Raw genomic sequence first — 54835 nt, forward strand, 5'->3', positions numbered from 1 at the left:
GACGACCCGACAATGTAACTGAGTTTCGTAAGAGAGTAAATAAAGCGGACCCGAAGGCCTAACGCCCGTGAGAACCGATCATCGCGTATGTCACCGACCCTCTCCGAGGCGGCGGAGACCGCCGTGAACCAGTGTCTGAACGTCGCGCAAGACGAGTCGGTCGTCGTCGTCACCGACGACGAACGCGAACCGATCGGCGCGGCCCTGGTACGGCGGCCGCGGACCGCCGTCACGACGACGCGACGGTCCTCCGTACCCGCCGGCCGAGCAGCACGGGGACCGAGCCGTGCCGCGCCGTGGCGGCCGCGATGGCCGAGAGCGACGTCTTCCTCGCGCCGACGACGAAGAGCCTCAGCCACACCCGCGCTCGGGGGGCCGCCTGCGACGCCGGCGCCCGCGGCGCGACGCTTCCGGGTATCACCGAAGACGTGTTCGCGACCGGGCTCGACGCCGACTACGCCGCCATCGAGGCCGCGTGCGACGACGTCCTCGCGCAGGTCGGCGGCGCCGACGAAGTGCGCGTGACCTCGCCCGAGGGCACCGATATCACGTTCGGGATCGGCGAGCGCGAGTGGCTCTCCGACACCGGGATGGTCCGCGACCCGGGCGACTTCTCGAACCTGCCGGCCGGCGAGGTGTTCGTCGCGCCCGAGACCGCGACCGGGACGTTCGTCGTCGACGGGGCGATGATGCCCCACGGCCTGCTCGACGAGGACCAGACGCTCGCCTTCGAGGTCGACGACGGTCTCGTCACGAGCATCGACGACGACGCGATCCGCGCCGACGTCGAGGCGGCCGCGGAGTCGGTCGGCGACGCCGCGTACAACCTCGCCGAGCTCGGGATCGGAACCAACGTCGGCGTCGACGAACTGGTCGGCTCCGTCCTGCTCGACGAGAAGGCGGGCGGCACGGTCCACATCGCGATCGGCGACGACGCGGGGATCGGCGGGGAGACGGACGCCCCGATCCACCTCGACGGGATCCTCCGGAACCCCATCGTTTACGCCGACGGCGAGGAGATCCAGCTGCCGACCGCGTAGGGGGAGCCGGGTCAGAGACGGTCGCTCATTTATAAACGAACGTTGCGGTCGGCGCGTGCCTCCGAGCGCCCATCGGGCGCGAGGAGCACGCGCGAGGGACGCGGCGACCGAAGGGAGCCGCGAGGCTGGGGAGGTGTGAGGCCGCGGTGCCGTGCGGGGCGGGACTCAAAGGGGCAGCCGTGAGGCGGTCACAGGCGATGTAAGCACTGGAAGGAGCGAGTGAAACGAGCGACTGAAGCGCGCAGCGAGCGTGTGACCGCCTCACTGCTGGGGCTTTGCAGGCAGACACCATCGATCCGCCACCAGCAGTTATTTATAAACGAACGGTCGGATCTTATTAGATACTCACCGCGGCAGCAACCGTTTATAATCGATCGACACGCTATTCCACGACCGCGAGCGCGACGCCCGCGACGTCCCGCACGCCGACCACCTGGTGTCGCCAGCCGTCCCCCGCGTCGACGCAGAGCGTGCCGGCCGCGGTGACGGTTACGGAGATCCCGGGCCCGTAGCCGAGCGCGACGGCCTCTTCGTCCACGGGGAGGTCGGCGAGTCGCCACGTCTCGGCGTCCCACGCGACGGCCCCGGCCCCCGACGCGTCGCCGGCGTGGACCAGAAGCTCGCCGTCGACGACCGCCAGCGCGTGGCCGTCGCCGTCGGCCGCGACCGCCTCGGCGGTCCCTTCCAGCGCCGTCATCCAGCCGTTACCGAGCCAGTAGAGCCCCGACCCGGTCGCTGCGAGAGGCATCCCCGCGCCGGCGACGTCGCGGGCGTCGTCGAGGCCGACCGCGGTGAGGGCGAGGTCTTCACCCGCGCCCTCGCTCCCGGTGACCCGGTGCACCCCGTCCGCGGCCGCGACGAGGGGGCCGTCGACCGCGCGCGGCTCCGACACGGACCCGAGCCGGGTGACCCCCGCGGTCGGGCCGGCGTCCCCGCCACCGACCGCGACCCGATCGATCCCGCCGTCCTCTAGGGCGACGAGGAACGCGCCGTCGTGGGCGCCGACCGCGACCGCCGGGGCCGCGTCGCCCGCGCTCCGGCCGAACTCGGGGTCGTCGTCGACGCGGGCGACTCGCAGGCCGTCCGCCGTCGCGATCCCGACGAGGTCCGGGTCGCCGTCGCGGGGGAGCATGGCGACGTCGCGGGCCGGATCGCGGGCGACCATGTCGAACGCGCCGACCTTGTCCGCCGACAGCGCCACCCGGACGACCCCGTTCCCGGTGGCGACGTACGCGTCGGTGCGGTCCGCCGTCCCGGCGTACACGCGCTTCTCCTCGATCGAGATGTCGTCCTCCGCGGGTGCCATCGGCGAGGGGTTCGCGCGCTGGTCTCATAAGCCCCGCGAGCGCTCGGCGGTCCGGGACGGCCGTCGAATCGGGATCGCTCGGCGGTCCGAGGGGGCCGCCGGCCCGGATCGCTGGCCGTTCCGAAACCGCTCGCCCGTCCGCCCGTTTCGACGCCCATTAGGTTGGCGGTCGCGTACCGCCGGTCGTGCAATCGGTCGCCGCCGAGGTCGTCGCCCCGCTCGCCGAGGTCGCCCCGCGGCTCGCGCGGATCGCGGCGTTCATCGCGATCGGCGTCTTCGCCGCCAACGTCGCCGTCGCGTTCGGGGTGATCCGGTACGTCGCCGGGCTGGCCGGGTGGCTCACCCGGCCCGCGAACCTCCCCGACGAGGTCGGCACCGCGATCCTCACGACCGCGGCGTCGACGACCGCGGGCTACGCTACGCTCGCCGAGTACCGCGAGTCGGGCCTACTCGACGACCGAGCGACGCTCGTCGCCGTCACCATCAACACGTTCTTCGGCTTCGTCCAGCACGTGTTCACGTTTTACATCCCGGTGTTGATCCCGATCCTGGGCGCGGAGACGGGAGTCGTCTACGTCTCCGCCCGTGCCGGAATCGCCCTCGCGATCACGGTCACGGGCGTGCTCGCCGGCGGCGCCCTGCTCTCGGAGCGCAACGTGGACCGCGCCGCGCTCGCCGACGTCGACGCGAGCGGGCCCGACGACGACGAGCGCACGAGCCGCGAACGCGTCCGGGAGGCCGGCGAGAAGTCGTGGTCGACCCTCCGCCGGATCGTCCCGCGCCTCGCGGTCGTGTACACGCTCGTGATCGCGCTCGTCACCAACTACGACGTCGAGGCCCTGACGAGCGTCGCCGAGCCGATCACCGGGGTCCTCGGCCTGCCCGGCGCCGCGGTCCCCGTGATCGCCGTCTACACGCTCGACACGACGGCCGGGGCCGTGACCCTCGCCGGGACCGAGGCCGGCGTGTTCACCACTCGGACCGCCGTCGCGAGCCTGCTCATCGGCGGTATCCTCTCGTTCGCCGTCTCCACCTTCCGGCGCTCGATCCCCTTCCAGTACGGGATCTGGGGCGCCGAGTTCGGCACGAAGGTGATCGCCGTCAACACCGCCCTGAAGCTCGTCTTCATCTCGGCGACGGTCGCGGTACTGCTCGCGCCGGTGTGGTGAGGCGAGCCGAACGCTTCCCGGCCCGCGCGCGTTCTCGCGGCCGGAGCCTCAGAGGCGGTCTCCCGCGCTATCAGGTCACCCGAAACGGCCATTGACACGCGCCCGGGTGTTGACGACCGAGACTCACGCCGGTTCATGCGGCGTTGCGGTAGCGACGCGAGCAAGCGGGCGTATCGCATCCCGTGACACACCCCGGTCACGCGATCATCTGGCCGAACTGGAGGATCAGCGGAATCACCGACGAGACCAGGAGCGACGCCACGCCCGGTAGGTCGTACGCCCACGTTCGGATCTCCGTCGCGTTCCGCCGACGGGCCTCGAGGACGTCCAACCGTGTCGAGACCTCCTCGGACGAGTGTTCCGAATCGCCCGTACTGGAGAGGTCTTCGTACATGCGCTCGTACTTCGCGTCGATCTCGCCCAAGAGCGTCCGCTTCTCCGACTGAAGGGCGGTGTGGATCGAAAGCTGCGGGACCGCGAACAGGACGACGCCGAACAGGAACACGAGGAGGAACGTCGATAGAAACAGCGGATCCGTCCAAGGATCGTACTCGGTGGCGATCAAGATCACCATCCCGAAGGTCAGAGAGGCGAACCACCCCAACGAGATGACGACGTCGAACCGCGCGAGCGGCGTGAGTTCGACCGCGGCCGTTCGAACGTCTCGTATTCGCAGACGCATTACGTCGCTGACCAAGCGGACGTGGATTACCGCGACGTGAACGGCTATCAGGAGTCCCACCAGACTCACGATGCCGAACGCGTAGTTGATGACGCTCAGCGAGTAGGCGTACACGTCGAAGGGAAGACGCACCGTCGGAGCGGCGACGGAAACCAGGGGATCCGCGCTCCGTACGTAGATCACGTACGGGGCCCCGACCAACACCAAATCGTAGATCACGCCCGACAGCAGGACGACGGGAAACCACAGCAGGACTCGCCCGAGGTCGTACATCTCGGCGATCCGAGATCGAACGACGGCTCGATACTCGTTCTCAGGTACGTCGAAGACGGGTCTGAGTGTCACCCACAGTTCCGGGTATCGCTTGGCCCACCACCCGAACGTAAGTCCCCCGACGAACAGCCCGACGGTCCAAACGTAGACCGACCCGGTCCGCAGGAACCGGAGTCCGAACCCGCCTCGGAATGCGATGACCGCGCTCGCCGCAAACGGAACCCCCCCAACGAGCAGTGCGACGGTGAACAGGCCGCGACGGTCGAGCGACCGGAACGCGGCGATCGGCCGCGACGCCAACGGAGATCGAACGTCACTCAGCGCTACTTCGGCGTCTGGCTCGGAATTCTCGCCGGCGGACGAATCTCCCCCCGGCTCCCCGTCACGGGGCGCCATTCTACAGTGATCGACGGTAATTGATAAAGTTCTTCGGACGATCGGGGCACCGCCGCCGCCGCTCCCGGTCCGTCGGTCCCGGGGCGGTTCTCGACGCCGGCGGGGGACTCACCGTAGAGTGCGAAACCGCCGACTGACGGAATCGGTTCGCTCACTGGACGACCGATCGCGCGGATGAAAACGGCATCCGCGACGAGCGCGGCGTCGCGACCTATTCGAGATAGAAGCGGTCGAGCCGCATGACCTTCGTCCACGCGTCGACGAAGTCGCGCACGAGCTTCTCCTCGGCGTCCTCGCTCCCGTAGACGTCCGCGATGGCGCGGAGCCGGGAGTTCGAGCCGAAGATCAGGTCGAGGCGGGTGGCCTCCCACTCGACCTCACCGGTCTGGCGGTCGATCCCCTCGTACACGTCGGCGTCCTCCGCGCCCGCCTCGACGGGCCGCCACTCGGTCCCCATGTCGAGCAGGTTCACGAAGAAGTCGTTCGTTAACGTGCCGGGACTGTCGGTGAAGACGCCGCGGTCGGTGTTCTCGTAGGTGGCGCCGAGCGCGCGCATGCCGCCGACGAGCGCCGTCATCTCGGTGGCGGTCAGGTCCAGGAGGTCGGCCTTGTCGACGAGCAGCTCCTCGGGCGGGTGGTCGACGCCGTCGCCGAGGTAGTTCCGGAACCCGTCGACGCGCGGCTCGAGCGCCTCGAACGAGTCGACGTCGGTCCGCTCCTGCGAGGCGTCGGTCCGCCCGGGCTCGAACGGGACCGTCACGTCGTGGCCGGCGTCCGCGGCCGCCTGCTCGACCGCCGCGGCGCCGCCGAGCACGATCAGGTCGGCGAGCGAGACGCGCACGTCGTCGGTGCGCGAGGCGTTGAACTCCGTCTGAATCTCTTCGAGCGTCGCCAGCACCGCGTCGAGCCGCTCCGGCTCGTTCACGTCCCAGCCGCGCTGGGGGTCGAGCCGGACGCGCGCGCCGTTCGCGCCGCCGCGCTTGTCGCTGTCGCGGTACGTGGACGCCGAGGCCCACGCGGTCTTGACGAGCTGTCGCGTCGTCAGGTCGGTGTCGAGGATCGCCCCTTTGAGATCACTCGCCTCCGCGTCCCCGATCAGGTCGTGGTCGACCTCCGGGATCGGGTCCTGCCAGATCATCTCCTCGTCCGGGACCTCCGGACCGAGGAACCGCTCCGGCGGGCCCATGTCGCGGTGGGTCAGCTTGTACCAGGCCTTCGCGAAGTTCATGCCGAACTCCATCGGGTTCTCCTGGAACTCCTCGATTATCTCGCGGTAGTCGGGGTCGCGCTTCAGCGCCACGTCCGTCGTGAGCATCATCGGCGTGACCTCCTCGTCGGGGTCGTGCGCGTCCGGAGCGCTCTCGACGTCGTCCGCGTCGACCGGGAGCCACTGCCACGCGCCGCCGGGCCCCTTCTCGGCGGCCCACTCGTGTTCCAGCAGGTTGTCGAGGTACCCCATGTCCCACTCGATCGGCGAGCCGGTCCAGGGGCCCTCGATCCCGCTCGTGATCGTGTCGCCGCCCTTCCCGCTGCCGTAGTCGTTCTCCCAGCCGAGGCCCTGCGCCTCGATGGGGGCGGCCTCCGGCTCGGGGCCGAGGTGCTCGTCGGGGTCGTCGGCGCCGTGGACCTTCCCGAACGTGTGACCGCCGGCGATGAGCGCCGCCGTCTCCTTGTCGTTCATCGCCATGCGGTCGAACGTCTGGCGGATGTTCTTCGCCGACAGCTCGGGGTCGGGGTTGCCGTCCGGCCCTTCCGGGTTCACGTAGATGAGCCCCATCACGGACGCGCCGAGCCCCGGGTCGAGCTCACCGGGCTCGTCGAAGCGCTCCTGCGTGTCCATCTCGCTCTCCGGGCCCCAGTAGACGGAGTCGTCGGGCTCGAAGGCGTCCTCGCGGCCGCCGGCGAAGCCGAACGTCTTGAACCCCATCGACTCGATGGCGACGTTCCCGGCGAGGATCATCAGGTCGGCCCACGAGAGGTTGCGGCCGTACTTCTGTTTGATCGGGAGGAGCAGCCGACGCGCCTTGTCGAGGTTCGCGTTGTCCGGCCAGCTGTTGAGCGGGGCGAACCGCTGCCGACCGCCCGCCGCGCCGCCGCGGCCGTCGGCCGTCCGATACGTCCCGGCGCTGTGCCACGCCATCCGGATGAACAGCGGTCCGTAGTGGCCGTAGTCGGCCGGCCACCAGTCCTGCGAGCTCGTCATCAGCTCCTCGAGGTCCGCCTTCACCGCGTCGAGGTCGAGCGACCGGAACGCCTCCGCGTAGTCGAAGTCGTCGTCGTACGGCCCGACGTCGCGGGCGTTCTTGTCGAGTATCTCTAGGTTCAACTGGCTCGGCCACCACTCGCGGTCTGTCTTCTGAATCATTCAGTGTCGTCCGGGGCTTCCGTCACCTCGAATAAAAAGGTGTCCTCTTCAGAGGGAAAAACCCGGTAAAAACAACCCGCATTTTAAAAGTATGAAGAATAGTTTTTATATCACAAAAATACAGTGATTTTGTTACATATGCCCTCTATCGTACGCGTCGACGTGGACGTCGAGTGGCCGGTCGTCCCGGGTCGGTACCCCACCAACGCCTGCGTGACCCCCCGCCCCGTCTCCACGAAGTTTAGCGCCTAGACCGTCGGTGAGCGGGCGAACCGAACGATCGGGCGGACGCGACCGGCCCCGCTCTCCCACCGAGGGGTCTTACTCTGATTCCGTTCGCGGGTCGAACACGCCGCGTCGGATCCCCTCCCGGACCGGGTCGTGCTCCGCGCCGGTCGGCGGCGGCGCGGTGACGAGAACCGCTTCGAGGCGCGCGTCGTGGTCCGCCTTCACGCCGCGCTCGGTCCCCGCCTCGACGACGACGACGTCGCCGGGAGCGACAGGGTGCTCGGTGTCGCCCTCGCGAACCGTTCCGCTGCCGGACTGGACCGCGATCGTCACGTCGCTCTCGGGGGCGTGAACGGGGATGAACTGCCCCGGTTCGAAGTAGCCGCAGACGACCTTCGAGCGGTCGCTTCGGAACACGCCGCTCGTCGAGAACCGCTCCTCGTCGTAGGTTCGCTCCGCGTCGAGGCTCGTCGCGGGCACGTCACTCACCTCCGCGGAACGAGCCGCATCGGCCGTGCGAGCGGCGGGGGCTGTTCGCGTCCTGTTCGATCGGTTGCGTCGATGAACCCGTCACGTTCGGATCCACGGGTCTCGGCGGGGTGTGGCTGTGCCCGAACGTGTTCGTCTCAACACGGATGCGGAGGCGTCGCGAACGCTCGGACGCATGCCACGACTAGACGTTCGCGACATTCCGCCGGTGAACAGACACGACCGGATCCACGAGGAGTTCGACGGGATGGAACCCGGCGAGACGCTCACCATCGTCAACGACCACGAACCGAAGCCCCTGTACTACGAGATGGCCGCCGAGGTGCCCGCGTTCGACGAGGAGCGCTACGAGGTCCGGCAGGAGGCGGCGGACGAGTTCGTCGCCGAGTTCCCGAAGGTCGAGGCGTAGGGGCGGGGTCGCGGCTACTCGCTCTCGATGTCGACCAACCGCGCGACGGCCCGAACGGCCGCCGATTCGTCCCGCGCGGTTCCCTCTAGGGCCGACTCGGGCGCCGCCGTCAGCTCCCGGGCTATCGCGGCTCCGAGGAGACGGACCGTCTCGCGTTGCTCGTCGGTGAGGCCGCCGCGCGCCTCGAGCGACGAGATCGCCTCCGCGACCTCGCGGCGCTCGATCCGCTCCGCTCGGCCCAGTATCTGCCGCCGGACGTGGTCCGGATCTTCGAAGTCGCCGTCGGCCGACTCCTCGTCGGCCGAACCGTCGTCGGGCTCTCGAACGGCCGATGTCCGTCGCGCGTCGAGCCGTTCGTGTCGCATATCGGATCGCCGGCCGCCACGCGGATCAGGATTCACCCGAACGTGTTCGACACGCACGCGTCGCCCGCCCGGCGGATCGCGGACGATATCACCGAACATGTTCTTTCGAACCAGTCTTATGCCGCAAGAAATGCGATCGAATTGATGACCGAGAGCCAATCGATCTATGCCGACATCGGCGGTCGCGAAGCCGTCGAGGCCGTCGTGTCCGACTTCTACGACCGCGTCTTCGACGATCCGCTCCTCGAACCGTACTTCGAGGGCGTCGATAGGGAGGCGCTGTACGCCCATCAGGTGCAGTTCGTCAGCGCCGTCGCCGGCGGCCCGGTCTCGTACGAGGGGGCCGACATGCGGGAGGCACACGAGGGGATGGGAGTCACGGCGGAGGCGTTCGGTCGCGTCGCGACCTACCTCGGCGAGGCGCTCCGGGAGAACGGCGTCGACGAGGGGGACGTCGAGACGATCCTCGAGGCGGTCGGCGCGCTCGAACCGGACGTCGTCGGACAGTAGCGCGGGACCGACACCCACACTCAAGTCCTCGCCGCGTGAGACCGCCGTATGGACCCCGCTCGCTTCCTGTTCGTCTCGGCCGAGGCCGCGCTGATCACCGACCTCGCCTGGCAGGTGCACCGCGAGGGCCACGAGGTGAAGTACTACATCGAGGCCGAGAGCGACCGGGAGATCGGCGACGGGTTCGTTCGGAAGACCGACGACTGGGAGGCCGAGGTCGACTGGGCCGACGTCGTCGTCTTCGACGACATCTGGGTCGGCTCCGACGTCGGCACCGGGGCGCTCGCCGCGGAGCTCCGCGAGAACGGGAACGCCGTCGTCGGCGGGACGCCGAACACCGACCGCCTCGAAGAGGACCGGGGGTACGCGATGGAGGTCCTCGAAGACCACGGCGTCAACACGATCGAACACCACGTCTTCCGCGATTTCGACGACGGCATCCGACACGTGGAGGAGAACCCCGCCCCGTACGTCATCAAACCGCTCGGCGAGGTCCAGAACGTCAAGCGGCTGCTGTACGTCGGGAACGAGGGCGACGGGAGCGACGTCGTAGACGTCCTGAACGCGTACAAGAAGGCGTGGGGCCACCGGATGAAGGGCTTCCAGCTGCAACGCAAAGTAGAGGGCGTTGAAATCGCTATCTGCGGCTTCTTCAACGGCGACGAGTTCATCGACCAGGTCAACTTCAATTTCGAGCACAAGAAGTTGTTCCCAGGGAACATCGGTCCCTCGACCGGCGAGATGGGGACTTCGATGTTTTGGGCGGGCCAGAACGAGTTATTCGAAGAAACCTTCGGCAAGATCGAAGGCTGGCTCGCCGACGAGGGGTACGTCGGCAGTATCGACATCAACTGCATCGTGAACGAGCACGGGATCTACCCGCTGGAGTTCACGCCGCGGTTCGGGTACCCGACGATCGCGTTACAGGAGGAGTCGATCGAGTCGTCCACCGGCGAGTTCTTCTACGACCTCGCGCACGGCAACGACCCCGAGGTGGAGGTCCACAACGGCTACCAGATCGCCGTGCGCATCGTGCTCCCGCCGTTCCCGTTCGACGACGAGAAGACGTACGACGAGAACTCGCGGAACGCCGCCGTGGTGTTCGAGACGGAGAGCAGGGAGGGAATCCACCTCGAAGACGCGAGGCGGGTCGACGGCCAGTGGCGGGCCGCCGGCGAGAGCGGGATGCCGATCGTCGTCACCGGAACGGGCGAGACGATGCAGGCCGCTCGCGAGCAGGCGTACGGTCGCATCGACGACGTCGTGATGCCGAACATGTACTACCGCGACGACATCGGCGAGCGGTGGGTCGACGGCGACGGCGACCGACTGCTCGCGTGGGGGTACCTCGGACCGGGCGGGGCGTGAGACAGTCGCCGTCGACCCGCCGCTCGCCCGATGGGCCGCCCCTCCACGACTTTTTAACCGTCCGGGTCTACCACTCGCGGTATGACGAAGTACTCAACGGGCGGTGGCGGCGGCGGCGACGACGGCGACGCCTGTGAGCTCTGCGGGCGGGAGACCACGAAGCTCCAGCGGGCCACGGTCGCCGGCGCGAAGCTGCTGGTGTGCTCGGACTGCCGGCCGCACGACGACGCGGGCAACGCGCCGCAGGGCGGGGGCGGCTCCGGCTCTGGCGGCAGTCGCGGCGGTAGCTCCGGGGGGAGCCCGGGCGGCGCCAGCGCCGAGTCGTCCGGATCTGAGAGCCGGAAGAAGGAGCTCGCGCGGAAGCAGGCAAAGATGTACGACTCCGTGACCGGCGACTCCAAGCACTGGGAGGAGGACGGCACGAGCTACGAGTCCGACCGCCTCCCGTACCTCGTCTCCGGCTACGGCGACGAGGTGGCGGCGGCCCGGCGAGACGCCGGGCTCACCGTCGAAGAGCTCGCGGACGAGCTCGACGTCGACGAGGACGACCTGTTCGCGGTGGAGGACGGTCGCGCCGCGACGGCCGGCGTCGGCGGCTCCGTCGTCCGGGCCTTAGTAGGAGCGTCGACGTCGAGATCGTCGACGAAGTACCCGCCCCGGACGGTCGCCGCCCCGAGCCCGCGTCGTCCGCGGGCCGGCTCGCCCCCCGACCGACGCCGGCGCCGAGTCGAAACGACCAACCAGTCTGCGGCCGACGCCCGGACGATGAAGGCGATAAAGGACAGCGTCCACGGTCACGTCCGGCTCGGCGACCTCGCCGCCCAACTGATCGACACGCCCGCCTTCCAGCGACTGCGCCACATCAAACAGCTGTCCACCGTCAGGCTGGTGTACCCCTCAGCGAACCACACCCGCTTCGAGCACAGCCTCGGCGTCTACCACCTCGCGCGCGGCGCCGTCGAGGGGTTCGACCTCGACGACGACACCGCGGCTCACGTCCGCGCGGCGGCGCTCCTCCACGACGCCGGCCACGGCCCGTACGGGCACCAGACCGAGGGGATCATCCGGCGCGCGACCGGGCGCGACCACGACGACGTGGCGTGGCTGCTGACCGACGCGGACCGGGAGGTGTGCCAAGTCTTGGAGCGCAACGGGCTTGGCCCCGAACGCGTCGCCTCGCTGATCGCGGGCGACGGCGGGCTCGGGGCGCTCGTCTCGGGCGAGCTCGACGTCGACCGCATGGACTACCTCGTGCGCGACGCCCACCACACGGGCGTCCCGTACGGCACGGTCGACACCGGACGGCTCGTCAACGAGCTCCGACTGGCGGGCGAGGGCGGCTCGGCCGGGAGCGACGGAGCCAGCGACTCCGGCTCTGTCGATCCCGAGCGGGCGGAGCTCGTGCTCGCGGAGGGAAACGTCCCGACCGCGGAGAGCCTGCTCGTCGCCCGCTCGCTGATGAACGCGGTCGTCTACCGCCACCACGTCTCGCGGGTCGCCGGCGCGATGCTGGAGCGCGCCTGCGAGCGCTACCTCGACCGCACCGACGCCGACGTTGCGACGTTCCGCCGCATGGCCGACCACGACCTGCTCGTCGAGCTCCGCGAGACCGTCCCCGAGCTCGGCCGGCGCATCGAGCGCCGCGACCTCTACAAGCGAGCGGTGTGGGTCGGGCTGGCCGACGTGCCGGCGGGAACCGTCGACGCGGGTCACGCCGAGGAGGTCGCCGCCGAGCGCGAGATCGCCGACGCCGTCGGACTGGACCGCGAGGCGGTGGTCGTCGACGTCCCCTCTCGGCCCGGGTTGAAGGAGTCCGGCTCCACCGTCGTCGTCGACGGCGTCCCGCAGCGGCTGGAGGACGCCTCCGAGCTCGTCGGCGGGCTGCGGAGCGCCGAGCGCCGCCGCTGGACGCTCGGCGTCTACTGTCCGCCGGAGCACGTCGACGCGGTCGGCGAGGCCGCGCGCGACGTGCTCGGGCTCCGGACCGTTGGCACGCGGACGTAACCCGTTCAGTCGTCCCCGATCAGTCGTCCCCGCTCACTCTTCCCGCGGCGCCGGCACCGCGAACACCGGTCGATCGCTCCCGAGGATCACGTCCTGCGTCACGCTCCCGAAGACGGCCTTCCCCGACGGTCGGCGCTTGCGACCGGAGACGCAGATCGCGTTCGCGTCGATGTCGACGGCGGCCGAGAGCAACTCGTCGGACGGATCGCCGCTCGCCTCGTAGTGGACGCAGGTGACCCCCGCCGCTTCGAGCGTCTCCCGGGCGCGCCGCACCGCGGACAGCTGGTGGACAGAGGCTCCCTCGGGGTTGTCTTGGAACACGTGACACAGGGTCGCCTTCGTCTCGTCGGCCGCGTGCGGGAGGTCGGCGACGGCCTCCGCCTGCGCGACCGCGCGGCTGTCGGTCGCGTTATCGATCCCGATGAGCAACTCGTACATACACCGACCTTTGCGGACGACCCTTATAAATAATAGCCGCGGTTCCCGCCGGCCGCCGCCGGCCCTCCCACTCCTTTTACCAGATGCCGACGAACCGCTCCCCATGATCACGGTCAAGGACACCGTCCACGACCACATCGAGATCGACGGTGTCGCCGCCGAGCTGATCGACACCCCCGCGGTCCAGCGCCTCCGCCACGTGAAACAGCTCGGGACGGTCCAGCTCGTCTACCCCTCCGCGAACCACACCCGCTTCGAGCACAGCCTCGGCGTCTACCACCTCGCCAGCCGGGCGCTCGACCACCTCGGCATCGCCGGGAAGCGGGCCGAGCGGATCGAGGCGGCGGCGATGCTCCACGACGTGGGACACGGGCCGTTCAGCCACAACTTGGAGTCGCTCACCCACCGCCGGACCGGGAAGTACCACGACGACGTCGGCGAGCTGCTCGCGACCGGCGCGGTCGGCGAGGTGCTCCGCGACCGCGACCTCGACCCGGACCGGATCGCCGGACTCGTCGCCGGCGAGGGGACGTACGCCGGGCTCGTCTCGGGCGAGCTCGACGTCGACCGCATGGACTACCTCGTGCGCGACGCCTACCACACCGGCGTCCCGTACGGCACCATCGACACGGAGCGGTTCGTCCGCGAGCTGACGTTCGTCGAGCGAGAGGGCGACGCGGCGGGCGTCGGCCCGGACGGAGACGGCCCGGAGCTCGTCCTCGACGAGGGGAACGTCCAGACCGCGGAGAGCCTCCTGCTCGCCCGCGCGCTGATGAATCCGGTCGTCTACACGCACCACGTCGCGCGCATCTCGAAGGCGATGCTGCGGCGGTCCGCGAGCGACCTGCTCGACGCGACAGCGACGACGGCGACCGATCTCCGGCGCATGGACGACCACGACTCCTCGCCGCCGATTCCGCATGCCGGGCCGACCGGCGAGCCTCTCCCGCGCTACGACGAGCGCGACCTCTTACTAAGTCTGGCGTGTTGGGCCGAGTAACGAATACGACGTCCCAGAGCGCGTTACGAGAGCCGGAACCGCGACGCCGAGGTCGGCCTGGAGCGCGAGATCGCCGAGGAGGCCGGCGTCGACCGCGAGCACGTGATCCTCGACGTGCCGCCGGAGCCGTCCATGCGGGAGTCGACCGCCCGCGTGACGGTCAGCGGCGAGATCCGCCGGCTGGAGCGACAGTCGCCGTTGGTCTCCGCGCTCCGGACCGCACAGCGCAACCAGTGGCGCCTCGGCGTGTACGCGCCCGAGCCGGCCACCGACCGCGTCGGACGCGCGGCCGCGGACGTGCTCGACCTCGACCCGGACGGGCTCGTGAGCGAGGTGCGCGGGGCGATGGCGACGACGCTCGACGAGTTCGAGTAGGGGGGCTGAGGCCCTCCACCGCCCCGTTCCCGTGACGTTTTAACCCCGGGCTGGCGACCGTGAGGTATGCATCTGGAGGGGACGATACTCGTCGGCGAGGCCTTCGAGCCCGTCGAGGGACGGGTGGTCGTCGACGGCGGCGAGATCGTCCGCATCGAAGAGGCGTCCGTCGAGAGCGACGACGTGATCCTCCCCGCCTTCGTCAACGCCCACACCCACATCGGCGACTCCATCGCCAAGGAGGCGGGCGAGGGGCTCTCGCTCGACGAGCTCGTCGCCCCGCCGGACGGACTCAAACACCGGCTCCTGCGGTCGGCGAGCCGCGAGGAGAAGGTGGCGGCGATGGCCCGGACGCTCCGGTACATGGAGTCGACCGGCACCGCCACCTTCCTGGAGTTCCGCGAGGGCGGCGTCGACGGCGTGGCCGCGCTTCGGGACGCGGTCGCCGGCGAGGGCGTCGCCTTCGGCGAGCGCGCGATCGACCCCGTCGTGTTCGGCCGCGACGACCCCGATGTCCTCTCGGTCGCCGACGGCTACGGCGCCTCCGGCGCCCGCGACGCCGACTTCGACGCGGTGCGGCGGGAGACCCGCGAGGCGGGGAAGCTGTTCGGGATCCACGCGGGCGAGCGCGACGCCGACGACGTCAACCCGGCGATGGACCTCGACCCGGACTTCCTCGTCCACATGGTCCACGCCGAACAGATTCATCTCGAACGCCTCGAAGACCGCGGCACGCCGGTCGTCGTCTGCCCGCGCTCGAACCTCGTGACGAACGTCGGCGTGCCGCCGGTCCGCGAGCTCGCGGAGCGGACGACCGTCGCGCTGGGCACCGATAACGTGATGCTCGACTCCCCCTCGATGTTCCGCGAGATGGAGTTCGCCGCCAAGCTGGCCGACCTGCCCGCGCGCGACGTCCTGCGGATGGCGACCGTCAACGGCGCCGAGATCGCGGGGCTAAACCGGGGAGTCGTCGAGCCCGGCGCCGACGCGGACCTGCTCGCCCTCGACGGCGACTCCGACAACCTCGCCGGCGCGCGCGACCTCGTCCGGGCGATCGTCCGGCGGGCGGGCGCCGCGGACGTCTCGCGGGTCGTGATCGGCGGCGAGGAGATCGACCCGTCGGGAGACTGAAGCCGGTCGCGGCCGTACCGATCGGCGATGGCCACGTTCTCGCTGCTCGCCGGCCTCGCACTCGGGCCGGTCGTCGGACTGCTCGCGACGCTCGCGATGGACCGCGTGATGCCTCGGCTCCCGGAGGGGACGACGGCTCCCAGGGTCGCCGCGAGCGTGCTCACAAACACGTCGGTCGACCGGGCCCCGGAGCGGCTGGCCACGTGGGTCCACTACGTCGCCGGCGGCGGCTCGAGGCTCCTCTTCGTCGGTCTCGTCTCCGCGGTTCAGGTCGGACTCGGCGTCGGCGCCCCGGTCGCGCTCGCCGTCGCGTCGCCGGTCATGCTCGCGTTGATGATCGGCTTCTTCGCGCTCGTCCCGCTCCCGCGCGCCCGGGGAATCCCCCGGCAGCGGCTCGCGACGATCCGGCGCGACTGGGCGGTCTCGGCCGCGGTGTACGTCGTCGCCGCCGCGATGGTCGTCGCGCTCGCGAGCGGCGTCTGACCGCGATCCGACCGCCGTTCCGCCCCTGCGACGGGCCGGGAGAGAAACGGTTTAGTCGCTGGCACCAGCCCGATCGCTCATGCACGCCATCACTCGATCCGGGTGGATCGAGGTCATCTCGGGGTCGATGTTCTCGGGGAAGACCGAGGAGCTGTTGCGCCGCCTCCGCCGGTCCGAGATCGCCGGGCAGTCGGTCGCGGTGTACAAGCCCGCGGTCGACGACCGCTACGGGGAGACGACGATCGGCAGTCACACGGGTCGCCAGTGGGACGCGACCGTCGTCGATAACGAGGGCGACGGGCCGCTGGCGATCCTTGACGACGAGCCGTACCCGGAGGTCGTCGCGGTCGACGAGGCGAACTTCTTCTCGAACGCGCTCGTCGAGGTGTGTAACGGGCTCGCCGACGCCGGCACCCGCGTGATCGTCTCCGGCACCGACCAGACGTTCCGGGGCGAGCCGTTCGAGCCGCTCCCGCAGCTCATGGCGACCGCCGAGTACGTCGACAAGCTCCAGGCGATCTGCTCGGTGTGCGGCGAACCCGCCTCACGGAACCAGCGGCTCATCGAGGGCGAGCCCGCCCACACCGAGGACCCGACCATCCTCGTCGGCGCCGAGGAGTCGTACGAGGCGCGGTGCCGCGACTGCCACGTCTTGAGAACCGGTGAGCGTCCGGACGGCGGCCGGTCGTATCTGGCCGACGAGGAGGCGACGTCCGACGAAGCGGCCGCTCCCGACACGTCGACCGACGGCGAGACGTCGACCGAACTCCCAGAGGAACCGGTGGACCCGAGCGACGACTGAGCCCAGCGACGACTGAGCCCAGCGACGACTGAGCCCAGCGGCGGAAACCGCGGTCGCGGTCGCTCGCGGCGGGGCTCGCCCGAGCTACTCGTCCGTCGGCTCGTCGGGCGCCTGGATCGGCCCACTGTCGTCGGCTTCGGCCGTCGCGAGGCGGTACAGCCCCGCCATCGAGACGAGCGCGAGCACCGCTCCCTCGGCTCGCGCGGCGACGTAGGCCCACTCTCGGGGTTCCGCGTCGCCCGCGTCGCGGTAGACGGCCTTCGTCCACGCCCGCACGACGGGGCGCGGGGCGAGCGTCTGAACCAGTCCCAGGAAACCGACGATGAGCAGGAGCGCTGCCTTCATACGAGTCGCTTCGCCGGGCGTATTTAAAAGCGGTGCGCCGCGTGCGCACGCGGTCGTCGACGCCGCGCTGCGGGCCGTCACACCGGCTCGGCGGCCGAGAGGAACCGGCGACAGGTCGCGGCCGCCCACTCGCGGACTGGCGGCGCGTCGGACCACAGGATCGCGGCGAGCCCGGCGTCGTCGAACAGCCCGACGACGGCGCGGTCGCCGACGAGGAGGACCCCGACCGGCGAGTCGCCCTCGTGGCGGTACGCCTCGACGCCGTGGCCCGAGAGGATCGAACGGACGGCGGCGCCCGAGGGCCCGTCGAACCGATCGCTCGCGCGTCCGGTGAAGACGAGTCGCACCGTCCCCTCGACCCCGTCCGCGACCGACCGAGCGATCGACGCGTCGATCCGCGGGACCACGCCCGCGACGGAGTCGTCGCCGGCGACGAGCCCGGAGAGCCGCGCGCGGGTCCTTTTGGGGTCGTCACCGCGCTCGACGCAGCAACCCGGGGTCGTCGGACCCCGAGAGGGTCTCGCCGACGGCATGACGCCACGAGCGCGCGGAGCGAACTCCCCGTTGCGATCCGCCCTCAAGTCATCGGCGGCTCCCCGCCGGGCGCGGCGGATACGACTGTCGGCCCCGCCGGTCGACCGGCGGGCGAGCAGGCGGGCCGTCGCGCGGCGTCGGTCGTCGGGGCGCTCCTCCGTCGTCTCGTCGTAGTACAGCACTGTCAGGCCGAGCCCCGCCCGCAGGAGTTCGTTGGCGGCGAACCGGTACCGGTCGTCGCTCGGACCGGACGGCGTCGGCGACGCGGACCGGAGGTGTCCCTCGACGAAGAGGTAGCCGCCGGGGACGAGCGCCTCGGCGAGGTCAGCGAAGCGGTCGAGCACGTGGAAGAAGCTCATCGTGATCAGCTCGTACGCCTCGCTCGGGAAGGCGTACGTGGAGACGTCGCCCAGGACCGGTTCGATCCGGTCGCCGATCCCCCGGTCCGCGGCGCGCTCGCCGATGATGCGTAGCCCCTCGCGAGAGGCGTCGAGCGCGTCGACGTCGTATCCGGCGTCGGCTAAGAACACCGCGTTCCGGCCGGTGCCCGCGGCGACGTCGAGCGCGCGTCCGTCGGAGATCGCGGGCTCGTACGAGCGCAACACGGGCGACGGCTCCGGCTCCCGGGGATACTCGCCGGACGCAAATCGCTCGTCCCAGTCCGTCATGGGAGCGCTTGCGTCCCCCCGAGCGTAAATCCCACGGGCGTGCGGGTCAGACGAAGGGCATGGACGAGACGGAGTCGACCGCGGAGGTCCTCGGCGAACTGCTGACCGACCGCGGCGAGTCGCTCGCGGTCGCGGAGTCGCTGACCGGCGGGCTGGTCGGGTCGCGCGTGACGGACGTCCCCGGCGCGAGCGCCTACTTCGACCGGGGGTTCGTCACCTACGCGTACGACGCGAAGCGGGAGGTGCTCGGCGTCTCCCGCGAGTCGCTCGACGCCGAGGGGGCAGTGAGCGCGGCGGTCGCGGAGGAGATGGCGGCCGGCGCGCGCGATCACGCCAACACGACGTGGGCGGTCGCCACCACCGGAATCGCCGGACCGGACGGCGGCACCGCGGAGAAGCCCGTCGGGCTCGTGTACGTCGGCGTCGCGTACGCAGCGCCGTGGGGGACCGAGGCGTCGTTCGTCCGGAGCGAGCGCGTCGCCCTCGACGGGGACCGCGACGCCGTGAAACGCGCCGCGGTCGACGCCGCGCTCGACGCTTTACTGCGGGCGGTCCGAGAGATCGACGACGGGGAGTAAGCAAAGGCCCGACGCCGGTCGAGTCGTCCGAGCCCGCAAGCGTTTACCCCCGTGGCGCGTGTACGTGTACCATGGTAGAGCGCGTACTGGTGGCCATGGACGACTCAGAGCTCGCCGAACGGGCGCTCCGCTACGCGCTCGACGTACATCGGGACGCCGACGTGACGGTGTTACACGTCGTCGGCGAGCCCTCCGGGATGATGGGTGCGGCGACGGGAATCGCGCTCGCGGACGACAGCGAGGAGCGGGTCCGAGAGCTCTCCGAGGACGTGTTCGAACGGGCGGGAAAGATCGCCACGGAGTACGGTGTCGAGGTGAAGGTGGAGTCCGAGGTCGGGTCGCCGGCGAGCCGGATCGTCGAGCGCGCTGACGACTTCGACGCGGTCGTGATCGGGACGCACAGCGGGTCGCTCGCCGACCGGCTCCTCGTCGGCAACGTGGCGAAGTCGGTGTTCCAGAACTCGCCGGTCCCCGTGACGGTCGTTCGCTGACGCGGGAGCGACGGCCCGGCCCCCCGTCCGCGTCGTCAGCCGTCGATGTACGCGTGACCGACGACCGCGACGAGCAGCGCCGCGACGACGATCCACGCGAACGGTTCGACGGCGAGCAGCCGGATCGGCCGAGTCACGGACTCGTCGAGGCCGAAGAGGACGCCCGCGGCGAAGACGATGGCGAGGACGAGAGCGGCGACGACCCCGGCGACGCCGAGCAGCGCGGTGTCGGTCCGGTCCATACCGCGGATCGGTGTGGGGCGTATATAAGTGACTCTCCGAGAAACGGACCCAGTTATCCCCGCGAGTCGTCGCTGACCGCGTCCCACAGCGCCGAGAGGGTCGCCTCGTCGCCGGCGGCGACGTACAGGGGGCCGCCCCGGCGCGTCGCCGCTCCGGCTTCCGACGCGAACAGCTCGGTGACGGCCTGCTCCTCTTCGTCCGGGTGAAACTGTGCGATCCCCCTGTATCCGCCCGCGGGCGAACAGCCCCGAGTGGACGGTGGGCGCCCAGCTCGGAATCGCTCGCTTCACCGTCCCGCGAAGCGATCGGCGCATCGACTCGGCCCGCCGAGCGAGGATCGGATCGCGCGGCACGTCCCGGCCGACGATCGTAGCGACCGTGGCGGCCGCGACGTCCACGTCGCTGTCCGCGGTCGCCGGTTCCCCCGATCGACTCCGGACCGCCGAGGACATCCCACGGAGCGACAGGCCGACGAGTCACGGTCGGTGCTCCGGGTGCACGACGATTCCCGCCGACGAACGCGTAATTATTTAGATTATGTGAGGTCCATAGATTTATACGAAAAATCGTGGTACAGTTACACATGGAGGCGGCGCTCGACGAGATCGCGTATCTGGCCAACTCCGCGAACCGCGTCGCGATCCTAGAGTTGCTCCAGGAGTCGCCCCGCGGCCGTCGCGAACTCGTCGAGTCGGTCGACGCCTCCCGCGTGACCGTCGCACGCATTCTCCGGGAACTCGAAGGCCGAGGCTGGATCGAGCGGTCGGAACGGGAGTACACGACGACGCCGCTCGGCTGCTGGGTCTGTGAACGGTTCAAAGACATAGTGGGCGACTTCGAGGCCGAACGCCGTCTCCGGGAACCGCTCCAGTGGCTCTCAAGCGAGGTCGTGACGTTCGATGTCCGGCGACTGCGGAACGCGGAGGTCGTCTTGGTGGACGGGAGCGACGCGACCGTCCTGCTCCGGGAGCTCGCGGCCTTCCACCGCGCCGGCGAACGGATCCGAGCCGTTACCTGTGCGTCGGCCCCACGGATCGTCGAGAACCTTCGGGATGTCGTCGTTGACGGTACGCGACTGGAACTCGTCGTTACGCCGGCGGTCGTCGACGCCGCCAGAAGTCATCCCCCGACGGCCCAACGAGTCAACGAACTGCTCGCCCACGCGAACGCTGACTTGTACGTCTGCGAGGAGGTCCCGATCGCGGTCTGGATCGTCGACGACACGGTCAGGATCGATCTGACCGACGACCGGAACGTGCTCAGAGGTGCGCTGGTCACCGACGACGAAGCGGTCTATGCGTGGGCCATCGACATCTTCGAGACCTGCCTGCGGGAGGCGACGCCGCTGGCCCCGGAGGAGGTGTGCGCCTGACGTTCCACCGGGCGGGCCACTGACGAGGGACGCTCTGATCCGGAGCGCGCTCCCTCGTCGCCAGGCCCCGACCGGACCGGATCGGACCGGTCCCGAAAAGTCGATTCCATCAGTGGCGGGCGGGCGGTGTCTGCGCGTCTGCCTCCGCGAGGACCCGGGCGACAGTCTCGGTGATGGGCTGACCGGTACGCTCCTCCATGAACAGCCACTGTCCCGACGGGTTGATCTCGAGGAAGACGTGCTGCCCGTCCGGTCGCCGTCGCATGTCGATCGCCCCGTACACCAGCCCCAGCCGGTCGACGTACTCCCGGAGCCGGTCGCGGATGTCGTCGGGCAGGTCGGCGGGTTCGACCCGGGCCCGATCGACGTTCATGCGGTAGTCGACGGGGTAGGCCGTCTCCTGAGAGTGGATCTCCGCCGGAAACACCTCGCCGTCAACGACCGTGATCCGGAGGTCGACGCCCGCAGGGACGTACTCCTGGAAGATGACCGGCGCGTGCCGCACGGCGGCGATGACATCGGTCTCGCCGTCCCGGAGGACGCGTGTCTCCCGCCAGGCGGCTTCGGTTCCGGTGAACGCCTTGTACACGGTCTTCGAGGCGCCGTGTGCGTCGACGACCGCCTGAGCCCGGGCCGGGTCGTTGGTGATGCAGGTCTCGGGAATTTCGAACCCGATCTGCTGGGCGACCCGTAGCTGGTAGGGCTTGCGGGCGGCCTCCTCGTCGTGGGTCGGGTGGTTCATCCATTCCGCGTCGAGCGTCCGCCAGAGGCCGCCGATCGCGGCCTGACACTCCCGGTAGGCGAACGACCGGTCGACGTTGCCAGTGAGTTCCGGCGACAGGTCGAACGGTTGGGGACGGCGCCACCAGACCGCGCCACAGTCGGCCAACTCGAGGTCGCCCAGTCGGGCGTGCAGCGCCGGCTCGTCATCGCCGTCGGCCCCGGTCCCGTCCCCGTCCGTCCGGGCGTACGTCATCGACAGGGACAGTCGCTGCGGGAACGCCGACGTGTCCAGCAGCCTGGCGGCGACGCCGCGGCGCTCGAGCCGGTCCAGGACCGCCCGCGCGTGGTCATCGTCGGCCTCGGAGACGACCAGGATCACGGGAGAGCCCTCCGGATTGGCACTCCTCGATCGTCTCCGGTCGGGGCCGGGCCGTTCCGCCGCGCCCGCCCGGCGTCACCGACCGATGACGCGACCCGTCGGTCGGGGCGGTTGCGAGCGGGCGTCACCGCTGGGACCCCTGCGAGAGGAATTGCTGGTACTCGGCGGCCAACTGACGGTACTGGTCGTTGATGGCCTGCAGTTGCGTCTGTTGTTGCTGGAGAAACTGCTGCATGTCGCTCAGGAGCTGTTCGTAGGTTGACTGCAGCTCCCCACCTCCGCCGCCAGCCGTCCGGTCGGTCCCGCCGTGGCCGTGGGGTGGACCCTGACCCTGGCCCTGTCCCGTCCCCTGCAGGTCGGCGCCGGAACCTCGGCCCACGTGATGTGGCGTCTGGAGGACGAACGGACGCTCTCCGCCGCCGGCTTTGCTCCCTCCGGCGGGCCCGAAGCCGTATCCGTATCCCTGCGGTTGCCTCTGCCCCTGTTGCTGAATCGGGCTGAACGGCATCTGTCCCAGCCCCATGTCGTCGAACTGCTTGTCTAGCCCGGTCGCCTTTCGACGGTCGATGTACGGGGAGGTGCCGCCGTCGCCGCCGCCGATCGGCGTGTCGCGGAATGGGAGCGTACCGCCCGGTTCGTCGGTGAACTTGTTTTTTTCTGGGATGTACGGTCGCGTTGGGGTGTACTCAAGACCGCCACCAGCCCCGGGAACGTCGCCACCGACACCCCCACCTTGGCCGGCGGGGTCGCCGGGCGGTTTGTCCAGCCCGGTCGCCTTTCGGTCGTCGACGTGTTTGACCGTCCCTCGGCCGCCGGTCCCTACCGGCGGATCGTTGAGGAATTTGTTCCCGCCGACCCCCTCGTCGGTGAATTTCATCTTCTCGGATGGGAGGTTCTTTTCGCTGAGGGGAATCTTCCCCTCGATCGGGTTCTTCAATGAGAACGCGGTAAGAACGTCCGACTCGTTGAGAATCGGACCGATCTTCACTCCGTGGTTGTGACCCCCGCGTCCGGCGCGGCAGCCGCCGTTGGTGTGGACGCCGACGATGGCGCCGTCGGATTCCCGGAGGACCCCCGACCCGGAACTGCCGCGGAGCGTGTCGATGTCACCGTACCCGAAGTAGTCCTCCCCAAGCTGTCCCGAGGTCGAACTCGTATGGACGTGCGTCGCCGTCCCGGCTTCGATCTTCTTCGGGCGACCCCTTGGATGCTGGATAATGCAGAGGGAATCGCCCTGCTGGACGGGCGAGGTAGCAAGCGTCGCCGACCCGAACCGGTTGCCGGGCGTCCCCGAGAGCCTGACCACTGCGTAGTCGAGTCCGCCCCTGTCGCGTTCGACGAGCTCGACGATGTCGAACTGCTGTTCCTGCCGGAGGTTCCCCGACGGGTCGACTTGGTAATTGAAGTCGACGTGCATGTTCGTCGCGATTTCGTGGGGACGGATCCGCTGGCCACCTTTCATCGGCACGCCCGGGGCGGAGTCGAAACAGTGCCCCGCCGTCAGAAACAGATCGTCGGCGACCAGCGTCCCGGTGCACCAACGATCGCCCGCGAACCTGCCGGGGTCCGAATACCGCTGGTCGAGGTCGTCGTTCCATTGGATGAGGCCGACGGGTGACTCGTGGTTGCCGACGAACGACTTCGAGACGCCCAGCGTCCCGTCGTACTGTTCCACGGGTTGTTTATCGTTCGTCGTGTCACACTGGCTCTCGACCCAGTCCATGAACGCCTCGTGATCCGTTGGATCCTCGGGGAGCCCCTCGTCCGGGATTTCCCCAACTGGCGGTTCCTCAACGGGGAACGGGTAGAGCGGCGGGAAGTCCCAACGGCCTGTGCCATCGTTGTCGTGTTCGTGGTCGTGATCTGACGGTGTTGCCATTGTCAGGTATCGACGGATCGCTGGTTCGGGCTCGGTCGGGCGCCGGTCGGGACGAACCGAGCGACTGTTCGGTCGGTGCCCCCACCCGACCGTCCCCCACGGTCTCCCCGTCAGATGAGGGTGTCTACGGATTTTTGTTGGGCCAGTATCATGTTTCGGGAGCTACACCGTTCACGACGTCTTCAGTGTACACGGCGTGATACAAGTGTCAAGAGCAGGCACGGTGTCGCGGGCCGACCCGACGTGACGCCCCACCCCATGCCTCGCGGGCCGCTTCGCGGGTGTCGCACGCGCCCGTCGCGACCGACTCCTCGACCAGCCGGTCGATCCGCCCGGTCACGAAGTGATCGGGCGCGACGGCGTTGGCGCAGACTTCATGCTCCATGCCTCGGGAGGCCGGCAGTCCGTCGGTCCGGACCTCTCCCAGCAGTTGAGAGAAGTCGTCGACCTCCTCAATAACTGGCCCGAGATCGCCCTCGTGGTCGCTTCCCTCCTGAGCTGACACCACCCGAAGCACGTCGCGGCCTGCCGCGACGAGCGTCAGTCCTCTCCCTGATCCTCTGTCCAGCGGGTGCGTCCGCCCTCTGACGACCCGCCGCGGCATGGACTCGACCGCGGCTGGTCTTTGTATTCAAATCCGGCACACACCTGGTGTGTTTCTTTGACCTGTGTTGGCCCATCGACTGTCTGGGAGCGCATTTCCCAGACAGTCGGAAATCCCCGACAGAACGCGTTTCGAACTCGCTGAGTTGGTCGTGAAGTGTCGTGTAACACGGTGAGAGGAGGGCCGCCCGGGTTATGTTTAGCGGTGTGTTAGCGTGGAGAATGAAGGCGTTGAGGAGCTCACCGAGGATGAGTTCCGAATCGTAGAATGATCGTCAGGCGGGTGGACGTGGCTTTCCAGTCACAGCGGCCACACCAGATACGGTCGGAGCCGTCGCGGGCGTGGAGGCTCTCTGCGCCGCAGGTGAAAAAGAGCGTTCTCACCAGATCTTCTTGAGACGCCGCTCGATAATAGCGTCGAGCCTCTCAGGCCGAAATTCTATTACGCCATGTTCCGCGAGTTCCGCTGGCCTCTGGCCGAAAGCGGGGCGGTTCGTTTGTATATCCGATTCTGCCCGAATAGAGGCACTAATTTTTCTGGTAACACCAGTTTACGGAAGAGCGAGCAAGCCAGGGCAGGGATTTGAACCCCGGAAGTCTCGATTACAAGTCGAGTGCATGAACCGCCCATGCTCCCCTGGCGCGGATTGGCGTACTCGGGCCTCCTATGAGTGCGTGTCGCTTTCGGCGAGCCTGACGTTCGTCCGCGGTCACTCGGTTCCGCCCGCGGACCCCCCGGTGTCGGACTCGTCGCCGACCCGCTCCGCCAGCGACTTCGTCAGCTCGACGCGGTGGAGGTCGTACCCGCGACTGTCGTAAAACGCGCGGGCCCGGTCGTTGTCGGCGAGCGCCTCCAGCGCGACCGTTTCGGCGCCCGCCGCCGCCAGCGCGCGCTCGGCGGCGTCGAGGAGGTCGGCGCCGATACCCTCGCCGCGGCGTTCGGAGACCACGAACAGGTTGCTTACCGTTCCGCGGACGCGGTCGCGCTCGTAGCCCTCGCGGTCGATCGAGAAGCCGACGAAGCCGACCGGGGCGCCGTCGAGGTCGCCGTCGCGAGCGACGAGCAGTTCACCGGTGACGACGGAACGCGCGACCCACTCGCGCACCGCTGTGCGGTTCGGCTCGGCGAGCAGCGTGGAGCCGTGGCTTCGCTGGTCCTCCGCCAGCGCGACCCACAGGTCGGTGACGTCGTCGACGTCGTCGACCGTCGCCGGCGCGACCGTCGGGCGCTCGTCGTCTGACATTCGTTCGCTCGTTCGGCGCGCCGCGGGATGAGGGTACCGACGCGATCCGGTCGCGGCCGCCGGTCGGGACGACGGGAAGAGAGCCGGTCGGACGGCTCACACCTCGCGGCACTCCGGACAGACGGCCTGCCCGTTGGCGGTCACCAGGTCCGGGACGAGCGCCCCGCAGCTCTCGCAGACGCCCTGCGTCGCCGATCCCGACGCGTCCGTCGCGGGGGCATCGCTCGTCGAGTCGACGCCGCCGTCCGAGCCGAGCATCCCCTCGTCGCCGCGCCGCGTTCCGTGGAGCGACTCGTCGGCGACTGCGGCCTCGCGAGCCCCGTCGCCGGTCCGCGGTGCGCCCGCCGGCGAGCGCGTCGCGGCGGTGCGACGCCGACCGCCTCGCCGCCCTCGACCGCCACGACGCGGTCGGCCCCCTCGGAGACGAGGCGCTCCTCGACTGCCGCGAGCGAGTCGTCCGGCGTCACCGTCGGAAGGGGCGGTCCCATCACCGACCCGACCGTGGGACCGCCTGCGTCTCCCTCGCTCTGGACGTCGGCGTCGAGGAGCGCACCGAGCGCGTCCCGAGAGCCGAGCCGTCCGACTGGCTCGTCGCCGCGAACGACGACGAGGCAGTCGGTCTCCTCCTCGACCATCAGCGCCGCCGCGTCGGTCAGGCCGTCGGACTCGCTCACGCCGAGGAACTCGCGATGCATCACGTCACGAACCGTGGTGTCTGTTCGCATGGACCGTGGATCCCACGCAAACGGCTAAAAGCTGCCCCCGGTATCGTTATATCCGTTCCGACCGTAGCCAGCCGATCGGCACTGAAAACGACGGTTCCCTCGTCCCGTCGCCGCGACGCGCTCGACTCCGGAGCGCGACGCACCTGGCGCCAGTTCGCGACGCGCTTGACGCCTCGCTCGGCTCGTGGCCGCGAACCGAAGAGGAGGGTTCAAACCCTCCGGCGTTCGAGCCAGCACATGACCATTCCCTCGTTCGTGATCGGGATCGCGGGAGGGACCGGCGCGGGGAAGACGACCGTCTCCCGGCTCGTCACTCGCGACCTCGGCGACAGCGTCACCCGCATCCCGTTGGACAACTACTACGAGGACCTCTCGCACCTCGACTTCGAGGAGCGACAGTCCGTCAACTACGACCACCCGTCGGCGTTCGAGTGGGAGCTCCTCCGCGAGCACCTCGAAGCGCTGCTGGAGGGCCAGTCCGTGCAGATGCCGCAGTACGACTTCGAGATCCACAACCGGAAGGCGGAGCGCGTGACGGTCGAACCCACCGACGTCATCGTGCTGGAGGGGATCCTCGCGTTGTACGACGAGGAGATAAACGACATGATGGACCTGCGGCTGTTCGTCGAGACCGACGCCGACGTCCGGATCCTGCGCCGGATCCGCCGGGACGTCATCGATCGCGGCCGCGACCTGGAGGGCGTCATCGACCAGTACCTCTCGACGGTGAAGCCGATGCACGAGCAGTTCATCGAGCCGTCGAAGAAGCACGCCGACGTGATCATCCCGGAGGGGGCCAACAGCGTCGCCGTGAACCTCTTAGAGGAGAAGCTCCGCGCCGAGGTCGAGGGCGACGCGGTCCGGAGCTGGGAGCGCGGGAGCTTGGAGGAGGAGCTCGGCGAGAAGCGCTCGCTCGACATGAACGGCGACGACTGAATCGACGGGAGCCGTCGGATCCCGGTAGCTCGTCATTTTTGAGTGGTCGCCGGAGCCGAAACGCGTCAGGACGAGAGCCAGGCGTACGTCTGGATGGCGCCGAACAACAGCGCGAGCGCTCCGTTTTCGACGATCAGCAAGACGTTGTCCGCCAGTATTGTCCGGGCGCCCACGGCGAGAATACCGAACGCCGTTGCCAGCAACAGATTGTACTTCGCGAACGCAATCCAACACTCCTGATCGAGCTCGATGAGACCGTCGCTGCCCATGCGTGCCGTTTTTTCTCGACAGTGACAAACGACAGGGTCGACGGGGCGGTAGCGCCGAGCGACTCGCAATCACGATAGTGGACGGGCTTCGATGAGTGGGCCGCCTACGAAAGCCGAAGAATGGCTCGTGAAAGGGACACGCGTCGTGGCTCGCAGGGGCGACCTCGCGCGTGCCACTCGGCCGCGAGGCGGCCTCGCAGGCACGCGCCACCGACCGTTTATAAGCAACCGCCGCGGTCGCTCGGGTCGATGCAAATATGCTCTCTCGGACGTTCGCCGTTCAGCGCCGCCGGCTCGCCACCCGTTCCTCCGCGGTCTCCGCGCTGACGACCTCGTAGAGTATCGCCCGCCCGCCGTCCTCTTTGGGCCGCAACACCCGCCCGAGCCGCTGGGTGAACTCCCGTTCGCTGCCCGACCCGGAGAGGACGACCGCGACGTTCGCGTCCGGCACGTCGACCCCCTCGTCGAGCACGTTCGCGGCGACGACGCGGCCGTAGGTCTCCTCGCGGAAGCGCTCCAAGATCTCCCGTCGCTCCTTCGCCCCCGTCTCCGCGGTGATCGCCGGAAGTAGGAACCGCTCCGAGAGCCGGTAGACGAGGTCGGTGTGGGCGGTGAAGACGATCACGCGGTCGTCGCGGTGCCGGTCGAGGATCGACTCCAACCGGTCGACCTTCCGGTCGGCGTTCATCATGATCTCGCGGGCGTCCTGTTTCGCGAGGAGGGCCTCGCGGGCCGCGGGGTCGTTGCCGGAACGCTTGACCAGTTCCCGGTAGTCGCTCCCGCTGGAGAAGGTGATCCCCGCCTCGCGGACGTACTCGACGAACGCGCCCTGCTTCTCGTCGTAGCGCTCGCGCTCCTCGGGCGTCAGCTCCACCTCGATCCGGCGGATGTCGTACGGCGCGAGGTGGTCGCCAGCGAGGTCGTCGACGTCGAGCGCGTAGACGCGGTCGCCGATCAGCTCCGCGACCGTCTCGTGGGCGCCGTCCGGGCGCTCGAAGGTCGCCGTCAACCCGAGGCGCGCGGGCGCCGCGAGCAGCCGGGCGACGTCGCGGTACCCCTCGCCGCCGAGGTGGTGGACCTCGTCGAAGACGACCAGCTCGAAGGCGTCGCCGACGCCGCCGGCCTTCAGGTACGCCGAGTCGTACGTCGACACCGTGATCGCCTCCCGACGCTGCTCGCCGCCGCCGAACCGCCCGATCGGCACGTCGAACTCGCGCTCGAGCTCGCGCTGCCACTGGTCGAGGAGGTCGACCGTGGGAACGACGACGAGCGTCGGGACGCCGAGTTCGACCGTCGCGCGGATCGCGATCACGGTTTTGCCCGCCCCGGTCGGGAGCTCGAGCACGCCGCGGTCGCCCGCGTCGCGCCACGCGTCGAGCGCCTCGCGCTGGTACTCCCGCAGGTCGTAGTCGGTCGCGAGCGCGTCCGGGAGCCCCGCCTCCCGCGCGGCCCGGTCGCTCGCGTCCAGCACGTGGTCCTCGACGCTGGCGCCGGCGACCTCCAGCGCGCGGCGGATCGCGGCGTAGCGGTAGGCCGGTGCGCGGCCGGTCCCCGAGCGCGGGTCGGCCTCGACGCCCGGGAGCGGCGGGAGCGACGCGAGGGGCTCGCAGTCGGTCGATCCGGCTTCGTCGTCCGTCGACTCCTCCGTAGCGCCCCCGGCCGAGTCTCCGGCGTCGACCCGAATCGTCCCGTCCTCGTAGGTCAGCCGGACGTTCATCGCCTGACGTTGCCGACCGACTTACAAAGGGGCACCGCCTCCGTCCGCCATGCGCGCGGACGAACTCGACCCCGAACTGGCGGCCGTCGTCGACGAGATCGAGGCGCTCGGGCTCCCCGAGTGGCACGCCCTCTCCGTCGGCGCCGCGAGGCGCGTCGAGGACGAGGTGTTCTCCGGCGACCTGGAGCCCGCCGTCGCCGACGTCAGGGACCTCGCGTTCGACGGTCCCCACGGCGAACTGCCGGTGCGGGTGTACCGACCCGAGGCGGCCCTCGACGGATCGACGCCGCCCGCCCGCACCCTCGTCCACTTCCACGGCGGGGGCTGGACGCTCGGCACCCTCGACTCCATCGACGGTCCGTGTCGCGAGCTGGCGACTCGCACGGGGGCGGTCGTCGTCTCCGTCGACTACCGGCTCGCGCCCGAACACCCCTTCCCCGTCGCCGTCGACGAGGCGGCCGCGGCCGTGGAGTGGGTCGCGGACAACGCGGCGGCGGTCGGCGGCGACCCCGACCGGCTCGGCGTCTCCGGCACCAGCGCCGGGGCGACGCTCGCGCTCGCGGCCTGTCTGCACCGTCGGGAACTGGGCGACAGCGCCGTCGACGTCGCCGGCCAGTTCCTCCTCTACCCGATCGCGGGCGACGACTTCGAGACCGACTCGTACCGCGAGAACGCCGACGGCCCCTTGCTCACCCGCGCGGACATGCGGTGGTTCTACGACCGGTACCTCCGGAGCCCCGTGGACGCGCACAACCCGTTCGCGGTGCCCCTCCGCGCGGGCGACCTCGGCGGGCTTCCGCCCGCGACCGTCGTCACCGCCGGGTTCGATCCCCTCCGGGACGACGGGGCGGCGCTCGCGGAGCGGTTCGACGGTGAGGGGACGCCGGTCGAGCACCGCCACTACCCGGCGATGGCCCACGGGTTCTGCAGTCTCTCGGACCGCGTCGCCGTCGCGGAGGAAGCGCTGTCGGCCGTCGCCGGCGACGTCGAAGCGAGACTGTGACGTACGCGGTCGCTGGGAGACCGAGGACGCCCGGGGACCCCGGGAGAGGCCGTCGGCCGGTAGGTGGCCGCCGGGGTCAGACGAGGGGGATCAGCAGTTCCCAAGCCGCCGGCAGTGTCATCTGGAGGAGTCCACCGCCGGCCCCCAACGCGACGAGACCCAACGCGATCGACGCGGCCGACCCGTCTTCGTCCCCGACGTAGAACCGATACAAGAGCAGCGAGCCGGCGGCTTGCACGGTGAAAGCGCCGACCAACGCCCCGAGAGAGAGGAGTACCGGGTCGGACTGGATCGAGAACAGGGGGTACGGTGTCCTCGGTCGTATCGCGTTCGTTAGGAGTCCCCCGACGACGAAGTACAGCAGGAGACCGCCGCCGAACACCGCGGCCCCTTCGACGCCGACCTCCACGGACAGCCGGAGTGCCTCTTCCACGAGCGTCGTCCGTTCGTCCGCTCTCAGATGATTGATGAACATGTGAACACCGCCGTCCGACCGCGAGGCCCGTAGCGTCTCGTCTCGCTCGGGGCGCGGGCGCGGCGTCCGGGGAGCGAGCGAAACGATCCACAGGTGTCGAATCGTCGCCGAAACCACAAAAATATTACTGTATTGCTTTTTACCGAAAAAACCGTCTCTCTGTTAAGGATACCGAAGAAATAACCCTTTGCAAAATGGAGATGGCGTAATGAGCGAAGGAGACCTGAAACGGGACCTCGGCCTGTACTCGGCGGTGACGCTGAGCATGGGCGCGATGATCGGTGGCGGGATCTTCGTGCTCCCCGCGGTCGGATTTAAGAAGGCGGGGCCGGCGGTCATCGTCGCTTACCTGTTGGCCGGGCTGATCGTCCTTCCGAACGCACTCTCGAAGGCGGAGATGGCGACGGCGATGCCGGAAGACGGCGGTACGTATCTCTACATCGATCGCGCCATGGGCCCGCTGTTCGGCACGGTCGCGGGTATCGGTGTCTGGTTTTCGCTCGTGTTCAAGAGCGCGTTCGCGCTTGTCGGCCTCGGTGCGTACCTGCTGCTACTCGTGAACGTCCCGGCGACCCTCGTGAAGGCGGTCGCGCTCGGCCTCGGTGGAGTCGTTATTCTACTCAACATGTTCGGGACAGAAAAGAGCGGTCAGGTGCAGGGCGTCCTCGTGAGCCTCGTCGTCCTCGTGCTCGGCGCATACGTCGTCGGCGGAGTCGGGCTCTCGAACCCGGTTCAGTATTCGCCGTTCGTCAGCCACGGACTCGGTGGGATCGCCACTGCCACCGCCTTCGTCTTCGTCTCGTACGCCGGGATCGGGGAAGTCGCCTCCGTCGCGGAGGAGATCAGCGACCCCGGACGGAACATCCCGCGCGCGATGCTCATCTCTATCGGGGTGATGTTGGCCGTTTACACCGCCGTCGTGGGCGTAATCGTCGGCGTCGTCCCGGCCGATACCCTCGTTCACGGTGGTCCGACCGGCGGCACCTCCCTGACCCCGATGGCCGACGGCGCCGAGCGAGTGTTCGGAGGTGCGGGCGTGACGGTCGTCGCCGTCACCGCCGTGCTTGCACTCACCAGCATGGCGAACGCGGGCGTCTTGGGGACGTCGCGGTTCCTCCTCGCGATGAGCCGTGATTCGCTACTGCCCGAGCGGATCGGGCGGATCAGTCCACGGTTTCTGACGCCGGTGAACGCCGTGCTCGTGACCGGTGGGGTGTTGCTCACGCTCATCGCCTTCGTCCCGGTCGTGGACCTCGCGAAGCTGGCTAGCGCCTTTCTCATCCTCGTGTTCTCCTTGGAGAACGTCTCCGTGATCGTCTTCCGGGAGGTCGGCGGCGATTTCTACGACCCGGAGTTCCGCTCTCCCGGCTACCCCGTGGTACAGGTCCTCGGCGTGATCGGCGGCGTTCTGTTGATCGCCCAGATGGGGCTGATTTCCGTCGTCGGCGCCGTCGCCGTCAGCGCGGGAAGCGCCGTCTGGTATCTCGCGTACGCACGCTCTCGAACCGACCGTACCGGCGCGCTGGGGACGTACTTCGACCGCGAACCGGACGCGTCGGAACCGTTGGACGAGGCCGCGGCCGTCTCGAAACGGGAAGAGGAGTGAGGGGTCGCGACGGGCGGGGCGCTCGCCGTTTCCCAGCCCGAACCCGTCGAAATGGGAATCGTTAGTAGACCGTCCGAGCGAGTGACATGGCGGGACGCTACGGTGAGTTGGACTACTCGAAAGCCACCAAGCGGAGTGTGCTGCTCGGAGTCTGTCTGTTCCTGACCGGCGCGGTCGGGAAGGCGATCATCCACGCGGGCGGGCTGCAGGTACCCGGATGGGAGGAGACCCTGCTACTCGATCTGGAGTTCCTCGGGACGGCGGTCGCGCTTCTCTCACCGTTCGTGTTCGGGATCCTCCTCCCGCTTACCGGGTAGCGTGACGGCCGCGTCGGAGGGGCCGCGGCGTCGCCGGCTCGAGACTCGTCGCCTTCCGCCGGTGTCGTCGGGGTCGCCTCACTCCTCGACCGTCGTCTTCACGATGCTGACCGGGGCGGTCGACCGACGCGAGACGCGCTCGGTGACGGAGCCGAGCATCCGCCGGTAGTCGCCGGAGCGCGTCTTCGAGCCCATCACCGTCAGGTCGATGTCCTCCCTGTCGGCGTACCGGAGGATCTCCTCGTGGGGGACGCCGTACACCAAGTCGGTGACGACGTCGACGCCGGCGTCGCCGGCGTGGGCCGCCACCTCGTCGAGCGCCTGGCGACCGCGCTCCTCTAGCGTCTCCTCGGCGCCTTCCGAGCCGTCGACGAACTCGTCGCCGGAGTAGGCGTTGATCACGTCGCTGTCGACGACGTACAGCACGTGCAAGGTCGCGTCGTATCGGTCAGCGGCGTCGACGGCGTGGTCGATCGCGCGGTCGACGCCCTCGCTGCCGTCCGTGGGGAGTAGGATGCGGTCGTACATACGCGGCGATTCGCGGCGTCATCGAATAAATTGGTCGCCGTTTCCCGAACGGTTAACACGCTGCCACCCGCCGAACTCTCCATGACAGCGGCCGCGGATCGACTGTTCGTGAACGGAGAGGTCCACACGCTCGCGGCGCCCGACGAGACCCGCGAGGCGGTCGCGGTCCGCGACGGGGCGATCGTTCGCCTCGGCAGCACCCGCGAGGTCGAGTTCCTCGAAGGGGTCGACACCGACGTCGTCGACCTCGGCGGGCGCGTCCTCCTCCCGGGCTTCGTCGACGCGCACACCCACCTGACGACGGTCGGGCGCTACCTCGTCCACGCGGACCTCTCGGCCGCCGACTCCCCGGACGAGGCGGTCGACCTGCTGGCGGAACGGGCGGCCGAGGTGGAGGCGGAGTCCGGCTCCGACGCCCCCGCCGACCCCGTCCTCGGCTACGGCTACGACGAGTCGACGTGGGCGGAGGACCGCTACCTGACGCGGGCGGACCTCGACCGCGTCTCGACGGAGCGACCCGTGGCCGCGTTCCGCGAGGACATGCACGTCGCCGCGGTCAACGGGGTCGCCCTCGACCGGTTCGCCGACGCGCTCGCCGCGGCCCCCGACGAGACGGTGCCGACCGACGCGGACGGAGAGCCGACCGGCGTCCTGTTAGAGAGCGCTATCGACCCGATCTACGAGGCGATCGAGCCCGGACCGGCCGAGACCCGGGAGATCGTCGAGGCCGCGCTCGCCGACTGCGCCGCGAAGGGGATCACCGGCTTCCACGACATGGTGCGGAACTCCCACGCGCCGCGGGCCTACCGCGATCTGGAGGCCGAGGACGAACTGACCGCGCGCGTCCGGATCAACTACTGGAGCGACCACCTCGACGCGCTCCGCGAGGTCGGCCTCGGAACGAACGACGGGAGCGACACGGTCCGGGCGGGCGCGATCAAGTCGTACACGGACGGGAGCTTCGGCGGCCGGACCGCCCGAATCTCGGAGCCGTACGCGGACGCCCCGGACGAGACCGGGCAGTGGGTCGTCGACCCCCCGGAGCTGTCCGAGACGGTGGCCGCGGCGACCGCAGCCGGCTACCAGTTCACCGCCCACGCCATCGGCGACGAGGCGGTCGACGCCGTCCTCGACGCCTACGAGGGGGCCTCCGAGACCGACCCCGGCGAGGCGCGCCACCGGATCGAGCACGTCGAACTCGCCGACGACGAGGCGATCGACCGGCTCGCAGCGTCGGGTGTCGTCGCCAGCGTCCAGCCGAACTTCCTCAAGTGGGCGGGCGAGGACGGGCTCTACGAGACCCGACTCGGGCCGGAACGGACCGCCGAGACGAACCGCTACCGCGACATGCTCGACGCCGGCGTGGCCCTCGCGTTCGGTTCGGACGGGATGCCGATGGACCCCCTCCTCGGCGTCCACCACGCGGTCAACGCCCCCGCGGAGGCGCAGCGGCTGACGGTGACCGAGGCGCTGCGCGCGTACACCCGCGGCGCGGCCTACGCTGGCTTCGACGAGGACCGGCTCGGCACGGTCGCGGTCGGCAAGCGCGCCGACCTCGTCGCGCTCGACGCGTCGCCGTGGGAGGCGTCGGACGCGATCCGAGACGTCGGCGTCGCGATGACGGTCGTCGACGGCGAGGTCGTGTACGACGGGCGCTGAACTGACGACCGGCCCGACGCCAGACGGCGGTCGCGGCGCGGTCCCCGGTCCGATCTCGTTCTGCTCCGCGGTGATTGCTGAGCGCCCGGGACGCGACGGGCGGACTCGTCGTCGCGGACGGCGGCCCGTTCGTGAGCGACACCGCTCCGCCCGCGAGCGGCGATGCCCTCGTTCGAAGGTTGTTCCTCACGAAACCCACGACGAAGGAATCGAAACCGTTGACGGCCAATTTGAAGAAAAAATTTATACAAAACGAGCCATTGAATCTGATACTTCCCAGAGAGAACGATCGAATGCCAACACTCGAATCAACAGACATCGATACGGAGCTGAGTCTCTTCAAATACGACGGGCTCGAACCGCTTCCGGCGGAGTACCGGAAACTCGGGCCCGACGAGCGGGCGTCCAGGCTCGACGCCGCGCGCGACGCGCTCGGCGATGACGTCGTCGTCCTCGGCCACAACTACCAGCGCGAGGAAATCGTCGAGAACGCGGACTTCGTCGGCGACTCGTATCAGCTCTCGACGCGAGCGGCCGAGACGGACGCGAGTAACGTCGTCTTCGGCGGCGTGACGTTCATGGCCGAGTCGGCCGATATCGTCACCGACGAGGATCAGACGGTCCACCTGCCGTCGATGGAGGCCTCCTGCCCGATGGCCGGCATGGCCGAGGCGTTACAGGTCGACGCCGCGTGGAAGGAGCTGACCGCGGCGGCGGGCGACAGGGAAGTCGTCCCCGTGACGTACATGAACTCGTACGCCGACCTGAAGGCGTTCTGCGCGGACCACGGGGGTCTCGTTTGCACCTCTTCGAACGCCGCGGACGCCTTCGAGTGGGCCCTCGACCGGGGCGACGCGGTGCTGTTCCTCCCGGACAAGCACCTCGGGTTCAACACCGCCGTCGACCTCGGGCTCGACGACTCGACGACCGTCTGGGACCCGTGGGACCCGGCGGGACAGGACGCCGACGCCGTCGCCGACAGCGACGTGATCCTCTGGGAGGGGTACTGCCAGGTCCACGAGCGCTTCCGGCCGCGCCACGTCGACGAGGTCCGCGAGGCGCACCCCGACGCCGAGGTCGTCGTCCACCCGGAGTGCCGCCACGAGGTCGTCGAGGCCGCGGACACCGTCGGCTCGACGGCGACGATCCGAGAGACCGTCGCGTCCGCCGACCCGGGCGAGACGGTCGTCATCGGGACGGAGATCCACCTCGCGAAGCACCTCGACCGGTGGCACCCGGAAGTCGAAGTGGTTCCGCTCTGCGGCGACGCCTGCATGGACTGCAACGCGATGCGCCAGATCGACCCGAACTATCTGCTCTGGATCCTCGAAGAGCTCGTCGCGGGACGCGAGCGGAACGTGATCGAGGTCGCGTCGGCCGAGCGGGAGTCGGCGGCGACCGCGCTCGACCGCATGCTGGAGCTATGACCGGGACGGCGACCGCGCCGCCGAACGGCGCACGGACGGACGTCCTGGTGGTCGGCGCCGGCGTCGCCGGGTGCGCGGCGGCGCTGGCCGCGGCCCGGACCGGCGCCGAGGTGACGGTGGTGACCAAGGCGAGCCGCCCGGCCGACGCCAACACGTACTGGGCGCAGGGCGGCGTGGCGGTCGCCACCGAGGACTCGGCGTCGTTCCGACGCGACGTCCTCGCGGCCGCAGACGGCGAGGCGGACCCGGAAGCGGTCGAGGCGCTCGTGAGCGAGAGTCGGGACGCGGTCGCCGACGTGCTCGTTGACACGCTCGGCGTCCCGTTCGACCGCGCGGAGGACCGGACCGGGACCGCGGACCCCGCCGACGCGCGTCTCGACGCGCTCGCCCGCTGTCGCGAGGGGGGTCACTCCGCGGACCGGATCGTTCACGTCGACGCCTCGACCGGAGCGCACCTCCTCCCGCCGTTTCTCGACTACCTCGACGGGCTCGCCGGGGTCCGTCTGCTGCAGGACACGGCGGTCCTCGACCTGCTCGGCAACGGCGCGGGCGTCGACGGCGCGCTGCTCGAACGCGGCGGTGAAACGGGAACGGTCGCGGCCGGCTCGACGGTCCTCGCCACCGGTGGTATCGGCGCCTGCTACGGCACGTCGACGAACCCGGACGGAGCGACCGGCGACGGGATCGCCATGGCGGCGCTCGCGGGCGCGACGGTCGCGGACGCGGCGTACGTCCAGTTCCACCCCACGGCGTTTCCCGGGGGCGAGGCCGCCGAGGCCGCTGACGTCGACGGCGACGCCGATCCGTTCCTCGTGAGCGAGGCCGTCAGAGGGGCCGGCGCCGTCCTCCGCAACGCGGACGGCGAGCGGTTCATGCCGGCGGTCCACGAGGACGCCGAACTCGCGCCGCGCGACGTCGTCGCACGCGCGGTCGCGGACGAACGCCGAGAGACCGGATCCGTCGTCCTCGACGTCGACGGGATCGGCTTCGCGGACCGGTTCCCGGACTTGGCGTCGATGTGCGCCGAGCGCGGCATCGACCCGTCTACCGGGATCCCCGTCGCGCCGGCGCAACACTTCCTCTGTGGCGGCGTGGCGGTCGACGAGCGCGGACGGGCCTCGATCGACCGGCTGTTCGCCGTCGGCGAGTGTTCGCGGACCGGCGTCCACGGCGCCAACCGGTTGGCCTCCACGGGCCTGCTGGAGGGGCTCGTCTGGGGACTTCGTGCCGGCGAGACGGCCGCGGCCGAGAGCGACCCACCGGGAGCGGCTCTCTCAGTCCCCGACCTGCCGTCCGACGACCCGGAGTTGCCGACGTCGTTCGAGGCGGCGAAGTTCGATCGGCTCCGCCGAACGATGGACGAGCGATTGGGCGTCGAGCGGACCCGCTCGGGCGTCCGGAGCGCGGCGGCCTCGCTGCGTCGACTGAAGGGCGAGGTCGACGCGTACGCGCGGACGCGCCGTAGCCGAGAGCTCTCGGAGCTGCGAAACGCCGTGGTCTGCGGACTGCTCATCGCGCGCGACGCCGCCGAGTCGCCCTCGGCGGGGTGTCACCGTCTGGTCGACGGCGGCGTCGTTGAAACCGATGGGGCCCCGAGATCCGACGGCGGTCGGTCGGGGTCGACCGGGGTCCGCGGTCCGCGAGGGGGTGACGAAGGGTGTTGACCGAGGCGACGATCGAGTCGTGGCTGCGGGAGGACCTCGGCCACCACGACGTGACGAACGACGTGCCGGGGGAGGCGGCCGGTCGTCTCGTCGCCACGGAAGCCGGCGTGGCGGCGGGGATCGAGGCGGCCGCGTCCGTGTTTGAGACCTCGGGCGTCGACGCCGAGCCGCTCGTCGAGTCAGGCGCCGGCGTGGCGGCAGGCGAGGCCGTCTTGTCGGTCTCCGGGCCGGCTCGGGGAGTTCTCCGCGCGGAGCGGGACGCGGTCAACGTCGCCGGTCACGCCTCGGGCGTCGCCACGCGAACCAGCGAGGCGGTTCGCCTCGCGAGAGCGGCGACCGACGACCCGCCGACGGTGGCGGCGACCCGAAAGACCACGCCCGGGCTCCGCGGCGTCGAGAAGCGAGCGGTCGCGGCCGGCGGCGGCGACACCCACCGACTCGATCTGTCGCATATGGTCATGGTGAAGGACAATCACATCGCCGAGCTGGGCTTGGAAACCGCGGTAGAGCGGTTCCGCGAACGGTCCTCGTTCGCCACGAACGTGGAAGTCGAGGCCGAGTCGCCTCAGACGGCGGCTCGCGCCGCCGACGCGGGGGCCGACGTCGTTCTCCTCGACAACATGAGCCCGGCGACGACGCGGCGGGCCGTCGATCGCGTCCCGGAGGGCGTCCTCACTGAGGCGAGCGGCGGGATCGGACTCGACGACATCGGGGAATACGGGACGACCGGTGTCGACGTCGTGTCGCTCGGAGCGCTCACCCACAGCGCGCCCGCGCTGGACTACTCGTTTCGAACCGACGGGGACGCGAGTCCGACGTAGCCGCAAGCCCTGCCAGAAAACAGTAGTTATTAATCATGTAGTTCCTAGACGAGGGTATGGCAGAGATAGCCATCGAGTACGCGGCCGGCAGCCGCCTCCAGCCGGAGGCGGAGACGGCGCGACGACTGATCGACTCCTACCTCGGCGACCGCCCCGACGTCGACGGGGTCACCCTCTCGCCCTCCACCGATTCGGTATTCTGCGTCAGCGTCGAGGGCGATCGGATCTGGTGTACGGATCCGCGCGAGTGGATCGACGCGATGGCGGCCGTCACGGCGGCCCGCCGCCGGCTCTCCGAGCTGTCGTAGGCGGTCGGCGCCCGCGGCCGCTCGGAGCGGTCAGTCGCCGCCCGCCGCGTGGGCCCGGACGAACTCCCGGAGGAGCTTGCCGCCGACCGCCGCGGCCTGTCCGTCGTCGCGGTCGTTCACTTCGACGACGTCGAAGCCGTCGGCGCGAGCCGCGACGGCCCGGACGAGGTCGCGGGCCTCGCGGGGGACGAGCCCGAACGGCTCCATCGTCCCCGTCCCCGGCGCGAGGCCGGGGTCGAGCCCGTCGACGTCCACCGAACAGTACACCGACTCCCCCGCGAAGGGGTCGGAAGCGCCATCGCGGTCGTCTCCGGTGACCCCGTCGAGCCACGCGCGCGCTTCCTCGGGCGGCACGACCTCGACGTCGGTGTCGGCCGCGCGGTCCCACTCGGCCTCCGAGCCCGTGCGAGCACCGACGATCACCGCCCGGTCGACGCCGAGGTCGTCGAGACACCGACGGGTGACGCAGGCGTGGCTCCAGGGGTTCCCGTCGTACGCGTCTCGAAGGTCGAGGTGTGCGTCGCAGACGACGAGGACGTCTGGATCGACCGCCTGGACGCCGGCGTAGGTGACGGTGTGTTCGCCGCCGACGAGGAGGGGGACGGCGTCGTCGAGCGCGACGCTCCGGAGCTCGGCGGCGAGGTGATCGAGGTACGCCTCGACGTCGTCCCACGTGGGGACGTCGCCGGCGTCGTGGACGTCGAGCGCGGAGAAGTAGCTGTCCGTCCTGCGGTCGTAGTCGTCGTACGTCTCTGCGAATCGCCGGACTCGGTCCGGTCCGAACCGGGCACCGGGCTGAAACGTGGTCGTGGCGTCGAGGGGAGCGCCGACAACCACGTAGGAAGCAGCCTCGCGGTCGGTCGTCGCTCCGGGGAACATGCCTCGACTACCCGACGACCTTGCGCTGACCCTCGTACTCGAGGTACTCGATGTTGTCGTCCGAGGAGAAGTCCTCGCCCTCGGGGATGCGCATCGTGAACGTCTCGTAGGTGTCGAGGTCCATGACCTGCGCGTCGTTCCCGGAGACGGAGACGACCTGTCCCTGCTTCCGCTGGATGATCGGGACCCAGACCTTCGCGTCGACCGGCTGAGAGAGCGAGCGCTTCCTGTCGTCGAAGACCCCCTTGCCCTCGACGCGCGCCTTGGCGCTCCCGTGTTTTCCGGGCTTTGCTGTGCTGTAGTGGTTGATCTTGCAGGGCGCACTGTCCATCATCACGTAGCTGCCCTCCTGGAGTTCGCGAACCTGCTTCTGCTCTCGCGGCATGCCCGCTACTTTTTTCGGGGCGGGTATAAACGGTTTGGAACGGCGCCGACGCCGGCGTTCGCCGCGGGTTCGCACCCCAGAACGAAGGGGTGTCGACCGCGGCTGCGAGCCGAGTTACGGATCCATCTCGTCGACGTACTCCTCCCGCTCGTCCTCGTCGTCCGCGTCCCCGTCCGGCGGGACGAACTGTCCGGTGAGAAGGTAGCTGGCGACGAAGAGACCGATGAACCCGACTCCGACCGCCGCGGTCGTCCGCACGACGAACGGGAAGTCGATCCACCAGAACGCGCGGTCGGCGATCGCCATGACGACGACGGCGACGAAGAGCACCTTCTGCTCGTCGGTCGGGTCGCGGACGAAGCCGACCACGTCGTCTTTGATGTCGCTGAAAAAGCCCATCTCAGGCACCTCCCGCCGCGTCGACGTCCCCGCCTTCGGCGGTCGCCGTCTCGATCACGCGGCCCACCCGTTCCAACCCCTCCTCCAACTCCGACGTCGGCAGCCCGAACCCGATCCGGAAGCGGTCCGGGAAGCCGAACAGCCCGCCGGGCGCCAGCACGACGCTCTCCGTCTCGACGACGGTCCGGCAGAACGACTCGGCGTCGTCGAAGCCGTCGGGAACGGTGACGAACCCGTTGACGCCGACCGGGTCGTACCAGTCGAGGCCGTGGCGGTCCAGCCACTCCGCGACGATCGCGCGGTGCGTCTCCGCCAGTTCGCGGTTCTCCGCTAAAATCTTCGTCTCGCGCCGGCCGAGCGCCTGCTTCGCGACGTACTGGCCGAACAGCGACGGCGAGCTGGTGGTGTAATCCTTCCACCGCCACGCGCGCTCGACGACCGCCTCGGGACCGGCGATCCAGCCGAACCGGAGCCCCGCGAGCCCGTACGCTTTCGTGAGGCTCGTCGTCGAGATTCCGTGGCGTCCGAAGCTCGCGACCGGGGGGTGCGGCTCCGCCGCGAGCAGTCGGTACACCTCGTCGCAGAGGAGGTACGCGTCGTGCTCGACGGCGACGTCGTAGACCGCCCGCATCGCCGCCTCGTCGTGGTACCGGCCGGTGGGGTTGTTGGGGTTGTTCACGACGATCACGGCGGTGTCGTCGCGGGCCGCGTCGGCGATCGCGTCCGGGTCGAGCCCCCACTCCGGCGGCTCCAGCTCGACGCGGGTCACGTCGCCGAACGCGTCCGGAACGGCGTGAAGCGCCTGATACGTGGGGGTGACGACGACCGCGTGGCACCCCGATCCGACGGCGGCGGAGTCGCCCGCCCCGTCGCTGCTCGGCGTCCCGTCGCCCACGCCCGCCTTGTCCCCGAGCAGCGAGAGGAACGTGAGGAAGTTCGCCTCCTGCGTCCCGCAGGTGAACAGCACCTCGTCGGCGCTCCGGCCGTACCGGTCGCCGACCGACGCGCGGAACTCCGGATCGCCGTTCGTCGGGATCACGTAGTCGAGTTTCCCCGGGTCCAGATCGAAGCGGCTCGCGTCGAGTGAGCGGATCCCGCTCTCGGCCAACATGATGTCGGCCTCGTGCTCGTACTCCGCGAACCAGCGTTCGAGGCCGAACGGGTCGATGCGCATACCCGACGTGGGAGTGGCGTGAGGTTAGTTGCTACGGTCCCTGACGGGGTGTCCGTCCCGGCCGGCGCCGCTCGAGCCGCAATCGTCGCCGTCGCCGCGTCCCCGCCCCCGCACCGTCGGAATGACTTTCAGCCGTCGCCGCGACGGGAAGCCATGATACTCTCTCGCTCTCGGGTCCTCGGCGCGCTCCTCGTCGCGACGGCCGCGATCGCGGCGTTCGTGCTGGCGGAGGTGCTCCGGACCGTCGTCTTCGCGATCACGTTCGCGTACGTCCTCTACCCCCTTCGGAAGCGACTCGTCGGTCGAGGGCTGTCGCGCCGGGTCGCCTGCGCCGCGTCCACCGTCCTCGCCTTCCTCGCCGCCGCGCTCCTCGTGGTCCCGCTGCTGTACGTCCTGTACCGGCAGCGGTCCCGACTGATCGACCTGCTGGGACAGATCCCCGACGTCCTCGTCGTAGAGGCGCTGGGTCTCCGGTTCCCCATCGAGGCGGCGCCGGTGGTGTCGGCCGTCCGGATCGCGCTCCGAGACCTCGCGCTCGCGATCACCGCCGCGGCGCCGCGGCTCGCGCTCGAACTCATCGTGTTCACCATCCTCGTGTACGGGCTCCTCCTCCGGCCGGACGCGGTCGGCACTGCCGTGTTCAAGATAGTACCCCCCGAGTACCGCGACATCCCGATGCGGCTGCACCGCCGGACGCGCACGACGCTGTACTCCATCTACATCCTCCAGGCGGCCACGGCCGCCGCGACATTCGTCCTCGCGCTCGCGCTGTTCGCGCTCCTCGGGTACCGCTCGCCGGTCCTGTTGGCCGTCATCGCCGGCGTCCTCCAGTTCGTTCCCGTCGTCGGGCCCAGCGTGCTCGTCGTCGCGCTGGGCACTGGCGACCTCCTGATCGGGGAGACGACGCGAGCGATCCTCGTGGTTGTCTTCGGGCTCGGCGTCGTCTCCTTCGTCCCGGACGCGGTGATCCGGACGCAGCTCGCCGACTGGACGGGGAAGATATCTCCCGGGCTCTACCTCGTCGGCTTCGTGGGGGGCATCCTCACCGTCGGCGCGGTCGGGATCATCGTCGGGCCGCTCGTCGTGTCGCTCCTGCTTGAGATCATCGAGATGCTCTCCGAAAACGAGGGCACGTCGACCCCGGTCGAGCCGGCGACTGGCGCGCCGAAGTGACCGGCGAGTGGCTTGCCCCCGGTCCCGACCGGACCGGTCGGCGGCCGGGCCACCGGCACGGCTTTCCCGCTCCCGACCCTCCTTTTGACAACCGATGTCCTCGACGGACCCGCCGTCCCAGACGGCCGCGCCCGCCGCGCTCGCGGACGCGCCTCACCTCTCGACGCGACGGCTCGACGACCTCGCGGATCGCGCGCGTCGCGCGGCGCCCGCGGATTCGCCAGCATCGACTGACTCGTCCGGCGACGGCGAACCGCCCGCGGACGGCGACACGTCCGGCGAGAGCGACGCGCTCGACGTGTTCGCGCCGGCGACGACCGAGCGACTCGGCTCGGTCCCGGCCTGCGACGCGGCCGACGTCGCCGCCGCGGTCGAGCGCGCCCGGTCGGCGCAGGCAGAGTGGGAGGCAGTCCCCGCGACCGAGCGCGCGGCCCTCATCGACCGGTTCGGCGACCTCGTCTTGGAGCACCGCGAGGAGCTCCTCGACCTCCTCCAGCTGGAGACCGGGAAGTCCCGGCGGACCGCGGTCGAGGAGCTGTTCGACGTGCCGACCGGCTGCGACTACCTCGCGGACGAGGCGCCCGGCGCGCTCGCCGAGGAACGCCGGCGCGGGGTCATGCCCGGGTTCGCGACCGCGACGGTCACCTACGACCCGGTCGGCGTCGTCGGCGTCGTCTCGCCGTGGAACTACCCGCTGACGCTGTCGATGGCCGACGCGCTCCCGGCGCTCGCCGCGGGCAACGCGGTCGTGGTGAAACCCGACGAGAAGACGCCGTACGGGGCCCTCGCGCTCTCAGAGCTCCTGGAGGTCGCCGGGCTTCCCGACGACCTCTTCCAAGTCGTCACCGGCGAGGGGCCGACGGTCGGGCCCGCGCTGATCGACGCGGTCGACTACGTGGCGTTCACCGGGAGCACCGAGACGGGTCGGACCGTCGCCGAGCGCGCGGGCCGGAACCTGATCGACTGCTCGCTGGAGCTCGGCGGCAACAACCCGCTCGTCGTGCTCGACGACGCCGACGTCAACGAGGCGGCCCGCGGTGCGATCGACGCCTGCTTCTCGAACGCCGGGCAGCTCTGCCTCTCGGCCGAGCGGATCTACGTCGAGGAGTCGGCCTACCGGCCGTTCCGCGACGCGTTCGTCCGCGAGACGGAGGCGCTCACGCTCGGCACGGGCTACGACTACGACGCGGACCTCGGCTCGCTGATCGACGCCGACCAGTTGGACCGCGTCCGGAGTCACGTGGACGAGGCCCGCGAGGCGGGCGCGACAGTCGAAACGGGCGGGCGTCACCGTCCGGACGTGGCGCCGTACTGCTACGAGCCGACCGTCCTGACGGGCGTCGAGCCGGACGCGACGGTCGCCTGCGAGGAGACGTTCGGGCCGGTCGTCGTCGTGACGCCCGTCCCGGACGCGGCCGCCGCGGTCGCCGCCGCCAACGACTCGCCGTACGGCCTCAACGCGAGCGTGTGGACCGCGGACCGCGAGCGCGGCGCGGCGGTCGCCCGCGAGATCGACTGCGGCACCGTCAACGTCAACGACGGCTTCCTCGCGACGTGGGGCGCGGCCGACGCGCCGATGGGCGGGTTCGGCGACTCGGGGCTCGGCCGCCGCCACGGTCCGGAGGGGATCCGGCGGTACACGGAGTCGCGGACGGTGGGGGTGTCCCGTGTCGGCCCGCTCGGCTTCCCAGACCGGATCCCGACCGACTGGTTCGTCCGCGGCGCGTTCGCCGCGACCGCGCTCGGCCGGAAGGCGAGTCGGGGCGTGCGACGGCTGAAAGCGCGGATCGGGCTGCGATAACCGGAGGGTATCGGGCGGGCGACGGCGCGGCGACCTGCGGATTCAAGACCGTCGCCCGCCACGTGAAAGCATGGCAGGACCGGACCCCGCCGAACTGCGGCGGGTCGTCGACGCGTTCCCCGCGGCGGCCGACGGCGACGTGAGCGGCCGAATCGACGACCTCCTCGACGGGACGTACGGCAGGCTGAGACGCGACTGGTACCCCGAACTGGAGCGGCTGACCGAGACGTTCGCCGACGGCGACGTCCTCCGCGAGGACGTGCTCGAACACGTCGAGGCGGTGCCGTCGTTCCGCCTCTCGGACGGCGCCGCGCCCCTCCCGGAGAAGCGCCGGGCGCTCGCGGCGGCCGACGAAGCGGCCGACGAGGTGGCCGAGATCGCCGGATGGTACGCGACGCTGCGGTCGATGCTCGACGACGACCCCGACGACCTGACCCGCTTCGAGCGGCTGCTCCACGGCTTCGGCTACGTCCTCGCGCACGGGCTCTTCCTCGGCGCGTCGTCGCCGAAGCGCGTCGTCCGGCGGCTCCGGCTGGCGTACCGGTCCGTGGGCGTGAGCATCGACGGGACCGACAGCGAGGCCGGCGCGGAGCGGACCGAGTTCACCTGTCCCTACCGCGGCGTGGGCGCGCGGATCTACGGCGAGAAGTGGGTCTGCCACGAGAAGCTCGACCGCGTCGACGACGGCTACGTGACGTACCTCGGAGAGCGGGGGATCGACTACCAGCGGCCGCGGGACTGCGACGGGAGCGAGCGGTGTTACTCCACGGTCGCGCGCGACGGGCCGGAGCTGTGGTGGCCGAAGACCGCGCCCGCGGCGGTCCGCGCTCGGTGGTGACCCGGGACTGTCGACGGTCGCGACCGCGGGCCCGAGCGGGTGAGGGGAGCGGGGCGAGCGGAGCGCGCTCGGGCGACGGCTCACCCGAGGCGGCCGACGACGAGCGCGTCGCGCGGCGGATCCAACGCGGCTACGGTGCGTGGGCGCGGGTGTACGACTGGTTCGCGCGAGCGACCGCGTCGGTCGGGGGCGTGCGGACGGGGTGCGTCCGCGCGCTCGACCTCGACCCCGGAGACACCGTCGTCGAGTTCGGCTGCGGCCCCGGCGTCAACGTCCCGGCGCTCCGGGAGGCCGTGGGCCCGACCGGGCGCGTCGTCGGCGTCGACATCACCGGCGCGATGCTCGGCCGGGCCCGCGGACTGGCGGAGCGGCGGGGGTGGGAGAACGTCGAGTTCGTGCGGGGCGACGCGACCGACCCGCCGGTCCGGTCGGCCGACGCGGTGCTCGCGACGTTCGTCACGTCCCTGTTCCCCGACCCGTACGCGGTCGTGAGCGACTGGTGCGGGCTGGCCGACGCGGTCGTCGTCGCGGCGTTCGCGCCGCGGGGGAACCGACCCGCGAACGCCGCTCTCGCCGGCTTCGCGCGGGTGAACGGGCGGCTGTTCGACCTGGACTCGGACGACCCGCTCGACCGACTGGACGCGCGGACGACGGCCGGGCGGCGGGCGCTCGCGGACAACGCGGAGACGGTGACCGAGGAGCGGTACCTCTTCGGGACGATCACGGCGTACGCCGGGCACGGTCGTGCGGTCGCTCCGGGTGAGTGACGGACGACCGAAGGGAGCCCGAGCGGAACGCAACGTTTAGCGCGCCCCCGGCCGCAGTGGCGGGCATGAGCTTCTTCGAGACGCTCGCGGCCCGGATCGAGTCGACGGACAGCGTCGTCTCGGTCGGCCTCGACCCGGACCCGAGCCGGCTCCCCGACTCCGTCGCCGACGCCGACCTGCCGCGGTGGGCGTTCAACCGCCGGATCATCGACGCGACCCACGAGCACGCCGCGTGCTACAAGCCCAACGCCGCGTTCTACGAGGACGCCGACGGCTGGCGCGCGCTCCGGGAGACGATCGCCTACGCCCACGGCAGGGACGTCCCGGTCCTGCTCGACGCCAAGCGCGCCGACATCGGTAACACCACGCGGCGGTAGGCCGCGGCGCTCGACGACGCCGACGCGATCACGGTGAACCCGTACCTCGGTCGCGACTCCCTCCAGCCGTTCCTCGACCGCGCGGAGAAGGGCGTCTTCGTCCTCTGTCGCACCTCGAACCCCGGCGGGAGCGACCTCCAGGACCTCGAACTCGCCTCGGGCGAGCCGCTCTACGAACGGGTCGCGGCGCTCGCGGACGTGTGGAACGCGAACGACAACGTCGGCCTCGTGGTCGGCGCGACCGCCCCCGAGGAGCTGGCCGAGGTCCGCGAGATCGTCCCAGAGATCCCCTTCCTCGTCCCCGGCGTGGGAGCGCAGGGCGGCGACGCTGAGGCCGCGGTCGAACACGGGCTCGCCGACCGCCCGGACGCCGCCGTCGACGTGGGGCTCGTCAACTCCTCGCGCGGGATCGTCTTCGCCGGCGAGGAGTCGAGCCGCCCGGACGACGAGGCGACGTACTTCGGCGCCGGGGGCGACGCGGCCAAGCGGCTCAAAAAGCGGCTGAACCGACACCGGTAGGCGGTCCGTCGACGACCGGCCGGCTTCGGGGCCGAGTCACTGCCGGCGGCCCTGCGTACACGCCGTGCAGAGGCCGGCGTCGTCGCTCCAGTGGTCCTCGCAGACGGCCCGCCCGCACTGCGGACAGCCGTGGCGCGCCGGCGCGGCCTCGCAGATCTGACAGATTCCGGTAACGCTCATACGGATCGTCGGGTCGGGTCGCTTATGAGTGTCGGGGGCGACCCCCGCGTATGCGCCAGTTCGTCGTCATCGGTCACGAGGTCCCGACCGACCCGGACGAGGTCTCGCTGTCGGACCTGCCCGGCGCGGGCCGGCTGGACCTGCTCTGTCGGTGCGTCGCGAGCGGCGTCTTCCTCTCGCACGGGATCCGCGAGTCCGTGCGGGTCCACCTCGTCGTCGCCGACGAGCTGACGGTCAGCTTCGACTCGGACAGCCTCCGCCACCTCCACCCGGACGAGCGCAACGTCGCCGCGCGGATCCGAGACGCGCTCGCCGCGAAGGCGGACGCGATCGGCCACATGCCCGCGGACGTCTCGCCGGGCGTCGAACTCCGCCGGATGGGACTGGAGGCGACGCTGGACCGGCTGCTCGACGCGGGCGGCACCGGCGCGTCCGTCGACCCGACGCTCGTCCAACTCCACGAGGACGGCGACCCCCTCGTCGACGCCGCCCCGCCGACCGATCCCGTGTTCGCTCTCTCCGACCACCGCGACTTCACCGACGGGGAGGAGGAAGTGCTCGCGGAGCGCGCGGAGCGCCGCGTCCGCGTCGGTCCCGAACTGCTCCACGCCGACCACGCGGTCTCGGTCGTCCACAACTGGCTCGACACCGATGGGTACGAGTCCTACTGAGCGCCGGACCACGACCGCGCCGGCGACCGACGACCGGTTCGCGGTCCCGCTTCGGGGCGTCGCCGTCGACTCGGAGACGCGGTGCGCGCACTGGGACGACCCCGTGGACGTGATCGCGCTCCGCTTCGGCTGCTGTGCGACGTACTACCCCTGCGACGCCTGCCACGACGCCGCGGCGGACCACCCGGCCGAGCCCTGGCCCCGCGACCGCTTCGACGAGCCGGCGGTGCTCTGCGGCGTCTGCGGCGCGACCCTCTCGGCCCGCGAATACCTCGACTGTGACGACGACGCCTGTCCGCGGTGCGGCGCCGATTTCAACCCCGGCTGTCGCGAGCACCGGGACCGGTACTTCGAGGCGTGACCCGGCCGTTCGTCGGGAGCCGGCCGGTCGGCGACCCGGAGCCCGCTTCCGACATTCGGAAAGGTTAAAAGAACGAACGGCCTTCTGTCGCATGCGGGCCGGTGGGGTAGCTTGGTATCCTTCGGCCTTCGGGTGGCCGTAACCACGATTCAAATTCGTGCCGGCCCATTTTCACCCCACTTCGCAACGACGAGCGCCAGCGAGGAGTCCGTAGTGCGGTGAAGCTGCCGCCGGGCGAATTCGAATCAGGGAGCAACTCTCCGATTTGCGACCGTGATTCAATATTCGTGCCGGCCCACTTCTCCCGCATTTCACCCAGCTAGCGACCGCCTTCTGGTGGCCGTAACCACGCCCTCGCGAGCGAAGCGAGCGAGGGACGACGAGTCGCACGCCCGGGAAGCGACCGACGGGAGCGACCCGGACCGTCTCGTCCGTATTCGAATTCGCGCCGGCCCACGTCTCCCGCATCCGTCTGTCGACCCCGCAGCGACGCCTCGCCGACCCTGGGCGGCTCGGTCCGCCCGTTTCGAACGCGGTCTCACGCTCCGCTGTCCGAACTCCGGTTTTAACAACCTTCAAGTCCACCGCTAGCCGGATACAACACGAATGAGACTCTTCGCCTCGGCGTCGGACAGACGGCGGGGGATCCTCGCGGTCGTCGCCGTCCTGCTCGCGTTCGTGGGCCTCTACCTCCTCGTCCGGGAGTACTTGGGGTTCATCACGAACGCCGAGGCCCTGCGGGTGTGGCTCCGGCAGTTCGGCGTGCTCGCTCCGCTCGTGTTCATCGCCATCCAAGCCCTCCAAGTGATCGTCGCGCCCATCCCGGGGCAGGTCGTCGCACTCGTCGCCGGCTACCTCTTCGGCCCCTTCTGGGGCACGGTCTACAGCGTCACCGGCGTCCTCATCGGGAGTGCCATCGCCTTCTCGCTCGCGAAGCGGTACGGCCGGTCGTTCGTCGAGGACGTGCTTCACCCGGACGTGGTCGCCCGCTTCGACGAGTTCGTCGACACGGTCGGCGTCCCGGGGCTGTTCGCGTTCGTCATCATCCCCGGCCTCCCCGACGACGCGATCTGCTTTTTAAGCGGTCTCACGAAGTGGAAGCTCCCCACGTTCATCGCCGTGATCAGCGTGGGTCGCCTTCCAGCGTACGTGTTCACCGTCTACGCCGGCGGCCAGCTCGCGAGCGGGCGGTTCCTCTCCGGGTTCGGGCTCATCCTCACGGTCGTCCTCGCTTCCGTGGTCGGTTACTACAAGCAGGAGGCGATCCGCGACGTCCTCGCCCGGGTCGAACCGCGGCTTCCTTTTTAAGAGGTCCCCTGACTGGTCCCGGGTCAACCCCAAGTCCACCGCCGGTCGAGGACGAACCGGTAGACCCCGCTGAGCAAGATGGCGACCGCGTTCGCGATGAGATACAGGATTCCGCCCCACTCCACGAGCGCGTAGAGGACGCCGAGCTGGATCGGGATGGCGGTCCCGCGGACGAGGTTCGTCTTCGCCAGCCCGGAGAGGTACTCGATCGTGCCCGTGTTCTGGCTCGCTTCGAACGTCCACGCGTTGTTGAACACGTACGAGAGAATGATCGTGATCTCGATGGCGACCGCCGCGCCGATCAGGTAGTTGATCCCGGCGGCGTCGACGAACAGCCAGAGCAGCCCCATCTGAATCCCCGCTGTGAACGCGCCGACGGTGACGAACCGGCGCATTTGGACGGCGATCGGTCCGCTGACGAGGTTGCGGAGGATCGCCCGGACCATCACCGATAGCCGAGCGCCTCGAGCCGGGCCTCGAGGTCCTCGTCGACCTCGTCGTCCCCGGCGGCGTCCCCCTCCCGGTCGCGGAGCTCGGCGACGTGGTCCGCGGCGATCGGCGCGAAGCGCTCGGCGACGGCCAGCTCCTCGTCGGTCGGGTCCGCGGACAGGTCCTCCTGCTGGGTCGGGTCCGAGGGACGGTGGTACAGCTCCGTCTCGCCCGTGTCCGCGTTCTCGACGTACGTCCACTCGGCGTCACGGACGCTCACGAGGAGGTCGCCGTCGGCCATCGACCGCGGGATCGGCTGCTCGGTCACCTCCTCGCCGCGGACGGTCACGGAGACGACGGGCTCCTGATCGGGGTCGGCGTCCCCTCGGACCGCGGGCGTCACCGACTCCCCGCGCCACTCCGGCGGCGACTCGACGCCGAGCAGGTCGGCCACGGTCGGCGGGATCGCGTCGAGGCCGACGTGTTCGGAGACGCGCCCGCCGTCCTCGCCGGGGACGTTGACGATGAACGGGACGCGGATCAGCTCGTCGTACAGCTTCGGGTAATGCGCGAGGTGGCCGTGTTCCTGGAACTCCTCGCCGTGGTCGCCCGCGACGACGATCGCGGTCTCGTCGGCGACGCCGGCCGCCTCCAGGGCGTCGAGCAGCCGGCCCACGCTGGCGTCCACCTGTCGCACGGTCGCCTGGTACAGCGTCCGGAGGTCGCGGAGGGTCCGCTCGCCAACCTCGAGTCCGAGGCTCGTGCGGGTGTGCGCGTGGAGCATCCGGTGGGTCCCGACGAGCCCGTCGGACACCTCGCGGATGTACCGCGGCGCCGGGACGTACGGCGTGTGCGTGTCCATGTAGTGGGTCCACAGGAAAAACGGTCCGTCGGCGTCGTCGATGAACTCCGTCGCGGCGTCCTCGACGTCGAACATGCGCGAGGCGTCGAGGAAGGGGCGGTCGTCGCTCTGGCCGCTGACCTTGGACTTGAGTCGGCGGAACGGCGAGGCGAGCAGCTGGATCCACGCTTCGACCGTCGGGTGGGCCGCGAGATACCGGCTGTACCGGCTCGACCCGACGCTGGTGACGAACGGCTCGAACTCGTCGAACCCCTCGGGGTACCCCCAGTGAGACGTGAGGAAGCCGTTGGCGGCGTTGAAGCCGCCGGTTTCGATCCGCGCCTCCGAGAGCACCGAAGCCAGCGTCCGCGCGCCGGTCACGCCGATGTCGTCGTTCCGGGCGAAAACGGGTTCGGACGCGAGGATCGACGGGAACGAAAAGGGCGTCCAGTTTCCGGTCGCGAACGCCCGGTCGAACGTCGTTCCGTCGTCGGCGAGGTCGTCGAGTACCGGCGAGATCCGATCGGTGTCGTACGGTGCTATCGCGTCGGCTCGCAGCGAATCTATCGTGACGAGAACGACGTTCGATACGGTCTCGTCCGCGTGTGAGGTGTCCGGTGCCATGTTATGCGGTGGGTGTCTCCGTCGTCGCGACGCCGCGGGACGGCCCGACCGGTCGGACCGCGAATTTTCGGCGGCCCGACTGGGGCGCGGATCTCCGTTGACGCGGTGAGCCGGCGGCCGGCCCGCGTCTCGTCGAGCCGCGCGTCAGCAACACGAGTATACCCCAGAGAGCGCTTGCCAACGGCTTGAGGATTTCGATCTCGGAGACGGCGGGAGCGTAGCTATTTGCCGCGGGCCCGCGAAGGGGCAGATATGAGCGATGCGACGACCGAGGCGGTCCGCGGCGTCGACGCCCTCGACGCCGACGTCCCGGGCGACGAGATTCCCGAGTCGGTGCCGGCCGAGTCGCGGGCCGTGGAGACGAACGGCGTCCGGCTCCACGTCGTCGAGGCGGGGCCGGAAGACGGGAAGCTGCTCGTCCTACTCCACGGGTTCCCGGAGTTCTGGTACGGCTGGCACGAGGCGATCGCGACGCTCGCCAGCGCCGGGTACCGCGTCGTGGTCCCGGACCAGCGCGGGTACAACCTCTCGGAGAAACCGCCGGCCGTGAGCGACTACCGGATCGACGAGCTCGCCCGCGACGTCGTCGGCATCGTCGACGCGTACGGGCGGGACACCGCCGGCGTCGCCGGCCACGACTGGGGGGCGGCGGTGGGGTGGTGGCTCGCGCTCCACCACGCCGACCGCGTCTCCGAATTCGTCGCCGCGAACGTCCCGCATCCGACCGTCTTCGAGGAGACGCTCCGGAGCTCGTGGGACCAGCGGCTCAAGAGCTGGTACGTGCTCGCGTTCCAGCTCCCGAAGCTCCCCGAGGCGGTCGCCAGCGCGGGCGACTGGCGGCTGGCCGTCCGCGGGCTCCGCGACTCCAGCAACCCCGGCACGTTCGGCGACGAGGACGTTCGTCGCTACCGCCGCGCGTGGAACCGCGAGGGCGCCTTCGAGGCGATGGTGAACTGGTACCGGGCGATCGTTCGAGACCGGCCAACTCCGGAGCACACCCGCGTCGAGGTCCCGACGCTGGTGATCTGGGGCGCGAAGGACCGCTTCCTCACCAAGCGAATGGCCGGCCGGAGCGTGGAGCACTGCACCGACGGTCGGCTGTTGACCCTTGACGCCGCGACGCACTGGGTCGTCCACGAGGAGCCGCACCGGGTCGCGGAGGCGATCGCCGAGCACGCGGACCCGCTCCCGCCCGGCGCGCGCGAGTGACCTCGCCACGGACCTTTTATACCGACGGCCACCACCGTGAGGCATGACGCTCGACAGATACGCGGACGCCGTCGCCGACCTCGACCCCGCGCCGGGCGAGGTGGAGACCGCCGAGCTCGTCGTCACCGACGACGTGCTCGTCAAGGCGTTCGTCCTCGGCCCGGACGCCGCCGTCGACCCGCACGAACACGCCGACTCGACCAACGTCTTCCACGTTATCGAGGGGGAGCCGACGGTCGTCAGAGACGACGCCGAGGAGGCGCTCTCGGCGCCCGCGGTGGTCCCGAACGAGCGCGGCGAGGTCCACGGCGCGCGCAACGAGACCGACGAGCGAGCCGTGCTCACGGCGAGCCTCTGCCCGCTCCCCTGATGGACGGTGAGGTCGACCCCGAGGAGCTCGCGGCGCTTCTCGACGAAGAGGACGGAGCCGACGGCGACGCGGACGGGAGCGAGGACGACGAGGGCGGTCTCCGGATCGTCGACATCCGCGACCGGCGGGCGTTCGACCGCGGCCACCTCCCCGGCAGCGAGTGCGTTCCGTTCCCCGAGCTGACGACCCGCGTCGAGGGCCTGACCGGCGCCTCGCGGATCGTCACCGTCTGCCCGCACGGGATCGCCAGCCGGCAGGCCGCACAGCTGATCGGGAGCTACGCCGGGATCGGGGACGCGCGCGTCGAGAGCCTCCGCGGGGGCGTCGAAGCGTGGCAGCGCGACGTCGGCGAGTTAGAGACGACGGACGGGGAGAGCGGCGAGGCCGGCGAGGCCGACGAGCGCGACGGCGGGACCGACGAAGGGCCCGACGCCCCCTTCTGATCAGGGGCGGCGCCGGCCGAACGTCACGGCGGCGACGATCAGCGCGAGCACGGCGGCGACGGGACCGAACCCGGGGACGCCGTCGTCGGTCGCGCCGGCGACGGGGCCGTTCCGCTCGACGGTGACGGTCGTCGACGCCCCGTCGACCGGGCCGACGACGCTCACGTTCGCTTCCCGATCGCCGCCGATCACGCGGGTGCCTCCCGACTCCCCGAGCGTGACGTTCCGAGCGACGGTCGTTTGGTCGCCGGAATCGAGTCTGACGGGCGCGGTGGCGACCGTCTCCCCGTCGACGCGGAACTCGACGTCGGCGCCCGCGGGGAGCCTCGCGTCGTTTCCGACGGTCGCGGTGACGCGGACCGGGTCGCCGGCGGTCACGCGCTCTGCGGCGGTCGAGACGCCGCGAACCGACGGCGGCGCGGGCTCCGAGACGACGACCGTCAGCCGCTCGCCGGCGACCCGGACCGCGTGTTCGCCGGGCTCCGCGAAGGCGCGCTCGAAGCGCACCGTGGTCTCCGCGCCCGCGTCGACCGTGCCGGTCCGCGTCGCGACCGCGTCGCCGTCGACGGTCAGCGCGAGGTCGTACTCGCCCGCGACGCCGCCGGTGTTGGCGACGTCGACCGCCGCCGCGAGCGTCTCGCCCGCGACGAGTTCCACGGGGCCGCGGGCGACGGGACGGTCGCGGTACTCGCCGGTCGCCCGGACGCCGTCGTCGGCGAGGGCGTAGCCGACCTGCGCCG

The 54835-nt window shown here is 70.2% G+C and carries 54 protein-coding genes, 2 tRNA genes and 6 pseudogenes (1 of these 62 only partly in view); 34 read left to right on the forward strand and 28 right to left on the reverse strand.

Features of this window, described 5'->3' with window-relative positions:
* Positions 1 to 87 precede the first annotated feature (87 nt).
* A pseudogene (locus DJ82_RS12420) lies at positions 88 to 1040 on the forward strand (aminopeptidase).
* A 382-nt stretch (positions 1041 to 1422) separates the two neighbouring features.
* On the opposite strand, the gene DJ82_RS12425 reads toward DJ82_RS12420, so the two are convergent.
* Complete coding sequence (locus DJ82_RS12425; RefSeq protein WP_094581943.1) at positions 1423 to 2346, reverse strand: hypothetical protein; 924 nt, start codon at positions 2344 to 2346, stop codon at positions 1423 to 1425.
* Positions 2347 to 2531: 185 nt separating this feature from the next.
* Here DJ82_RS12425 and DJ82_RS12430 point away from each other — a divergent pair, with 185 nt between their 5' ends.
* Positions 2532 to 3515: a nucleoside recognition protein gene (locus tag DJ82_RS12430; protein ID WP_094581944.1), complete on the forward strand. Its 984-nt coding sequence runs from the start codon at positions 2532 to 2534 to the stop codon at positions 3513 to 3515.
* Between the two features lie 196 nt (positions 3516 to 3711).
* Here the strand turns inward: DJ82_RS12430 and DJ82_RS12435 are convergent, their stop codons facing one another.
* From DJ82_RS12435 to DJ82_RS12445, 3 genes are all read right to left on the reverse strand, one after another.
* Positions 3712 to 4866 carry a hypothetical protein gene (locus tag DJ82_RS12435; protein WP_094581945.1) on the reverse strand — a complete coding sequence of 385 codons (1155 nt, stop codon included), beginning with the start codon at positions 4864 to 4866 and terminating at the stop codon, positions 3712 to 3714.
* A gap of 211 nt (positions 4867 to 5077) precedes the next feature.
* Positions 5078 to 7231, reverse strand: coding sequence for a catalase/peroxidase HPI (katG, locus tag DJ82_RS12440; protein ID WP_094581946.1), 2154 nt, complete (start codon positions 7229 to 7231; stop codon positions 5078 to 5080).
* A 321-nt stretch (positions 7232 to 7552) separates the two neighbouring features.
* Positions 7553 to 7939, reverse strand: a complete 387-nt coding sequence (locus DJ82_RS12445; RefSeq protein WP_094581947.1) for a cupin domain-containing protein — start codon at positions 7937 to 7939, stop codon at positions 7553 to 7555.
* A 184-nt stretch (positions 7940 to 8123) separates the two neighbouring features.
* Between DJ82_RS12445 and DJ82_RS12450 the strand changes: the two genes are divergently transcribed.
* Complete coding sequence (locus DJ82_RS12450) at positions 8124 to 8357, forward strand: DUF2249 domain-containing protein (RefSeq protein ID WP_094522543.1); 234 nt, start codon at positions 8124 to 8126, stop codon at positions 8355 to 8357.
* 14 nt (positions 8358 to 8371) lie between these two features.
* Here the strand turns inward: DJ82_RS12450 and DJ82_RS15035 are convergent, their stop codons facing one another.
* Positions 8372 to 8722, reverse strand: coding sequence for a glutamyl-tRNA reductase (locus tag DJ82_RS15035; protein WP_198948059.1), 351 nt, complete (start codon positions 8720 to 8722; stop codon positions 8372 to 8374).
* A gap of 144 nt (positions 8723 to 8866) precedes the next feature.
* Here DJ82_RS15035 and DJ82_RS12460 point away from each other — a divergent pair, with 144 nt between their 5' ends.
* The 3 genes from DJ82_RS12460 (at position 8867) to DJ82_RS12470 (ending at position 12604) form a co-directional block, all read left to right on the forward strand.
* On the forward strand, positions 8867 to 9232 hold the full coding sequence (locus DJ82_RS12460; RefSeq protein WP_094522545.1) for a group 1 truncated hemoglobin: 366 nt from the start codon (positions 8867 to 8869) through the stop codon (positions 9230 to 9232).
* Positions 9233 to 9280: 48 nt separating this feature from the next.
* Complete coding sequence (locus tag DJ82_RS12465; RefSeq protein WP_094581948.1) at positions 9281 to 10600, forward strand: phosphoribosylamine--glycine ligase; 1320 nt, start codon at positions 9281 to 9283, stop codon at positions 10598 to 10600.
* Positions 10601 to 11365: 765 nt separating this feature from the next.
* Positions 11366 to 12604 (forward strand): HD domain-containing protein, encoded by a 1239-nt coding sequence (locus tag DJ82_RS12470; RefSeq protein ID WP_094581975.1) that lies wholly within the window; start codon positions 11366 to 11368, stop codon positions 12602 to 12604.
* Between the two features lie 33 nt (positions 12605 to 12637).
* Here DJ82_RS12470 and DJ82_RS12475 read toward each other — a convergent pair whose 3' ends face one another.
* Positions 12638 to 13042, reverse strand: a complete 405-nt coding sequence (locus tag DJ82_RS12475; protein ID WP_094581949.1) for a universal stress protein — start codon at positions 13040 to 13042, stop codon at positions 12638 to 12640.
* A gap of 103 nt (positions 13043 to 13145) precedes the next feature.
* Here DJ82_RS12475 and DJ82_RS12480 point away from each other — a divergent pair.
* The 4 genes and pseudogenes from DJ82_RS12480 (at position 13146) to DJ82_RS12495 (ending at position 16833) form a co-directional block, all read left to right on the forward strand.
* Positions 13146 to 14417 (forward strand): annotated as a pseudogene (locus DJ82_RS12480) (HD domain-containing protein).
* Positions 14418 to 14483: 66 nt separating this feature from the next.
* On the forward strand, positions 14484 to 15548 hold the full coding sequence (locus DJ82_RS12485; RefSeq protein WP_094527493.1) for an amidohydrolase family protein: 1065 nt from the start codon (positions 14484 to 14486) through the stop codon (positions 15546 to 15548).
* A gap of 27 nt (positions 15549 to 15575) precedes the next feature.
* Positions 15576 to 16031 carry a hypothetical protein gene (locus DJ82_RS12490; RefSeq protein ID WP_094581950.1) on the forward strand — a complete coding sequence of 152 codons (456 nt, stop codon included), beginning with the start codon at positions 15576 to 15578 and terminating at the stop codon, positions 16029 to 16031.
* A gap of 79 nt (positions 16032 to 16110) precedes the next feature.
* Positions 16111 to 16833, forward strand: coding sequence for a thymidine kinase (locus DJ82_RS12495; RefSeq protein WP_094522561.1), 723 nt, complete (start codon positions 16111 to 16113; stop codon positions 16831 to 16833).
* An 84-nt stretch (positions 16834 to 16917) separates the two neighbouring features.
* Here the strand turns inward: DJ82_RS12495 and DJ82_RS12500 are convergent, their stop codons facing one another.
* From DJ82_RS12500 to DJ82_RS12510, 3 genes and pseudogenes are all read right to left on the reverse strand, one after another.
* Complete coding sequence (locus DJ82_RS12500; RefSeq protein WP_094581951.1) at positions 16918 to 17178, reverse strand: hypothetical protein; 261 nt, start codon at positions 17176 to 17178, stop codon at positions 16918 to 16920.
* Positions 17179 to 17255: 77 nt separating this feature from the next.
* The gene (locus DJ82_RS15400; protein ID WP_394338199.1) at positions 17256 to 17711 is read right to left on the reverse strand and encodes a hypothetical protein; all 456 of its coding nucleotides are present in this window, start codon (positions 17709 to 17711) and stop codon (positions 17256 to 17258) included.
* Positions 17712 to 17760: 49 nt separating this feature from the next.
* A pseudogene (locus DJ82_RS12510) lies at positions 17761 to 18380 on the reverse strand (class I SAM-dependent methyltransferase).
* Positions 18381 to 18439: 59 nt separating this feature from the next.
* On the opposite strand from DJ82_RS12510, the gene DJ82_RS12515 reads away from it, so the two are divergent.
* Together DJ82_RS12515 and DJ82_RS12520 are read left to right on the forward strand one after the other, a co-directional pair.
* Positions 18440 to 18958, forward strand: a complete 519-nt coding sequence (locus tag DJ82_RS12515) for a CinA family protein (RefSeq protein WP_094522569.1) — start codon at positions 18440 to 18442, stop codon at positions 18956 to 18958.
* Positions 18959 to 19029: 71 nt separating this feature from the next.
* Positions 19030 to 19449 (forward strand): universal stress protein, encoded by a 420-nt coding sequence (locus tag DJ82_RS12520; RefSeq protein WP_094522571.1) that lies wholly within the window; start codon positions 19030 to 19032, stop codon positions 19447 to 19449.
* 35 nt (positions 19450 to 19484) lie between these two features.
* Here the strand turns inward: DJ82_RS12520 and DJ82_RS12525 are convergent, their stop codons facing one another.
* The gene (locus DJ82_RS12525) at positions 19485 to 19691 is read right to left on the reverse strand and encodes a hypothetical protein (RefSeq protein WP_094522573.1); all 207 of its coding nucleotides are present in this window, start codon (positions 19689 to 19691) and stop codon (positions 19485 to 19487) included.
* A gap of 584 nt (positions 19692 to 20275) precedes the next feature.
* Here DJ82_RS12525 and DJ82_RS12535 point away from each other — a divergent pair.
* The gene (locus DJ82_RS12535; protein WP_094581952.1) at positions 20276 to 21064 is read left to right on the forward strand and encodes a winged helix-turn-helix domain-containing protein; all 789 of its coding nucleotides are present in this window, start codon (positions 20276 to 20278) and stop codon (positions 21062 to 21064) included.
* Positions 21065 to 21173: 109 nt separating this feature from the next.
* Here DJ82_RS12535 and DJ82_RS12540 read toward each other — a convergent pair whose 3' ends face one another.
* The 6 genes and pseudogenes from DJ82_RS12540 to DJ82_RS12565 all read right to left on the reverse strand — a co-directional run bounded on the left by DJ82_RS12540 (position 21174) and on the right by DJ82_RS12565 (position 26617).
* Entirely contained in the window at positions 21174 to 22166 is a 993-nt protein-coding gene (locus DJ82_RS12540) for an MvdC/MvdD family ATP grasp protein (RefSeq protein ID WP_094581953.1), read from the reverse strand.
* 124 nt (positions 22167 to 22290) lie between these two features.
* Entirely contained in the window at positions 22291 to 24045 is a 1755-nt protein-coding gene (locus tag DJ82_RS12545; RefSeq protein WP_094522579.1) for a serine protease, read from the reverse strand.
* A 373-nt stretch (positions 24046 to 24418) separates the two neighbouring features.
* Positions 24419 to 25151, reverse strand: a pseudogene (locus tag DJ82_RS12550) (IS1595 family transposase); the annotation flags it as partial.
* A gap of 65 nt (positions 25152 to 25216) precedes the next feature.
* Positions 25217 to 25290, reverse strand: a tRNA-Thr gene (locus tag DJ82_RS12555).
* A gap of 68 nt (positions 25291 to 25358) precedes the next feature.
* Positions 25359 to 25892, reverse strand: a complete 534-nt coding sequence (locus DJ82_RS12560) for a GNAT family N-acetyltransferase (protein WP_094581954.1) — start codon at positions 25890 to 25892, stop codon at positions 25359 to 25361.
* Positions 25893 to 25988: 96 nt separating this feature from the next.
* Positions 25989 to 26617, reverse strand: a pseudogene (locus DJ82_RS12565) (cyclic nucleotide-binding/CBS domain-containing protein).
* A gap of 237 nt (positions 26618 to 26854) precedes the next feature.
* On the opposite strand from DJ82_RS12565, the gene udk reads away from it, so the two are divergent.
* Entirely contained in the window at positions 26855 to 27553 is a 699-nt protein-coding gene (gene udk, locus DJ82_RS12570) for a uridine kinase (protein ID WP_094522585.1), read from the forward strand.
* A 65-nt stretch (positions 27554 to 27618) separates the two neighbouring features.
* Here udk and DJ82_RS12575 read toward each other — a convergent pair whose 3' ends face one another.
* Both DJ82_RS12575 and DJ82_RS12580 read right to left on the reverse strand, forming a co-directional pair.
* Positions 27619 to 27822, reverse strand: a complete 204-nt coding sequence (locus DJ82_RS12575; RefSeq protein ID WP_094522587.1) for a hypothetical protein — start codon at positions 27820 to 27822, stop codon at positions 27619 to 27621.
* Between the two features lie 280 nt (positions 27823 to 28102).
* Entirely contained in the window at positions 28103 to 29539 is a 1437-nt protein-coding gene (locus tag DJ82_RS12580) for a DEAD/DEAH box helicase family protein (RefSeq protein WP_094581955.1), read from the reverse strand.
* Between the two features lie 49 nt (positions 29540 to 29588).
* Here DJ82_RS12580 and DJ82_RS12585 point away from each other — a divergent pair, with 49 nt between their 5' ends.
* Entirely contained in the window at positions 29589 to 30542 is a 954-nt protein-coding gene (locus DJ82_RS12585; RefSeq protein WP_094581956.1) for an alpha/beta hydrolase, read from the forward strand.
* A 76-nt stretch (positions 30543 to 30618) separates the two neighbouring features.
* Here the strand turns inward: DJ82_RS12585 and DJ82_RS12590 are convergent, their stop codons facing one another.
* Positions 30619 to 31017, reverse strand: a complete 399-nt coding sequence (locus tag DJ82_RS12590; protein ID WP_141212707.1) for a hypothetical protein — start codon at positions 31015 to 31017, stop codon at positions 30619 to 30621.
* Positions 31018 to 31225: 208 nt separating this feature from the next.
* On the opposite strand from DJ82_RS12590, the gene DJ82_RS12595 reads away from it, so the two are divergent.
* Both DJ82_RS12595 and DJ82_RS12600 read left to right on the forward strand, forming a co-directional pair.
* Entirely contained in the window at positions 31226 to 32623 is a 1398-nt protein-coding gene (locus tag DJ82_RS12595; protein WP_094581957.1) for an APC family permease, read from the forward strand.
* 107 nt (positions 32624 to 32730) lie between these two features.
* On the forward strand, positions 32731 to 32940 hold the full coding sequence (locus DJ82_RS12600) for a hypothetical protein (RefSeq protein WP_394338200.1): 210 nt from the start codon (positions 32731 to 32733) through the stop codon (positions 32938 to 32940).
* Between the two features lie 78 nt (positions 32941 to 33018).
* On the opposite strand, the gene DJ82_RS12605 is transcribed toward DJ82_RS12600, so the two are convergent.
* The gene (locus tag DJ82_RS12605) at positions 33019 to 33468 is read right to left on the reverse strand and encodes a universal stress protein (protein ID WP_094522599.1); all 450 of its coding nucleotides are present in this window, start codon (positions 33466 to 33468) and stop codon (positions 33019 to 33021) included.
* Positions 33469 to 33549: 81 nt separating this feature from the next.
* Here DJ82_RS12605 and DJ82_RS12610 point away from each other — a divergent pair, with 81 nt between their 5' ends.
* From DJ82_RS12610 to DJ82_RS12630, 5 genes are all read left to right on the forward strand, one after another.
* Positions 33550 to 35127 carry an amidohydrolase gene (locus tag DJ82_RS12610; protein WP_094581958.1) on the forward strand — a complete coding sequence of 526 codons (1578 nt, stop codon included), beginning with the start codon at positions 33550 to 33552 and terminating at the stop codon, positions 35125 to 35127.
* 293 nt (positions 35128 to 35420) lie between these two features.
* Positions 35421 to 36554 (forward strand): quinolinate synthase NadA, encoded by a 1134-nt coding sequence (nadA, locus tag DJ82_RS12615; RefSeq protein WP_094581959.1) that lies wholly within the window; start codon positions 35421 to 35423, stop codon positions 36552 to 36554.
* Positions 36551 to 38218, forward strand: coding sequence for an L-aspartate oxidase (locus tag DJ82_RS12620; protein ID WP_094581960.1), 1668 nt, complete (start codon positions 36551 to 36553; stop codon positions 38216 to 38218). Before nadA ends, DJ82_RS12620 begins: the two co-directional genes overlap by 4 nt.
* Complete coding sequence (gene nadC / locus DJ82_RS12625) at positions 38212 to 39039, forward strand: carboxylating nicotinate-nucleotide diphosphorylase (RefSeq protein WP_094581961.1); 828 nt, start codon at positions 38212 to 38214, stop codon at positions 39037 to 39039. The genes DJ82_RS12620 and nadC overlap by 7 nt, the downstream gene beginning before the upstream one ends.
* A 56-nt stretch (positions 39040 to 39095) precedes the next feature.
* Positions 39096 to 39347: a hypothetical protein gene (locus tag DJ82_RS12630; protein WP_094522609.1), complete on the forward strand. Its 252-nt coding sequence runs from the start codon at positions 39096 to 39098 to the stop codon at positions 39345 to 39347.
* 30 nt (positions 39348 to 39377) lie between these two features.
* Here DJ82_RS12630 and DJ82_RS12635 read toward each other — a convergent pair whose 3' ends face one another.
* The 4 genes from DJ82_RS12635 to DJ82_RS12650 form a co-directional block, all read right to left on the reverse strand.
* On the reverse strand, positions 39378 to 40226 hold the full coding sequence (locus DJ82_RS12635) for an agmatinase family protein (protein ID WP_094581962.1): 849 nt from the start codon (positions 40224 to 40226) through the stop codon (positions 39378 to 39380).
* 7 nt (positions 40227 to 40233) lie between these two features.
* Positions 40234 to 40611, reverse strand: coding sequence for a translation initiation factor IF-5A (locus DJ82_RS12640; RefSeq protein WP_094522613.1), 378 nt, complete (start codon positions 40609 to 40611; stop codon positions 40234 to 40236).
* Positions 40612 to 40725: 114 nt separating this feature from the next.
* Positions 40726 to 41010 carry a hypothetical protein gene (locus DJ82_RS12645; RefSeq protein ID WP_094522615.1) on the reverse strand — a complete coding sequence of 95 codons (285 nt, stop codon included), beginning with the start codon at positions 41008 to 41010 and terminating at the stop codon, positions 40726 to 40728.
* A gap of 1 nt (position 41011) precedes the next feature.
* Positions 41012 to 42184 (reverse strand): aminotransferase class I/II-fold pyridoxal phosphate-dependent enzyme, encoded by a 1173-nt coding sequence (locus DJ82_RS12650; RefSeq protein ID WP_094581963.1) that lies wholly within the window; start codon positions 42182 to 42184, stop codon positions 41012 to 41014.
* Positions 42185 to 42337: 153 nt separating this feature from the next.
* On the opposite strand from DJ82_RS12650, the gene DJ82_RS12655 reads away from it, so the two are divergent.
* The 5 genes and pseudogenes from DJ82_RS12655 to pyrF all read left to right on the forward strand — a co-directional run bounded on the left by DJ82_RS12655 (position 42338) and on the right by pyrF (position 47659).
* Positions 42338 to 43357 (forward strand): AI-2E family transporter, encoded by a 1020-nt coding sequence (locus tag DJ82_RS12655; RefSeq protein WP_094557918.1) that lies wholly within the window; start codon positions 42338 to 42340, stop codon positions 43355 to 43357.
* A gap of 94 nt (positions 43358 to 43451) precedes the next feature.
* Positions 43452 to 45158, forward strand: coding sequence for a succinic semialdehyde dehydrogenase (locus tag DJ82_RS12660; RefSeq protein WP_094581964.1), 1707 nt, complete (start codon positions 43452 to 43454; stop codon positions 45156 to 45158).
* Between the two features lie 70 nt (positions 45159 to 45228).
* Entirely contained in the window at positions 45229 to 45996 is a 768-nt protein-coding gene (locus DJ82_RS12665) for a hypothetical protein (protein WP_094581965.1), read from the forward strand.
* Positions 45954 to 46763, forward strand: coding sequence for a class I SAM-dependent methyltransferase (locus tag DJ82_RS12670; protein ID WP_394338201.1), 810 nt, complete (start codon positions 45954 to 45956; stop codon positions 46761 to 46763). Before DJ82_RS12665 ends, DJ82_RS12670 begins: the two co-directional genes overlap by 43 nt.
* A gap of 65 nt (positions 46764 to 46828) precedes the next feature.
* A pseudogene (pyrF, locus tag DJ82_RS12675) lies at positions 46829 to 47659 on the forward strand (orotidine-5'-phosphate decarboxylase).
* 36 nt (positions 47660 to 47695) lie between these two features.
* On the opposite strand, the gene DJ82_RS15045 reads toward pyrF, so the two are convergent.
* Complete coding sequence (locus DJ82_RS15045; RefSeq protein ID WP_176451172.1) at positions 47696 to 47839, reverse strand: hypothetical protein; 144 nt, start codon at positions 47837 to 47839, stop codon at positions 47696 to 47698.
* A gap of 50 nt (positions 47840 to 47889) precedes the next feature.
* On the opposite strand from DJ82_RS15045, the gene trmY reads away from it, so the two are divergent.
* The 4 genes from trmY to DJ82_RS12695 all read left to right on the forward strand — a co-directional run bounded on the left by trmY (position 47890) and on the right by DJ82_RS12695 (position 50179).
* Positions 47890 to 48510: a tRNA (pseudouridine(54)-N(1))-methyltransferase TrmY gene (gene trmY, locus DJ82_RS12680; RefSeq protein WP_094581966.1), complete on the forward strand. Its 621-nt coding sequence runs from the start codon at positions 47890 to 47892 to the stop codon at positions 48508 to 48510.
* Complete coding sequence (locus DJ82_RS12685; protein WP_094581967.1) at positions 48491 to 48871, forward strand: CHY zinc finger protein; 381 nt, start codon at positions 48491 to 48493, stop codon at positions 48869 to 48871. The genes trmY and DJ82_RS12685 overlap by 20 nt, the downstream gene beginning before the upstream one ends.
* Positions 48872 to 48966: 95 nt before the next feature.
* Positions 48967 to 49039: transfer RNA gene (locus DJ82_RS12690), tRNA-Pro, on the forward strand.
* Between the two features lie 438 nt (positions 49040 to 49477).
* Entirely contained in the window at positions 49478 to 50179 is a 702-nt protein-coding gene (locus tag DJ82_RS12695) for a TVP38/TMEM64 family protein (RefSeq protein WP_094522631.1), read from the forward strand.
* Between the two features lie 23 nt (positions 50180 to 50202).
* On the opposite strand, the gene DJ82_RS12700 is transcribed toward DJ82_RS12695, so the two are convergent.
* Together DJ82_RS12700 and DJ82_RS12705 are read right to left on the reverse strand one after the other, a co-directional pair.
* Complete coding sequence (locus tag DJ82_RS12700; RefSeq protein WP_094522633.1) at positions 50203 to 50625, reverse strand: GtrA family protein; 423 nt, start codon at positions 50623 to 50625, stop codon at positions 50203 to 50205.
* The gene (locus DJ82_RS12705) at positions 50625 to 52073 is read right to left on the reverse strand and encodes a sulfatase (RefSeq protein WP_094581968.1); all 1449 of its coding nucleotides are present in this window, start codon (positions 52071 to 52073) and stop codon (positions 50625 to 50627) included. The genes DJ82_RS12700 and DJ82_RS12705 overlap by 1 nt, the downstream gene beginning before the upstream one ends.
* A 252-nt stretch (positions 52074 to 52325) precedes the next feature.
* Here DJ82_RS12705 and DJ82_RS12710 point away from each other — a divergent pair, with 252 nt between their 5' ends.
* The 3 genes from DJ82_RS12710 to DJ82_RS12720 are packed head-to-tail and all read left to right on the forward strand — an operon-like array spanning position 52326 to position 54095.
* The gene (locus DJ82_RS12710; protein ID WP_094581969.1) at positions 52326 to 53282 is read left to right on the forward strand and encodes an alpha/beta fold hydrolase; all 957 of its coding nucleotides are present in this window, start codon (positions 52326 to 52328) and stop codon (positions 53280 to 53282) included.
* A 43-nt stretch (positions 53283 to 53325) separates the two neighbouring features.
* Positions 53326 to 53652 (forward strand): cupin domain-containing protein, encoded by a 327-nt coding sequence (locus tag DJ82_RS12715; protein ID WP_094522639.1) that lies wholly within the window; start codon positions 53326 to 53328, stop codon positions 53650 to 53652.
* On the forward strand, positions 53652 to 54095 hold the full coding sequence (locus DJ82_RS12720; protein WP_094522641.1) for a rhodanese-like domain-containing protein: 444 nt from the start codon (positions 53652 to 53654) through the stop codon (positions 54093 to 54095). The genes DJ82_RS12715 and DJ82_RS12720 overlap by 1 nt, the downstream gene beginning before the upstream one ends.
* Here DJ82_RS12720 and DJ82_RS12725 read toward each other — a convergent pair whose 3' ends face one another.
* Positions 54096 to 54835, reverse strand: partial view of a PGF-CTERM sorting domain-containing protein gene (locus tag DJ82_RS12725; RefSeq protein WP_241881517.1) — the end only. Its footprint extends 1441 nt past the window's final position; only the last 740 of its 2181 coding nucleotides appear in the window; its start codon lies off the right edge, out of view; it ends in the stop codon at positions 54096 to 54098.

It is taken from the genome of Halorubrum sp. Ib24, from assembly GCF_002252745.1.
GTDB lineage: Archaea > Halobacteriota > Halobacteria > Halobacteriales > Haloferacaceae > Halorubrum.

Coding starts and splice junctions, on each gene's coding strand:
- DJ82_RS12425 (WP_094581943.1), bottom strand. CDS start 2,346: ATGGCACCCGCGGAGGACGACATCTCGATCGAGGAGAAGCGCGTGTAC.
- DJ82_RS12435 (WP_094581945.1), bottom strand. CDS start 4,866: ATGGCGCCCCGTGACGGGGAGCCGGGGGGAGATTCGTCCGCCGGCGAG.
- katG (WP_094581946.1), bottom strand. CDS start 7,231: ATGATTCAGAAGACAGACCGCGAGTGGTGGCCGAGCCAGTTGAACCTA.
- DJ82_RS12450 (WP_094522543.1), top strand. CDS start 8,124: ATGCCACGACTAGACGTTCGCGACATTCCGCCGGTGAACAGACACGAC.
- DJ82_RS15035 (WP_198948059.1), bottom strand. CDS start 8,722: ATGCGACACGAACGGCTCGACGCGCGACGGACATCGGCCGTTCGAGAG.
- DJ82_RS12460 (WP_094522545.1), top strand. CDS start 8,867: ATGACCGAGAGCCAATCGATCTATGCCGACATCGGCGGTCGCGAAGCC.
- DJ82_RS12465 (WP_094581948.1), top strand. CDS start 9,281: ATGGACCCCGCTCGCTTCCTGTTCGTCTCGGCCGAGGCCGCGCTGATC.
- DJ82_RS12470 (WP_094581975.1), top strand. CDS start 11,366: ATGAAGGCGATAAAGGACAGCGTCCACGGTCACGTCCGGCTCGGCGAC.
- DJ82_RS12475 (WP_094581949.1), bottom strand. CDS start 13,042: ATGTACGAGTTGCTCATCGGGATCGATAACGCGACCGACAGCCGCGCG.
- DJ82_RS12485 (WP_094527493.1), top strand. CDS start 14,484: ATGCATCTGGAGGGGACGATACTCGTCGGCGAGGCCTTCGAGCCCGTC.
- DJ82_RS12490 (WP_094581950.1), top strand. CDS start 15,576: ATGGCCACGTTCTCGCTGCTCGCCGGCCTCGCACTCGGGCCGGTCGTC.
- DJ82_RS12495 (WP_094522561.1), top strand. CDS start 16,111: ATGCACGCCATCACTCGATCCGGGTGGATCGAGGTCATCTCGGGGTCG.
- DJ82_RS12500 (WP_094581951.1), bottom strand. CDS start 17,178: ATGAAGGCAGCGCTCCTGCTCATCGTCGGTTTCCTGGGACTGGTTCAG.
- DJ82_RS15400 (WP_394338199.1), bottom strand. CDS start 17,711: ATGCCGTCGGCGAGACCCTCTCGGGGTCCGACGACCCCGGGTTGCTGC.
- DJ82_RS12515 (WP_094522569.1), top strand. CDS start 18,440: ATGGACGAGACGGAGTCGACCGCGGAGGTCCTCGGCGAACTGCTGACC.
- DJ82_RS12520 (WP_094522571.1), top strand. CDS start 19,030: ATGGTAGAGCGCGTACTGGTGGCCATGGACGACTCAGAGCTCGCCGAA.
- DJ82_RS12525 (WP_094522573.1), bottom strand. CDS start 19,691: ATGGACCGGACCGACACCGCGCTGCTCGGCGTCGCCGGGGTCGTCGCC.
- DJ82_RS12535 (WP_094581952.1), top strand. CDS start 20,276: ATGGAGGCGGCGCTCGACGAGATCGCGTATCTGGCCAACTCCGCGAAC.
- DJ82_RS12545 (WP_094522579.1), bottom strand. CDS start 24,045: ATGGCAACACCGTCAGATCACGACCACGAACACGACAACGATGGCACA.
- DJ82_RS12560 (WP_094581954.1), bottom strand. CDS start 25,892: ATGTCAGACGACGAGCGCCCGACGGTCGCGCCGGCGACGGTCGACGAC.
- udk (WP_094522585.1), top strand. CDS start 26,855: ATGACCATTCCCTCGTTCGTGATCGGGATCGCGGGAGGGACCGGCGCG.
- DJ82_RS12575 (WP_094522587.1), bottom strand. CDS start 27,822: ATGGGCAGCGACGGTCTCATCGAGCTCGATCAGGAGTGTTGGATTGCG.
- DJ82_RS12580 (WP_094581955.1), bottom strand. CDS start 29,539: ATGAACGTCCGGCTGACCTACGAGGACGGGACGATTCGGGTCGACGCC.
- DJ82_RS12585 (WP_094581956.1), top strand. CDS start 29,589: ATGCGCGCGGACGAACTCGACCCCGAACTGGCGGCCGTCGTCGACGAG.
- DJ82_RS12590 (WP_141212707.1), bottom strand. CDS start 31,017: ATGTTCATCAATCATCTGAGAGCGGACGAACGGACGACGCTCGTGGAA.
- DJ82_RS12595 (WP_094581957.1), top strand. CDS start 31,226: ATGAGCGAAGGAGACCTGAAACGGGACCTCGGCCTGTACTCGGCGGTG.
- DJ82_RS12605 (WP_094522599.1), bottom strand. CDS start 33,468: ATGTACGACCGCATCCTACTCCCCACGGACGGCAGCGAGGGCGTCGAC.
- DJ82_RS12610 (WP_094581958.1), top strand. CDS start 33,550: ATGACAGCGGCCGCGGATCGACTGTTCGTGAACGGAGAGGTCCACACG.
- nadA (WP_094581959.1), top strand. CDS start 35,421: ATGCCAACACTCGAATCAACAGACATCGATACGGAGCTGAGTCTCTTC.
- DJ82_RS12620 (WP_094581960.1), top strand. CDS start 36,551: ATGACCGGGACGGCGACCGCGCCGCCGAACGGCGCACGGACGGACGTC.
- DJ82_RS12630 (WP_094522609.1), top strand. CDS start 39,096: ATGGCAGAGATAGCCATCGAGTACGCGGCCGGCAGCCGCCTCCAGCCG.
- DJ82_RS12635 (WP_094581962.1), bottom strand. CDS start 40,226: ATGTTCCCCGGAGCGACGACCGACCGCGAGGCTGCTTCCTACGTGGTT.
- DJ82_RS12640 (WP_094522613.1), bottom strand. CDS start 40,611: ATGCCGCGAGAGCAGAAGCAGGTTCGCGAACTCCAGGAGGGCAGCTAC.
- DJ82_RS12645 (WP_094522615.1), bottom strand. CDS start 41,010: ATGGGCTTTTTCAGCGACATCAAAGACGACGTGGTCGGCTTCGTCCGC.
- DJ82_RS12650 (WP_094581963.1), bottom strand. CDS start 42,184: ATGCGCATCGACCCGTTCGGCCTCGAACGCTGGTTCGCGGAGTACGAG.
- DJ82_RS12655 (WP_094557918.1), top strand. CDS start 42,338: ATGATACTCTCTCGCTCTCGGGTCCTCGGCGCGCTCCTCGTCGCGACG.
- DJ82_RS12660 (WP_094581964.1), top strand. CDS start 43,452: ATGTCCTCGACGGACCCGCCGTCCCAGACGGCCGCGCCCGCCGCGCTC.
- DJ82_RS12665 (WP_094581965.1), top strand. CDS start 45,229: ATGGCAGGACCGGACCCCGCCGAACTGCGGCGGGTCGTCGACGCGTTC.
- DJ82_RS15045 (WP_176451172.1), bottom strand. CDS start 47,839: ATGAGCGTTACCGGAATCTGTCAGATCTGCGAGGCCGCGCCGGCGCGC.
- trmY (WP_094581966.1), top strand. CDS start 47,890: ATGCGCCAGTTCGTCGTCATCGGTCACGAGGTCCCGACCGACCCGGAC.
- DJ82_RS12685 (WP_094581967.1), top strand. CDS start 48,491: ATGGGTACGAGTCCTACTGAGCGCCGGACCACGACCGCGCCGGCGACC.
- DJ82_RS12695 (WP_094522631.1), top strand. CDS start 49,478: ATGAGACTCTTCGCCTCGGCGTCGGACAGACGGCGGGGGATCCTCGCG.
- DJ82_RS12700 (WP_094522633.1), bottom strand. CDS start 50,625: ATGGTCCGGGCGATCCTCCGCAACCTCGTCAGCGGACCGATCGCCGTC.
- DJ82_RS12705 (WP_094581968.1), bottom strand. CDS start 52,073: ATGGCACCGGACACCTCACACGCGGACGAGACCGTATCGAACGTCGTT.
- DJ82_RS12710 (WP_094581969.1), top strand. CDS start 52,326: ATGAGCGATGCGACGACCGAGGCGGTCCGCGGCGTCGACGCCCTCGAC.
- DJ82_RS12715 (WP_094522639.1), top strand. CDS start 53,326: ATGACGCTCGACAGATACGCGGACGCCGTCGCCGACCTCGACCCCGCG.
- DJ82_RS12720 (WP_094522641.1), top strand. CDS start 53,652: ATGGACGGTGAGGTCGACCCCGAGGAGCTCGCGGCGCTTCTCGACGAA.